Annotated in this window: 57 protein-coding genes; 40 read left to right on the top strand and 17 right to left on the bottom strand. The window is 69.1% G+C overall.

All coding sequences use genetic code 11. The features are described 5' to 3' along the window. Positions 1–26: 26 nt before the first annotated feature. The 3 genes from GGR03_RS16055 to GGR03_RS16065 all read right to left on the bottom strand — a co-directional run bounded on the left by GGR03_RS16055 (position 27) and on the right by GGR03_RS16065 (position 2,310). A complete protein-coding gene (locus tag GGR03_RS16055) occupies positions 27–419 on the bottom strand; it encodes a GFA family protein (protein ID WP_183209765.1) in 393 nt (130 codons plus the stop codon). A 413-nt stretch (positions 420–832) separates the two neighbouring features. After that, positions 833–1,495, bottom strand: a complete 663-nt coding sequence (locus GGR03_RS16060) for a hypothetical protein (protein WP_183209766.1) — start codon at positions 1,493–1,495, stop codon at positions 833–835. A 182-nt stretch (positions 1,496–1,677) separates the two neighbouring features. Beyond that, positions 1,678–2,310: a nucleoside/nucleotide kinase family protein gene (locus GGR03_RS16065; RefSeq protein WP_183209767.1), complete on the bottom strand. Its 633-nt coding sequence runs from the start codon at positions 2,308–2,310 to the stop codon at positions 1,678–1,680. Between the two features lie 315 nt (positions 2,311–2,625). Here GGR03_RS16065 and GGR03_RS16070 point away from each other — a divergent pair, with 315 nt between their 5' ends. The 4 genes from GGR03_RS16070 to pbpC all read left to right on the top strand — a co-directional run bounded on the left by GGR03_RS16070 (position 2,626) and on the right by pbpC (position 11,947). Continuing rightward, entirely contained in the window at positions 2,626–3,573 is a 948-nt protein-coding gene (locus GGR03_RS16070; protein WP_183209768.1) for a ring-cleaving dioxygenase, read from the top strand. A gap of 10 nt (positions 3,574–3,583) precedes the next feature. After that, on the top strand, positions 3,584–4,228 hold the full coding sequence (locus GGR03_RS16075; protein WP_183209769.1) for an alpha/beta hydrolase: 645 nt from the start codon (positions 3,584–3,586) through the stop codon (positions 4,226–4,228). Positions 4,229–4,371: 143 nt separating this feature from the next. Then, complete coding sequence (locus tag GGR03_RS16080; protein WP_183209770.1) at positions 4,372–9,852, top strand: alpha-2-macroglobulin family protein; 5,481 nt, start codon at positions 4,372–4,374, stop codon at positions 9,850–9,852. 19 nt (positions 9,853–9,871) lie between these two features. Next, the gene (pbpC, locus tag GGR03_RS16085) at positions 9,872–11,947 is read left to right on the top strand and encodes a penicillin-binding protein 1C (protein ID WP_183209771.1); all 2,076 of its coding nucleotides are present in this window, start codon (positions 9,872–9,874) and stop codon (positions 11,945–11,947) included. A gap of 304 nt (positions 11,948–12,251) precedes the next feature. Here pbpC and GGR03_RS16090 read toward each other — a convergent pair whose 3' ends face one another. After that, positions 12,252–13,190 carry an NmrA family NAD(P)-binding protein gene (locus GGR03_RS16090; protein WP_183209772.1) on the bottom strand — a complete coding sequence of 313 codons (939 nt, stop codon included), beginning with the start codon at positions 13,188–13,190 and terminating at the stop codon, positions 12,252–12,254. Between the two features lie 74 nt (positions 13,191–13,264). Here GGR03_RS16090 and GGR03_RS16095 point away from each other — a divergent pair, with 74 nt between their 5' ends. The 4 genes from GGR03_RS16095 to GGR03_RS16110 all read left to right on the top strand — a co-directional run bounded on the left by GGR03_RS16095 (position 13,265) and on the right by GGR03_RS16110 (position 17,268). Beyond that, positions 13,265–14,074 carry an AraC family transcriptional regulator gene (locus GGR03_RS16095; RefSeq protein ID WP_183209773.1) on the top strand — a complete coding sequence of 270 codons (810 nt, stop codon included), beginning with the start codon at positions 13,265–13,267 and terminating at the stop codon, positions 14,072–14,074. Between the two features lie 240 nt (positions 14,075–14,314). After that, the gene (locus GGR03_RS16100) at positions 14,315–15,787 is read left to right on the top strand and encodes a sensor histidine kinase (protein ID WP_183209774.1); all 1,473 of its coding nucleotides are present in this window, start codon (positions 14,315–14,317) and stop codon (positions 15,785–15,787) included. 37 nt (positions 15,788–15,824) lie between these two features. Next, the gene (locus tag GGR03_RS16105; protein ID WP_246368161.1) at positions 15,825–16,241 is read left to right on the top strand and encodes a response regulator; all 417 of its coding nucleotides are present in this window, start codon (positions 15,825–15,827) and stop codon (positions 16,239–16,241) included. Between the two features lie 7 nt (positions 16,242–16,248). After that, the gene (locus GGR03_RS16110) at positions 16,249–17,268 is read left to right on the top strand and encodes a sensor histidine kinase (protein ID WP_183209776.1); all 1,020 of its coding nucleotides are present in this window, start codon (positions 16,249–16,251) and stop codon (positions 17,266–17,268) included. A gap of 24 nt (positions 17,269–17,292) precedes the next feature. Here the strand turns inward: GGR03_RS16110 and GGR03_RS16115 are convergent, their stop codons facing one another. The 6 genes from GGR03_RS16115 to GGR03_RS16140 all read right to left on the bottom strand — a co-directional run bounded on the left by GGR03_RS16115 (position 17,293) and on the right by GGR03_RS16140 (position 22,659). Further along, the gene (locus GGR03_RS16115; RefSeq protein ID WP_246368089.1) at positions 17,293–18,291 is read right to left on the bottom strand and encodes a branched-chain amino acid ABC transporter permease; all 999 of its coding nucleotides are present in this window, start codon (positions 18,289–18,291) and stop codon (positions 17,293–17,295) included. A 1-nt stretch (position 18,292) separates the two neighbouring features. Next, entirely contained in the window at positions 18,293–19,180 is an 888-nt protein-coding gene (locus tag GGR03_RS16120; RefSeq protein ID WP_183209777.1) for a branched-chain amino acid ABC transporter permease, read from the bottom strand. Between the two features lie 6 nt (positions 19,181–19,186). Continuing rightward, the gene (locus tag GGR03_RS16125) at positions 19,187–19,906 is read right to left on the bottom strand and encodes an ABC transporter ATP-binding protein (protein WP_183209778.1); all 720 of its coding nucleotides are present in this window, start codon (positions 19,904–19,906) and stop codon (positions 19,187–19,189) included. Then, entirely contained in the window at positions 19,899–20,663 is a 765-nt protein-coding gene (locus tag GGR03_RS16130) for an ABC transporter ATP-binding protein (RefSeq protein WP_183209779.1), read from the bottom strand. The genes GGR03_RS16125 and GGR03_RS16130 overlap by 8 nt, the downstream gene beginning before the upstream one ends. Positions 20,664–20,828: 165 nt before the next feature. Continuing rightward, complete coding sequence (locus GGR03_RS16135; RefSeq protein ID WP_183209780.1) at positions 20,829–22,046, bottom strand: ABC transporter substrate-binding protein; 1,218 nt, start codon at positions 22,044–22,046, stop codon at positions 20,829–20,831. A gap of 166 nt (positions 22,047–22,212) precedes the next feature. Then, positions 22,213–22,659, bottom strand: a complete 447-nt coding sequence (locus GGR03_RS16140) for a hypothetical protein (RefSeq protein ID WP_183209781.1) — start codon at positions 22,657–22,659, stop codon at positions 22,213–22,215. A 208-nt stretch (positions 22,660–22,867) separates the two neighbouring features. Between GGR03_RS16140 and GGR03_RS16145 the strand changes: the two genes are divergently transcribed. After that, positions 22,868–23,293, top strand: coding sequence for a helix-turn-helix domain-containing protein (locus tag GGR03_RS16145; protein ID WP_246368091.1), 426 nt, complete (start codon positions 22,868–22,870; stop codon positions 23,291–23,293). After that, positions 23,290–23,799: a DUF6456 domain-containing protein gene (locus GGR03_RS16150; protein ID WP_183209782.1), complete on the top strand. Its 510-nt coding sequence runs from the start codon at positions 23,290–23,292 to the stop codon at positions 23,797–23,799. Before GGR03_RS16145 ends, GGR03_RS16150 begins: the two co-directional genes overlap by 4 nt. A gap of 43 nt (positions 23,800–23,842) precedes the next feature. Here the strand turns inward: GGR03_RS16150 and GGR03_RS16155 are convergent, their stop codons facing one another. Both GGR03_RS16155 and GGR03_RS16160 read right to left on the bottom strand, forming a co-directional pair. Next, positions 23,843–24,265: a SufE family protein gene (locus GGR03_RS16155; RefSeq protein ID WP_183209783.1), complete on the bottom strand. Its 423-nt coding sequence runs from the start codon at positions 24,263–24,265 to the stop codon at positions 23,843–23,845. A gap of 70 nt (positions 24,266–24,335) precedes the next feature. Further along, on the bottom strand, positions 24,336–24,836 hold the full coding sequence (locus GGR03_RS16160; RefSeq protein ID WP_183209784.1) for a DUF5330 domain-containing protein: 501 nt from the start codon (positions 24,834–24,836) through the stop codon (positions 24,336–24,338). 460 nt (positions 24,837–25,296) lie between these two features. On the opposite strand from GGR03_RS16160, the gene GGR03_RS24770 reads away from it, so the two are divergent. Genes GGR03_RS24770 through GGR03_RS16175 form a run of 3 tightly spaced genes read left to right on the top strand, consistent with a single transcriptional unit; the run spans position 25,297 to position 28,166 of the window. Continuing rightward, the gene (locus GGR03_RS24770; RefSeq protein WP_183209785.1) at positions 25,297–27,051 is read left to right on the top strand and encodes an ATP-binding protein; all 1,755 of its coding nucleotides are present in this window, start codon (positions 25,297–25,299) and stop codon (positions 27,049–27,051) included. 13 nt (positions 27,052–27,064) lie between these two features. Continuing rightward, positions 27,065–27,823: a peptidoglycan-binding domain-containing protein gene (locus GGR03_RS16170; RefSeq protein WP_183209786.1), complete on the top strand. Its 759-nt coding sequence runs from the start codon at positions 27,065–27,067 to the stop codon at positions 27,821–27,823. Between the two features lie 10 nt (positions 27,824–27,833). Continuing rightward, complete coding sequence (locus GGR03_RS16175; protein ID WP_183209787.1) at positions 27,834–28,166, top strand: DUF1491 family protein; 333 nt, start codon at positions 27,834–27,836, stop codon at positions 28,164–28,166. A gap of 28 nt (positions 28,167–28,194) precedes the next feature. On the opposite strand, the gene GGR03_RS16180 is transcribed toward GGR03_RS16175, so the two are convergent. Next, a complete protein-coding gene (locus tag GGR03_RS16180) occupies positions 28,195–29,211 on the bottom strand; it encodes a hypothetical protein (protein WP_183209788.1) in 1,017 nt (338 codons plus the stop codon). Positions 29,212–29,360: 149 nt separating this feature from the next. Between GGR03_RS16180 and GGR03_RS16185 the strand changes: the two genes are divergently transcribed. Then, on the top strand, positions 29,361–29,537 hold the full coding sequence (locus tag GGR03_RS16185) for a hypothetical protein (RefSeq protein WP_183209789.1): 177 nt from the start codon (positions 29,361–29,363) through the stop codon (positions 29,535–29,537). A gap of 15 nt (positions 29,538–29,552) precedes the next feature. Here GGR03_RS16185 and GGR03_RS16190 read toward each other — a convergent pair whose 3' ends face one another. From GGR03_RS16190 to GGR03_RS16200, 3 genes are read right to left on the bottom strand one after another with little or no spacing between them, the layout of a single operon-like run. Further along, positions 29,553–30,176 (bottom strand): DUF1254 domain-containing protein, encoded by a 624-nt coding sequence (locus tag GGR03_RS16190; protein WP_183209790.1) that lies wholly within the window; start codon positions 30,174–30,176, stop codon positions 29,553–29,555. Beyond that, positions 30,169–30,753, bottom strand: a complete 585-nt coding sequence (locus GGR03_RS16195; RefSeq protein WP_183209791.1) for a DUF1214 domain-containing protein — start codon at positions 30,751–30,753, stop codon at positions 30,169–30,171. Before GGR03_RS16195 ends, GGR03_RS16190 begins: the two co-directional genes overlap by 8 nt. A 41-nt stretch (positions 30,754–30,794) precedes the next feature. Continuing rightward, positions 30,795–32,993 carry a transglycosylase domain-containing protein gene (locus tag GGR03_RS16200; protein ID WP_183209792.1) on the bottom strand — a complete coding sequence of 733 codons (2,199 nt, stop codon included), beginning with the start codon at positions 32,991–32,993 and terminating at the stop codon, positions 30,795–30,797. 91 nt (positions 32,994–33,084) lie between these two features. On the opposite strand from GGR03_RS16200, the gene GGR03_RS16205 reads away from it, so the two are divergent. Beyond that, positions 33,085–33,561, top strand: a complete 477-nt coding sequence (locus GGR03_RS16205; RefSeq protein ID WP_183209793.1) for a YcgN family cysteine cluster protein — start codon at positions 33,085–33,087, stop codon at positions 33,559–33,561. Positions 33,562–33,801: 240 nt separating this feature from the next. Here GGR03_RS16205 and GGR03_RS16210 read toward each other — a convergent pair whose 3' ends face one another. Continuing rightward, positions 33,802–34,572, bottom strand: coding sequence for a hypothetical protein (locus GGR03_RS16210; protein WP_183209794.1), 771 nt, complete (start codon positions 34,570–34,572; stop codon positions 33,802–33,804). Between the two features lie 352 nt (positions 34,573–34,924). Here GGR03_RS16210 and GGR03_RS16215 point away from each other — a divergent pair, with 352 nt between their 5' ends. The 25 genes from GGR03_RS16215 (at position 34,925) to GGR03_RS24910 (ending at position 54,529) form a co-directional block, all read left to right on the top strand. Continuing rightward, the gene (locus GGR03_RS16215; RefSeq protein WP_183209795.1) at positions 34,925–35,566 is read left to right on the top strand and encodes a hypothetical protein; all 642 of its coding nucleotides are present in this window, start codon (positions 34,925–34,927) and stop codon (positions 35,564–35,566) included. Between the two features lie 446 nt (positions 35,567–36,012). Continuing rightward, positions 36,013–37,233 (top strand): DNA-packaging protein, encoded by a 1,221-nt coding sequence (locus GGR03_RS16220; RefSeq protein ID WP_183210068.1) that lies wholly within the window; start codon positions 36,013–36,015, stop codon positions 37,231–37,233. A 640-nt stretch (positions 37,234–37,873) separates the two neighbouring features. After that, on the top strand, positions 37,874–39,082 hold the full coding sequence (locus tag GGR03_RS16225) for a phage portal protein (RefSeq protein WP_183209796.1): 1,209 nt from the start codon (positions 37,874–37,876) through the stop codon (positions 39,080–39,082). Between the two features lie 164 nt (positions 39,083–39,246). Continuing rightward, the gene (locus GGR03_RS16230; RefSeq protein ID WP_183209797.1) at positions 39,247–39,588 is read left to right on the top strand and encodes a DUF6107 family protein; all 342 of its coding nucleotides are present in this window, start codon (positions 39,247–39,249) and stop codon (positions 39,586–39,588) included. Beyond that, on the top strand, positions 39,585–40,082 hold the full coding sequence (locus GGR03_RS16235) for an HK97 family phage prohead protease (RefSeq protein ID WP_183209798.1): 498 nt from the start codon (positions 39,585–39,587) through the stop codon (positions 40,080–40,082). Before GGR03_RS16230 ends, GGR03_RS16235 begins: the two co-directional genes overlap by 4 nt. 16 nt (positions 40,083–40,098) lie before the next feature. Then, the gene (locus tag GGR03_RS16240; RefSeq protein WP_183209799.1) at positions 40,099–41,349 is read left to right on the top strand and encodes a phage major capsid protein; all 1,251 of its coding nucleotides are present in this window, start codon (positions 40,099–40,101) and stop codon (positions 41,347–41,349) included. 69 nt (positions 41,350–41,418) lie between these two features. Then, on the top strand, positions 41,419–41,979 hold the full coding sequence (locus GGR03_RS16245; RefSeq protein ID WP_183209800.1) for a head-tail connector protein: 561 nt from the start codon (positions 41,419–41,421) through the stop codon (positions 41,977–41,979). Then, on the top strand, positions 41,979–42,311 hold the full coding sequence (locus tag GGR03_RS16250) for a phage head closure protein (protein ID WP_183209801.1): 333 nt from the start codon (positions 41,979–41,981) through the stop codon (positions 42,309–42,311). Before GGR03_RS16245 ends, GGR03_RS16250 begins: the two co-directional genes overlap by 1 nt. After that, positions 42,311–42,514, top strand: a complete 204-nt coding sequence (locus GGR03_RS16255) for a hypothetical protein (protein ID WP_183209802.1) — start codon at positions 42,311–42,313, stop codon at positions 42,512–42,514. Before GGR03_RS16250 ends, GGR03_RS16255 begins: the two co-directional genes overlap by 1 nt. 131 nt (positions 42,515–42,645) lie before the next feature. Continuing rightward, positions 42,646–43,056 carry a DUF3168 domain-containing protein gene (locus tag GGR03_RS16260; protein ID WP_183209803.1) on the top strand — a complete coding sequence of 137 codons (411 nt, stop codon included), beginning with the start codon at positions 42,646–42,648 and terminating at the stop codon, positions 43,054–43,056. A gap of 116 nt (positions 43,057–43,172) precedes the next feature. Continuing rightward, on the top strand, positions 43,173–43,586 hold the full coding sequence (locus GGR03_RS16265) for a phage major tail protein, TP901-1 family (RefSeq protein ID WP_183209804.1): 414 nt from the start codon (positions 43,173–43,175) through the stop codon (positions 43,584–43,586). Position 43,587: 1 nt separating this feature from the next. After that, positions 43,588–43,926, top strand: a complete 339-nt coding sequence (locus tag GGR03_RS16270; RefSeq protein ID WP_183209805.1) for a gene transfer agent family protein — start codon at positions 43,588–43,590, stop codon at positions 43,924–43,926. Further along, positions 43,923–44,141, top strand: a complete 219-nt coding sequence (locus tag GGR03_RS16275) for a rcc01693 family protein (RefSeq protein ID WP_183209806.1) — start codon at positions 43,923–43,925, stop codon at positions 44,139–44,141. Before GGR03_RS16270 ends, GGR03_RS16275 begins: the two co-directional genes overlap by 4 nt. Before the next feature lie 10 nt (positions 44,142–44,151). After that, entirely contained in the window at positions 44,152–44,724 is a 573-nt protein-coding gene (locus GGR03_RS16280) for a phage tail tape measure protein (protein WP_418884989.1), read from the top strand. A gap of 2 nt (positions 44,725–44,726) precedes the next feature. Further along, entirely contained in the window at positions 44,727–45,365 is a 639-nt protein-coding gene (locus GGR03_RS16285; protein WP_183209807.1) for a DUF2460 domain-containing protein, read from the top strand. Further along, entirely contained in the window at positions 45,362–46,252 is an 891-nt protein-coding gene (locus tag GGR03_RS16290; protein ID WP_183209808.1) for a DUF2163 domain-containing protein, read from the top strand. The genes GGR03_RS16285 and GGR03_RS16290 overlap by 4 nt, the downstream gene beginning before the upstream one ends. Beyond that, the gene (locus GGR03_RS16295) at positions 46,249–46,683 is read left to right on the top strand and encodes an NlpC/P60 family protein (protein ID WP_183209809.1); all 435 of its coding nucleotides are present in this window, start codon (positions 46,249–46,251) and stop codon (positions 46,681–46,683) included. The genes GGR03_RS16290 and GGR03_RS16295 overlap by 4 nt, the downstream gene beginning before the upstream one ends. A 3-nt stretch (positions 46,684–46,686) precedes the next feature. Further along, complete coding sequence (locus GGR03_RS16300) at positions 46,687–50,571, top strand: baseplate multidomain protein megatron (RefSeq protein WP_183209810.1); 3,885 nt, start codon at positions 46,687–46,689, stop codon at positions 50,569–50,571. Positions 50,572–50,592: 21 nt separating this feature from the next. Then, complete coding sequence (locus GGR03_RS16305; RefSeq protein ID WP_183209811.1) at positions 50,593–50,799, top strand: hypothetical protein; 207 nt, start codon at positions 50,593–50,595, stop codon at positions 50,797–50,799. 121 nt (positions 50,800–50,920) lie between these two features. Next, positions 50,921–51,241, top strand: coding sequence for a hypothetical protein (locus GGR03_RS16310; protein WP_246368093.1), 321 nt, complete (start codon positions 50,921–50,923; stop codon positions 51,239–51,241). A 64-nt stretch (positions 51,242–51,305) separates the two neighbouring features. Further along, on the top strand, positions 51,306–51,977 hold the full coding sequence (locus tag GGR03_RS16315) for a response regulator transcription factor (RefSeq protein WP_183209812.1): 672 nt from the start codon (positions 51,306–51,308) through the stop codon (positions 51,975–51,977). Continuing rightward, a complete protein-coding gene (locus tag GGR03_RS16320; RefSeq protein ID WP_183209813.1) occupies positions 51,958–53,343 on the top strand; it encodes an ATP-binding protein in 1,386 nt (461 codons plus the stop codon). The genes GGR03_RS16315 and GGR03_RS16320 overlap by 20 nt, the downstream gene beginning before the upstream one ends. A gap of 79 nt (positions 53,344–53,422) precedes the next feature. Then, the gene (locus GGR03_RS16325; protein ID WP_183209814.1) at positions 53,423–53,827 is read left to right on the top strand and encodes a hypothetical protein; all 405 of its coding nucleotides are present in this window, start codon (positions 53,423–53,425) and stop codon (positions 53,825–53,827) included. Between the two features lie 119 nt (positions 53,828–53,946). Beyond that, positions 53,947–54,189, top strand: coding sequence for an AbrB/MazE/SpoVT family DNA-binding domain-containing protein (locus GGR03_RS16330; RefSeq protein WP_183209815.1), 243 nt, complete (start codon positions 53,947–53,949; stop codon positions 54,187–54,189). Then, on the top strand, positions 54,146–54,529 hold the full coding sequence (locus tag GGR03_RS24910) for a type II toxin-antitoxin system PemK/MazF family toxin (protein ID WP_183209816.1): 384 nt from the start codon (positions 54,146–54,148) through the stop codon (positions 54,527–54,529). The genes GGR03_RS16330 and GGR03_RS24910 overlap by 44 nt, the downstream gene beginning before the upstream one ends. The last annotated feature ends 124 nt before the right edge of the window (positions 54,530–54,653 follow it).

Here is a 54,653-nt window from a genome sequence, read left to right on the forward strand (position 1 = left end):
GCGTGCCGGCCCATGGCCGCCGGGCGTCAGCCCTCGTGGCGGCTGTCGGACAAGCGGTCGCGCTCGTATTGCCGCGCGCCCGGCACCGGCGGCAGCCAGGCCTCTCGGCGGATGGTCCAGAGCTCGTAGGTCGGCGTCAGCTGGCTCGGCTCGTCCAGCGCGCCGAGGCTCACCTCGACCTCGTCCTCGCTCCGCCCGAACACCCACGCGCCGCAGCGCGGGCAGAAGCTCCGCCCGGCGAACTCGCGCGTCTCGCCGCTGATCGTCACCGCCACCTCGGGAAAGATCGCCACCGCCTGGAACACCGACCCGCTCAGCTTCCGGCAATCGAGACAATGGCAGAGCCCGACCCGATAGGGCGCGCCGGCGGCGGTGATGCGGACATCGCCACAAAGGCAGCCGCCGGTGAGTGGGGTCATGGGGGTCCTTTGAGTTGGGTGTCCAAGGCGTTGTGCGCTCGTCAGTCTGTCGCGGCTTCGCTGGTTATCTGCTTAGTGAACAAGTTTGACATGAGGCCGCCGGCCAGCTTGCGCCCATTCCGGACAGTGAAGCGACAGATTCCGTTCCCCGTAACCTATTGTTGGCCGCTATCTGCACAGATGCCGCTGAAGCGGTCAAAGCAGTATTTCGTGGCCCCAACGACCATTGAACCTGAACGGCAGTCGGCCTTCTATAGTTTCTCGCCAGTATTTTCTTCATACCAGTCGCGAATGTGGATGCAGAGAAGTCCGACGAGTGGTGCTTGAAGCGTGGGGACTGTCCCGCCATCAGGCGCAAACGAAGGCGCGTCATACTGATCCATTCCCCATGTGCCAATGCTCCCGGCACCAGTCTATTCTCTGACTGCGTACACCTTCCGCGTTCCCGCCAACTGACCATCCTTATCCGTATATCCGTCGCGGGTGTATCGGACTTCATCCTCCAAGAATGCGTCGAAGATGCCAGCGACCTCGGGCCGTGTGAAATGAAAGAGCTGCGTTTTGCTCTGAGTATCCGATGCGATCAGCAACCCGTCCGGCAAATACGCACTTTCCGAAAGAACGCCGATCACACGCGCGTGCAGCATCCTGTCGGAAATCGCTTTTGGCGTTCTTTTTTCGAGATGCCTTGCCGTCATGTCATAGTTGTTGAAGATTTCGCTTGCGGTACGGCTTATGAATGGCTCCCGCCATTCCACGTTCTTCTTGACGTCGATTTCATGAACCGGAAGGGACGTCTCGCGAAAGCGATCTGTCACCAGACGGCACTCGATTAAGCGTCTCATGCACACCGCGGCAACTCCAATCGCCCTCTCCAGCATGTGATAGGGGTCGTGCTCGGTGCCTGCCTCCTCCAGCACCTCGCCGACACAATGCAAAATTCTGCGGCGCTGCTCCGCGAGCTCGTTCTTCCACGTGTAGGACTGCCACTCCGACGAACCTACGGTTCCCAATTTACGGGCTTCCTCAATCCGAGCTTCTAGGTCTTGGTCCGACATCAGCTTTTCGTCATGCATGGCTCTTTCCACCCTACATTAGTCGGCAAAAAAGGTATGCCGAGCAGCCGGTAAGTTTCGAAGTCTAGCGCACTTGTTGGTGTCCGCTTTGGCCGAAAAATTGCCGGGAGCTGTCGTTCCGAATACGACCCAAGGCAGTCAGTGGCATGCAAGCGAGCGCTCTGTCCCTCTGCAGCGTCCCCCTACCCATTCCCCACCACCACGTCCGCCTTCACGCTCTCCCCCAGCACCAGCCGCATGTTCGGCAGGTCGTTGCCCTCGAGCTTGTCGGTCAGCGCATGGCCGGTGAGGCCGAGGCCGAGCCAGCGGTCGGTGAGGCGCTGGCGCAGCGTCGGTTCGGGGACGTCGAGCATCACGGTGAGGTCGAAGCGGGTGCGCAGGGCGGCCCAGTCCGGGTGGTCGAGGAGCAGGTAGTTGCCCTCGACGAGGATGATCCGGGCGGCGGGTTCGATGATGCGGGCGCCGGCTCTGGCGATCTCGATGGCGCGGTCGAAGACCGGCACGGCGACGGCGCGGCCGTCGTCGGCCCTGAGGCGATCCAGCATGACGGCGAGCCCGTCGACGTCGAACGTGTGCGGGGCGCCCTTGCGGGGGCGGTGGCCGCGGGCTTCCAGCACCAGGTCGTCATAGTGAAAGCCGTCCATCGGCAATATGTCGGCAACGCCCGGCGACGCAGCGTTCAGCCGGTCGGCGAGCGTCTCGGCGGTGGTGCTCTTGCCGGAGCCGGGCGAGCCGGCGATGGCGACGACGAGGCGGCCGGTGCCCCGGCGGGCGAGGATCAGCTCGGCGAGGCCGGGAAGCGTCAGGCGGGTCATCGAGCGGCCCTCGGGTGCAGGGCGGGACGGCGCCGGAGGGCCGTCGGAGAGCGGCGGAAGGGAAGGCCGGCGGCCGGCAGGGAAGGGCTCAAACGGCGCCGGGGCAGGGCGACAGCCGGCCGGGCCGCCCGCGCAGGGCGTCCGGGCAGGGCGCGCGCCGGATAGCGTCGCGACCGGCGGGGACGCGCTGGCTGGGTCGGTTCGAGACAACGGCCGTTCACCAAACGAAGACGATTCGTCACGCGCCGTGCCCTTTCAATCGGTGCCGCGAGCCCGCTTATCTGGGGCCAGCAATCGAACGCAACGGAGACAGCCATGTCCCTCGCCCTCAAAGGCATCCATCATCTGACCGCCATCACCGCCGACGCGCCGGGCAATCTGCGCTTCTACACGCAGCTGCTCGGGCTGCGGCTGGTCAAGAAGACCGTCAACCAGGACGATACGAGCGCATACCATCTGTTCTACGCCGACGGGAAGGCGACGCCCGGCACCGACATCACCTTCTTCGACTGGCCGGCCCCGCGCGAGCGGCGCGGCACCCACGCCATCTCGCGGACGTCGCTGCGGGTCGCCGGGGCGGAAAGCCTTGCCTACTGGCGCGAGCGGCTGGCCGAGGCCGGCACCAGCGTCGGCGAGATCCGCGATCTCGACGGCCGCGCCTCGCTCGATTTCGAGGATCCGGAGGGCCAGCGCCTGCGGCTGGTCGACGACGGCGGCGCCGGCGAGGCCAATCCCTGGGACGCCAGCACCGTGCCGGCCGAGCACCAGATCCGCGGCCTCGGGCCGATCACCATCTCGGTGCCCGACCTGTCGCGCACCGCGCCGATCCTGACGACGCTGATGAACATGCGCGAGGCCCGGACCTACGAGGACGGCGGCGCGACGGTCCACGTCTTCGAGATGGGCGAGGGCGGCCCGGCGGCGGAACTGCACGTCGCGGTCGAGCCGGGCCTGCCGCAGGCCGGCCAGGGCGCCGGCGGCGTCCACCACGTCGCCTTCCGGGCCGCCGACGTCGAGGAGCTGCACCAGTGGACCGAGCGGCTGAAGGGTTTCCGCCTGCCGTCGAGCGGCGAGGTGGAGCGCTACTACTTCCGCTCGCTGTATTTCCGCGAGCCGAACGGCATCCTGTTCGAGATCGCCACCGACGGGCCGGGCTTTGCCGTCGACGAGCCGATGGAGAGCCTCGGCGAGAGCCTGTCGCTGCCGCCGTTCCTCGAAGGCAAGCGGGCGGCGATCGAGGCCAATCTGAAGCCGCTGAAATAAGGGGACGATGATGACCAACGACATGTTCGCCGCCCGTCTCCGCCTGTTGTCGGCGGGGGCACCGCTCGCCACCGCGAAACTAGCCGTGGTCTGCCTGCACGGGCGCGGCGGCTCGGCCGAGGACATTCTCGGCCTCGGCCAGGCGCTCGGCGAGGATGGCATCGCCTATTTCGCGCCGCAGGCGGACGGCGGCGCCTGGTACCCGCGGCCGTTCATGGAGCCACTTGCCGCCAACGAGCCGGCGCTGTCGGCGGCGCTCGGGCGGATCGGCGAGATCCTCGACGGTCTCGCCGCGCAGGGGTTCGAGCGCGACCGCGTCGTCCTGGCGGGCTTCTCGCAGGGCGCCTGCCTGTCGGCAGAATATCTCGCCCGCAATCCGGACCGGGTCGGCGCGCTGCTCGGCTTCTCGGGCGGGCTGATCGGCCCGTCGGTGGCGGACCGCGAGACGCCGGTGGACCTGACCGGCGTGCCGGTGTTCCTCGGCTGCTCGGAGCGCGATCCGTTCATCCCCGCCATGCGGGTCCGCGAGACGGCGGAGCATTTGCAGAAGCGCGGGGCGAGCGTGACGGCGAAGCTCTATCCGGGCAACGCCCACACGATCAACCAGGACCAGATCGACGAAGGCCGCGCGCTGCTGGCCGGCCTCGCCGGCTGAGGCTTTCGCGCCCGGCATGATCGTCCGCCCGCCGGCATTTCGGCGGGCGGCAGAGGGCACGCGGCGGCGCGGATTCCGGCTGGCGCATGACAGCGGGCCGGCATAATCTTCCCCTAGGGATGTGTCCCGGCGGGAGATCAGGCATGCGCGTCATCGGCACTCTGTCAGCGGCGCTGGCCGCGCTCGTCCTTGCCTTCCTCATGGCACCGCCCGCAGGGGCGCAGGTGGCCGAGCGGCGCATCGTCACCACCGAGGGCGCCGACTATTTCGGCCGCGACTACGACATCCTCAAGGACGTCGACCTCGACCTCTGCAGCGCCGCCTGTCTCGGCGACCGCCGGTGCAAGGCCTTCACCCTCAACACCAGCAGCCAGTGGTGCTTTCTCAAGGAGGAGGTCGGCGAGCTGCGCACCGTGGCCGGCGCCGTCTCCGGCAAGGTGGTGGTCGCGGCGGCCGTCGACGACGATTCGATCGCGGCCCGCGAGGCGGACCTCGACTTCCTGCCGCGCGCCACGCTCGACGAGGCACGGCGCCTGCGGCTCGAACTCGCCGGCGCGGACCGCGACAGCCAGTTCGGCGAGGTCACCGCCGACAGTCTCGCCGCCCGCGCAGCCGCGGCCCTGTCGCTGCCGGAGGCGATCCGCGCCTGGCGCGAGGCGCTGCAGCGCGACCCGCTCGACCACCGCGCCTGGCTGGGGCTCTCGGACGCGGCGCTGAACTACACCCCGGAGCAATATTCCGAGCGGCCGCAGAACGACCGGTTCCGCGAACTGGGCGCCGTCAACGCCTATCTGGTCGCCGGCGCCGACGACGAGCGGGCGGAGGCGTTGCGGGCGCTCGGCGCCAGCTTCGAGGCGAAGCAGGACTGGAAGATGGCGATCCGCACCTATCGGCGGAGCCTCGCCATCGCCGATGTCGGGTCGGTGCAGGCGCAACTCGACGCCGTCGTCGCCGAGCACGGCTTCCGGATCATCGAGCACACGGTCGACAACAACGCCGCCAACCCGCGCATCTGCCTCAATTTCTCCGACACGCTGTCGGGGACGCTCACCAGCTCGGAGAATGCCGGCGACTATGTCAGCGTCGAGGGCGGCGACAATCTGCCGGTGACGGCGAGCGGCACGCAGATCTGCGTCGACGGCGTCACCCATGGCGAGCGCTACCGCATCGTCGCGCGAGCGGGCATCACGGCGATCGACGGCGAGATGCTGGGCAAGCCGGCCGAGCTCAGCGTCTATGTCCGCGACCGCGACCCGTCGGTGCGCTTTGCCACCAACGCCTATGTGCTGCCGGCCGGCGGCGAGGCGACGATCCCGGTCACGACGATCAACACCGACCAGATCGAGGCGCGGCTGCAGCGCATCGGCGACCGTGCCCTGTCCCGCACGATCGGCGACGCGCGGTTCCTTCGCGGCCTGTCGCAATGGCAGATCGACGAGGTGGCGAGCGACAGCGGCGAGGACGTCTGGACGGGCACGGTCGACGTCGCCCGCGAGACCAATGAGGAGGTGACGACGGCGATCCCGGTCTCGGCCATCGCCGAGACGATCGAGCCCGGCGTCTACATCCTGTCCGCCAAGGCGAAGAACGGCCCGCAATACCAGGACACGCTGGCGACGCAGTGGTTCGTCGTCAGCGACATCGGCCTGACCAGCTTCGCCGCCGAGGACGGCTTCCACGTCCTCGCCCGCTCGCTCGGCACCGCCGGGCCGATCGAGGGCGCGGCACTCGAGCTTGTCGCCGTCAACAACCAAATTCTGGGCACCGCCACCACCGACGCGGCGGGCCATGCGCGCTTTCCCGCCGGCCTGCTGCGCGGCACCGGCGGCGACCGGCCCTCGGTGCTGACGGCGGACAAAGGCGGCAGCGATTTCGTCTTTCTCGACATGACGCAGGCGCCGTTCGACCTCACCGACCGCGGCGTCGGCGGAAGGGCGCCGGCCGGGCCGCTCGACATCTTCCTCACCGCCGAGCGCGGCATCTACCGCACCGGCGACACGGCCTATTTTACCGGCACGGTCCGCAACGCCACGGGCGCGGCGGTGGAGGGGCTGACGCTGACCGGCATCGTCACGCGGCCGGACGGCGTCGAGTTCGCCCGCCGGCAGATTGCCGATGAAGGCGCCGGTGGCTTCGTCTGGGAGCTCGGCCTGCCGGACAACGCCATGCGCGGCGTCTGGAAAGTGGCGCTGCACACCGATCCCAAGCAGCCGGCGCTCGCCGAAAAAACCGTGATCGTCGAGGATTTCGAGCCGGAGACGATCGATTTCGATCTCAGTGCCTCGGCCGAGACGCTCGACCCGGCCTCGCCGCCGACGATCGATGTCGCGGCCCGCTATCTGTTCGGCGCACCGGCCGGCGAACTGGAAGTCGGCGGCGAAGCGGTGCTGACCGCCTCCGACACCATCGAGGCCTTTCCCGGCTATCGCTTCGGCCTCGCCGGCGACGACACGACGGCAACCCGCCAGCCCTTCGAGAGCGCGACGACGGATGCGGACGGCAACGCCACGCTGGCGATGACGCCGTTCGACGCCCCTGCGACGACCAAGCCTGTGACGGCCTCGCTGCAGGTCCGGGTGATGGATGCGTCCGGCCGACCGGTGGAGCGGACGATGACGCTGCCGCTCGCCGGGTCGCAGCCGCGGCTCGGCATGAGGCCGCGCTTCGACGGCGCCGTGGCCGAAGGCGCCGAGGCCGGCTTCGACCTGATCGCCATCGATGCCGACGGGGAGCGACAGTCGCTCGGCGGCGTCGAGTGGCGGCTGGAGAAGATCACCACCCAGTTCCAGTGGTATTCGACCGCCGGCAGCTGGAACTACGAGCCGGTGCGCAGCGGCGAGCGCGTCGCCAGCGGCACGATCGACATCGCAGCGGATGCGCCGGCCTCCCTGTCGCTGCCGGTGGAATGGGGCGAGTACGAGCTGTCGCTGACCGCCCCGGGTGACGCGGCGCTGCCGGCGAGCGCCGGCTTCGATGCCGGCTGGTACGTCGCGACCGGGTCGATGGACACGCCCGACATGGCACGGGTGTCGCTCGACAAGCCGCGCTACGCGGTCGGCGACACGGCGACCGTCCATATCGAGCCGCGCTTCGCCGGCACGGCGGAAGTGCTGGTGATGGGCGAGAGCGTGATCGCGTCCAAGACAGCCGAGATCGGTGCGGACGGCGGCGAGGTGACGTTGGACGTGACCCCCGAATGGGGCGCCGGCGCCTATATCGCCGCCATCATTTACCGGCCGATGGATCTGGACGCGCGGCGCATGCCGGGCCGGGCGATTGGCCTGGCCCATGCGAGCGTCGATCCGGGCGAGCGGCAGCTCGACGTTTCGATCGCGGCGCCGGAACAGATCGAGCCGCGCCGAAGCGTCGATGTTGCGGTCACCGTCGACGGCGTTTCGCCGGGCGAGACCGCCTATCTGACGCTGGCGGCGGTGGACGAGGGCATCCTCAACATCACCTCGTTCGAGCCGCCCTCGCTCTCGGGCTATTATTTCGGCCAGCGCCGGCTGGGCGTCGAGATCCGCGACCTCTATTCCAGGCTGATCGACCGCATGCAGGGCGCGCCCGGGACGGTGCGCTCGGGCGGCGACGCCAGCGGCAATTACGAGAGCCCGCCGCCGATGGACGAGCTGGTGGCGCTGTTCTCCGGCATCGTCACGGTCGGCGCCGACGGGCGGGCGAGCGTGCCGCTCGACATTCCGGACTTCAACGGCTCGCTCAAGCTGATGGCGCTCGCCTGGAGCAAGACCGGCATCGGCGAGGCCAACGCCGACATGCTGGTGCGCGATCCGGTGGTGATCGCCGTCAGCCGGCCGCGCTTCCTGGCGCCGGGCGACAGCTCGCGGATCGCCATCGACGTCACCCATGTCGAGGGCCCGACCGGCGAGATCGGCCTGTCGCTGACCGGCGGTACCGGCATCGTCTCGCTGGGCGGCGAGGCCGAAACGCGCCTCGACCTTGGCGAAGGGGCGCGCGAGCGCTTCATGCTGCCGGTGACGGCGGAGGCGATCGGCGACGCCGCCTTCGAGGTGGCCTTTACGCTGCCGGACGGCGAGGTTCTGACCAAGGCCTTCTCGGTGCCGGTGCGCTCCATCGCGCCGGAGACGGTGGAGCGGAGCCGCGTCGTGCTGGCGGCGAATGGCGGCCGGCTCGCGCTCGATCCGGACATCTTCGCCGATCTCGTTCCCGGTACCGGTGCGGCGACGCTGACCATCACCGGCGCCGCCGAGTTCGACGTCGCGGGCGTCGTGCGGGCGCTCGACCGCTATCCCTATGGCTGCACCGAGCAGATCACCAGCCGGGCGATGCCGCTGGTCTATCTCGACCCAACCATCCTTGCCGCCGGGCTCGGCCGCACCGACGACGTGCGCCAGCGGGTCGACGAAGCGATCGCCGGGGTCCTCGCCAACCAGTCGTCGAATGGCAGTTTCGGCCTCTGGCAGCCGGATTACGGCGACCTCTGGCTGGATGCCTATGTCACCGACTTCCTGACCCGCGCCAAAGAGGCCGGCTACACGGTGCCGGAGACCTCCTTCACGCTGGCGATCGACAATCTGCGCAACAGCCTCGCCTATCTGCCGGAGAAGCCGGATTTCGGCCCGGTCGCCTATGCCTATTACGTTCTCGCCCGCAACGGCCGGGCCGCGATCGGCGACCTGCGTTACTTCGCCGACAACGAGCTGGATAATTTCAAGACGCCGCTGGCCAAGGCGCAGATCGCCGCGGCGCTGGCGCTCTATGGCGACCGGGTGCGGGCGGAGCGGATATTCCGCACGGCGATCGATGCGTCCGCCGGCCCCATGACGCCGATCCCCGGCCGTACCGATTTCGGCACGCCGCTGCGCGACGACGCCGCGATCCTGACGCTGGGGCTGGAGACGGATGTCGACGGGCTCTCCTTCGACGGGCTGGTGCAGCGGGTCAACGCCGCGCGGCAGGAAATGCGCCATACCAGCACGCAGGAGGACGCCTGGTCGCTGCTGGCCGCCCACGCGCTGCTCGGCCGCAACCCGCCGCAGCTGACCGTCGGGGGCGAGGACATCGACGGCGTCTATTCGCGGGCCTTCGATGCGGCGGGGCTCGCCAGCGGGCTGGATGTCGCCAACCGGGCGGCGAACCCGGTGACGGCCGAGGTGACGCTGCGTGGCGTGCCCGAGATCGCGCCGCCGGCCTCCGTCGACGGCTACGCGATCAGCCGCAGCTACTACACGCTGGAGGGCGAGCTCGCCGACCCGTCCGCGATCGGCCAGGGCGACCGGCTGGTGGCGGTGGTCGAGATGACCCCGGTCGATGCCGGGCCGGCGCGGCTGATCATCGACGACCCGCTGCCGGCGGGATTCGAGATCGACAATCCGGCGATCCTGCGCGGCGGCGACGTCGCGGCGCTCGACTGGCTGGAACTGAACGGCGAGGCGGCGCATACCGAGTTCCGCGCCGACCGCTTCCTCGCCGCCATCGACCAGGGCGCGGACGACACCGCGACGCGGCGCTTCGCCTATATCGTGCGGGCCGTCTCGCCGGGCGAATTCGTGCATCCCGCGGCGCTGGTCGAGAACATGTACGACCCGACCCGGCGCGGCCGCACCGCCGAGAGCCGCGTCAGCGTCGTCGGCCCGCTGCGGTGACGGGCAGGGAGCGTTCGCGGTGTCACGGCTGAGGCGGCTGGCGCAGGGCGGGCTGCTGCTCCTGCTCCTCGCCATCGTGGCGATCGGAAGCGGCTATTCCGCCTTCGAGCGCGCCGTCACCGAGCGCATCGCCGGCTTCGCGGCGCCGGTGACCGGGGTCGAGGTCCGCGACCGGAACGGAGCGCTGCTCAGGGCTTTCGCCAACGACGACGGCGGCTGGCGGCTGGCCGCCGGGGCCGAGGACGTCGACCCGCGCTACCTCGCCATGCTGCTCGCCTGGGAGGACAAGCGCTTCGCCGAGCATCCGGGCGTCGATCCCGTGGCCTTCGGCCGGGCGCTCTGGCAATCGGCGCGGCACGGGCGGATCGTCTCCGGCGGCTCGACGCTGACCATGCAGGTGGCCCGGATGCTCGGCCGGCTGCCGACCGGCAGCTTTGCGGCCAAGGCCGAGCAAATCCTCTCCGCCATCGCGCTGGAGCGCAGCCAGGACAAGGCGGCGATCCTGTCGCTCTATCTCGAACTCGCTCCTTATGGCGGCAATCTGGAGGGCGTGCGGGCGGCGAGCCTCAGCTTCTTCGGCAAGGAGCCGCGGCGGCTGACGGCGGCGGAGGCGGCGCTCCTCGTCGCGCTGCCGCAAGCGCCCGAGCGCTACCGCCCCGACCGTTTTCCCGAACGCGCCAAAGCGGCGCGCGACCGGGTGCTCGACCGGATGGAAGCGCTTGGCATCCTCGACGCCGACGAGGCGGCGCGGGCCCGCCGCGAGGCGATGCCGCCGGCACGGCGGCCGCTGCCGATGCTGGCGGCGCATGCGGCGGACCGGCTTCGGGCGGCGGACCCAAGCCGCAGGATCATCGACCTCACCATCGACAAGTCCGTGCAGGCGCGGCTCGAGGCTTATGCGAAGGAGAAGGCCGCGACGCTGAAGAAGCCGGTGAGCCTCGCCATCGTCGTCGCCGATCACGCGACCGGCGAGATCGTCGCCGATATCGGCTCGCCGGATCTGTTCGACCGCGAGCGGCAGGGCTTCGTCGACCTGACGCGGGCGTCGCGCTCGCCGGGATCGACGCTGAAGCCGCTGATCTACGGCCTCGCCTTCGAGCGCGGCGTCGCGCATCCCGAAAGCCTCGTCGACGATTCGCCGGGCGGCTTTTCCGGCTACACGCCGCAGAATTTCGACCGCGACTTCCAGGGCATCATCACCGCGCGGCGGGCGCTGCAGCTGTCGCGCAACCTGCCGGCCGTGGAACTCCTCAGCGCCGTCGGCCCGGCGCGGCTGGTCTACCGCATGCGGCGGGCGGGGGCGAAGCCGGAACTCGGCGACCGCTCGCTGCCGGGCCTTGCCATCGGGCTCGGCGGCATCGGCCTGACGCTGGAGGACCTCGTCGCGATCTATGGCGGCCTCGCCAATGGCGGCGTCGCCATGCCCCTGCACATCGAGCCGGGGGCGGCGGCGCCCGGCAAGCGCATCCTGTCGCCGCAGGCGGCCTGGTACGTCACCTCGATCCTCGCCGGCGCGACCACCACGGCCAAGGGCTCCCCCGGCACGATCGCCCACAAGACCGGCACGTCCTACGGCTACCGCGACGCCTGGACTATCGGCTACGACGGCCGCCACGTCGTCGGCGTCTGGCTCGGGCGGCCGGATGGCGCGCCGGTGGAAGGCCTCGTCGGCGAGGCGACGGCGGTGCCGGTAATGCAGGACGTCTTCGCCCGGCTCGGGTCCCCGGCGCGCCTGGCCGGCCCGCCGCCCGGCATCCTCGCCTCGGCCGGGTCCGGCCTGCCGCCGCCGCTCCGCCGCATGGGCCGCGCCGCCGAGCGCGCGGAGGCCGGGCTGAAGCCGGAGATCGTCTTTCCGCCCAACGCCGCGCGGGTCGAAATCGGCTTCGGCGAGGGCGGAAGCGCCGGGACGGGCACGCTGCCGCTAAAAGTCCGCAACGGCCGCCCGCCTTTCACCTGGTATGTCGACGGCCGCCCGGTCACCCTCGGCACGCTCGACCGCCAGTCGAGCTGGCAGCCGGCCGAGCCGGGGTTCCTCAGCATTTCGGTAGTGGATGCCACCGGCGCGGCGGCGGCGACGCGGGTGTTCGTGGAGTAGGGTTGGGCGGCAGGAACCAATCGAACTCGGCGCCTGGTGCGAAGCCGGGCATTGAACAGCTGGGTCGGGTGGCAAGCGGAAATATTCGCTTCCTACAGGCACCAAGGCCGTCAGATATCCGACTCAGAAGCACCGGGAGCATTCCCGATATCGGCAGTTTCTAGCTGGTCTGCTTTCTAGCGACGGAACCTGCTTCTGATGGTGCGCTGCCGTCTTTCCGCAAAGGATGATTGTCCCGGGAATGCTGGGAGGTCCGAAACCTTCTTCAGCTTGGGGTGGCCCAGCGTCCACTGCGCCCGAGTCTCTACCGCGCGTTCCACGTCAGGAAGGTCTCGGGCTCGTCCCCTCGGCTGAGCGCCTCAAGGTATAGGGACTTCCAAACCGTCCGAATGAAAGTTTCCATCGTGGTCGGTAGAGGGGGGCGGACTCCGTCGCCGCCGTGGAAGCGGACGACACCATGGTTCAACGCGTCGCTCGATCGGTCGTCGTCGAGCCATTGCTCAGGCCCGCCGAACCTCCTGAGGAATTCTTCTTCAATGTCTTTCTGCGTCCGATCGACGAACCTGTACTCCACCGGCTTGCCGATCTCACGACCCATGATATCGGCGATCTCACGCATCGTGAGGTCCTGCGAGCCGACCTCGCGTATCACGCGATGCTCGCCTGTCGGGTTCGTCAGCTCCTTCGCCGCCAGTTCGGCGATGTCGTCCGTCGCGACCCACGGCATCTTCAGGTCCGGCTCGTAGAACCAGGCGAGACGCCCGTACTTCGCCACAGACCCCGTCCAGGCAAGCGTGTTCTCCATGAACCAAGCCGCCCGCAAATGCACCAGGTCGATATGGGCCAACTCGTTGAGTTTCTGATCGAGGCGGTGGAACACCTCGAAGTGGCCAGTCTTCCCGTCGACTTCCGATCCCATCGACGTCAAGCTCACGGCGTGTTTCACAGGGGAGCCGCGAAGTGCGTCCACGAAGCGCTGTGCGACCGCCGGGTAGTGGCCCTCGATGTTGTTCCAGTCAGTCTTCACCATCAGGAAAGCAGCCTCGACATCCTGGAAAAAGCTGCCGAGGTCTCCCGTGCCGGTGTCGAAGCTGCCGAGAAACGGTTCGGCACCATCGTGGGCCAGGGCGTCGAGAGCCGGACCGCCCCTTGATAACGCCTTCACCTGATGTCCGGCACCGAGCAGGTTCCGGGTAAGTTTGGCAACGATCCTTCCGGTCGCGCCGACGACAGCAATGCGCATGGCAATCTCCGTTGGTGATGTTGATTGCCAACGGTAGCGGATTGCGGTTCGCCGGGATTTAGAGATAGTGCCATATGATCCTCAAATCAGGCCAATCTGCCGTGGTTCCTCGCCCGTGTAGCGGCGACTTCGACCTTGATCGTTCGGATGGCCCTGCGGTCGCCTTGCGCGTCGACTTCGCCGATTATGAAAATGAAGTGCCCCAGCATCGACATCGGCCGGGACAGCTCATCCTGGCGCTGCATGGCGCCGTCATCTGTACGGCGGCGAACGGCCTGTGGATCATCCCGCCAGGCTTTGCGGTATGGATCCCAGGTGGGGTACCCCACAGCAATCAGGTGACGCCGAATGCGCGTCTTTCATATCTGTTCGTCGAGCCCGGCGCTGTGGCGATGCCTCAGAGCTGCTGCGCACTGTCTGTGTCGCCGATGCTCCGCGAGATGATCCTCCGCCTGGCGGATGTGCCAGACCGCTACGCTTCGGACGACCATATTGGCCGTCTGGTGCGGGTCTTGCTCGATGAGCTGGCGCTCATGCCGAGCGGGGGGCTCGAGCTGCCCGTGTCCGATCATCCCAAGATCGCCGTTATCGGCGCCGCCCTTGCGGCGGATCCGAGCGACCGTCGCACACTTCGCGAATGGGCTATGCATGTCGCCATGAGCGAACGGTCCTTGAAGCGGTTGATCCGCCAAGAGACCGGGCTGACCTTCGGCCAATGGAGGCAACGACTCCATCTGATTGTCGCGCTGCGCGAACTCGCCAGCGGCGCCACGGTACAGAAAGTGTCGGGCGATCTCGGATATGAGTCCGCGACCGCCTTCATCGTCATGTTCAAAAAGGCGCTCGGAACGACACCGGGCCGCTACTTCGCTTCACAGTTCTAGCGTAACCGATCACTGGCTGGACGACGAAAATCGGGGCGGTTTTCTCGCCAGACTCTCTCGATCGCTTTTCCGAAGGTTGCTTGGTGGTCTCGCTACCTGACGAGCTGGCCCTGGCCCGCACGACCCGCCCGCTCCCCGGCCGCGACGGGCCGGACGCACCCCCCCCACACCCTTACCGGTTGTGACGCCGCCGCCGCCGCGATATGGCAGGCCGGGACGAATTTTGCGGCAGAGGCCTTCATGACGTTTACCGAGCGGCTTTACCGTCGGTCGCTGGTCGCTGCGATCACCGCCGGCTTTGCCCTGCTCATCGTGCTCGGCCTCGCCGTCGCCTGGCTGGTGGTGCGGACCCAGGAGAGCAGCCAGACCGTCACGCACACCTATGAGGTGGAGGTGACGCTGTCGCAGATCCGGGTCCTCGTCGAGCGCGCGGAAGCGGCGCGGCGCGGCTTCCTGCTGGAGCCGCGCGAGGGCTTCCGCCGGGTCTTCGAGGAAACCGTGGAGCAGATCCCGCCGCTCCTCGACCAGATGGCAGGGATGGTCGCCGACAATCCGCCGCAGCTCGAGCGCGTCCGGCAACTGACGTCGCTGACCAACGAGCATCTGGCGGTGCTGCGCGAATCGATCACCGAACGCGAGGCCGAGGGCCTGCGGCCGGAGGATGTCGGCCGCGTCGGTGCCGAGGACATCGCGCTGATCGTCGGTATCCGCGACGTGGCGCGGGCGATGTCCCAGGCCGAGTCCGATCTCCTGCGCGAGCGCACCGATTCCCAGCAGGCCTTCGTCGCCACTTCCTACGCGTTCATGATCGTCGCCTTCGTGCTGCTGCTGCTCGTCGCGCTCGGGACGATCTGGGCGGCACGGCAGAACGTTCGCGAGCTGCGCCAGTCGCGCGACAAGCTGCGCTTCCTCAACGACGACCTGGAATCGGTCGTGCAGACGCGGACCGCCGACCTGCAGCGCGCCAATGACGAGATCCAGCGCTTCGCCTACATCGTCTCGCACGACCTGCGCTCGCCGCTGGTGAACGTCATGGGCTTCACCAGCGAGCTCGACGCGGCGACGAAGCAGCTTGCCGAGATGCTCGACAAGGCGGAGGCGGAAGCCCCGGACGTGATCACCGAGGACGCAAGGCTTGCGGTGCGCGAGGATCTGCCGGAGGCGATCGGCTTCATCCGCTCCTCCACCGAGAAGATGGACCGGCTGATCAACGCCATCCTGCGCCTGTCGCGCGAGGGCCGCCGCGTCATCACGCCGGAACGGATCGACATGAATGCGATGGTTCGCGGCATCGTCGACAGCCTGCAGCACCGGCTGACCGAGATGGGCGCCGAGGTGAAGGTCGAGCCGCTGCCTGACCTCGTCAGCGACCGGGTGGCGATCGAGCAGATCTTCTCCAACCTGATCGAGAACGCGGTCAAGTACCTGAAGCCCGGGCGGCCGGGCGTCATCAAGGTCCGCGGCAAGCGGCAGAACGACCGGGTGATCTTCGAGGTCGAGGACAACGGGCGCGGCATCGATCCGAAGGACCACGACCGGGTTTTCGACCTGTTCCGCCGTTCCGGCCAGCAAGATCAGCCGGGCGAGGGAATCGGGCTGGCACATGTGCGCGCGCTGGCTTATCGACTTGGCGGAATGGTCGGCTGCGACTCGGCGCTTGACCAAGGGGCGACTTTCCGCCTTTCAATGACAGCCAAGCTGCATGAGACATGAGGACAAAGTGAACGCTCATCTCCCCGTGAATATCGTGATGATCGAGGACGATGAGGGCCACGCGCGCCTGATCGAGAAGAACATCCGCCGCGCCGGCGTGACCAATCCTGTCCGCCACTTCACCGACGGCACCTCGGCGCTGCAGTTCCTCTACGACGCCCCGGACGGTCCGGCCCACAACGGCCCGGCGCTGGTGCTGCTCGACCTCAACCTGCCGGACATGAGCGGCACGGACATCCTCGCCCGGATGAAGTCCGATGGGCCGCTGAAGCGCACGCCCGTCGTCGTCCTGACCACCACCGACGACAAGGTGGAGATCCAGCGCTGTTACGATCTCGGCGCCAACGTCTACATCACCAAGCCGGTGAACTACGAAGCCTTCTCCCAGGCGATCCGCCAACTGGGCCTGTTCCTGTCGGTGATCCAGCTTCCCGACCCCGAGGCAGGCGGCTGAGCATCCCTTGCCCCGTGTTCTGTATATCGACGACGACGAGGGACTGAGACTTCTGACGCAGCGCGCCCTCCGGCGCCGCGGCTACGAGGTCGCGACGGCGGGCAGCGGCGACGAGGGCCTCGCGCGCCTGCGGGCCGAATCGTTCGATCTCCTCGCTATCGACCACTACATGCCCGGCATGGACGGGCTGGAGACGCTGGCGCAGGTGCGGGCCCTGCCGTCGCCCCCGCCGGTCGTCTACGTCACCGGGTCGGAGGAGAGCCGCGTCGCGGTCGCCGCGCTCAAGGCCGGCGCCGCCGACTACGTGGTGAAGACCATCGGCGAGGATTTCTTCGACCTTCTCGCCTCGACCTTCGAGCAGACGCTGGCGCACGCTCGTCTCGTCGCCGCCAAGACCGATGCCGATGCCGCCTTGAAGGCGAGCAACGACCGGTTGGCGGCGCTCCTCAAGGAAGCCAACCACCGGGTCGCCAACAGCCTGCAGCTGGTCTCCGCCTTCGTGCAGATGCAGGCTTCCAGCCTCGACAACGAGGAAGCGCGCGTCGCGCTGAAGGACACGCAGCAGCGCATCAGGGCGATCGGTCAGGTGCACCGCCGGCTCTACACCTCCGACGAGATCGCCACGGTCGACATGGCCGACTATCTCAAGGTGCTGGTGGAGGAGCTGGAGGAGACCTGGTCGACCCCGTCCTCGCCGCGCCGCGTGGTGCTCGACGTCGAGGCGATCCGGCTGAACACCGACAAGGCCGTCTCGGTCGGCGTGGTGGTCAACGAGCTCGTCAGCAACGCCTGCAAATACGCCTATGAAGAGGGCGAGAGCGGCGAGATCCGGGTGTCTCTCGCGCGCCTCGCGGAGCGTTTCCTGCTGGTCGTCGAGGACGACGGCAAGGGCACGGTCAAGCCGCCGCAGGCCAAGAGCACCGGGCTCGGCACCAAGCTGATCCGCGCCATGGCCCAGAGCCTCAACGCCGCGATCGAATATGGCGACGGCCCGAATGTCCGGGTGATGCTGCAGGCGCCGCTCTGATGCCTGCCGGCGCGGCTTCGGCCGCTACCGCTTCATCAGCCGGATCGCCTCGCCGACGATGCCGCGGCGGAACAGCAGCACGCACAGGACGAAGATGACGCCGATGATCACCGTCACCGGGATGTCGGACGTCGCGAAATAGTTCTGCATGGTCACGACCAGGGCGGCGCCGACGGCGGGGCCGAAGATCGTGCCCATGCCGCCCAGAAGCGTCATCAGCACCACTTCGCCGGACATCTGCCAGGCAACGTCGGTAAGCGTCGCGATCTGGAAGACCAGCGCCTTGGTGGACCCGGCGAGGCCGGCGATCGTCGCCGACATGACGAAGGCGCCGAGCTTGTAGCGCTCCACCCGGTAGCCGAGCGAGATGGCGCGGTTCTCGTTCTCGCGGATCGCCTTGAGGACGTGGCCGAAGGGCGAGTTGACGATGCGCCAGACGGCGAAGAAGCCGGCGACGAACACCGCCAGCACGAAATAGTACATGTTCAGCGTCGGGCCGAGGTCGATCAGCCCGAGCAGATGGCCGCGCGGCACGCCCTGGATGCCGTCCTCGCCATGGGTGAAGGGCGCCTGCAGGAAGATGAAGAACACCATCTGCGACAGCGCCAGCGTCACCATGGCGAAATAGATGCCCTGCCGGCGGATGGCCAGCGCCCCGATGACGAGGCCCATCAGGCCGGCGCCGGCGGCACCCAAGAGGATCGCCGAGAGCGGCTCCCAGCCCCAGACCTTGGCGGCGTGGGCGGTGAAATAGGCGGCGCCGCCGAAGAAGGCGGCGTGGCCGAAGGACAGGAGCCCGACATAGCCGAGCAAGAGGTTGAAGGCGACGGCGAACAGCGCGAAGCACAGCACCTTCATGATGAACACGGGATAGACGAAGAACGGTACCGCCAGCAGCCCGGCCAGCGCGATCACGGCGATCGCGACGCCGAGCCAGCCGAGCCGGCGCTGGGCCGAGAGCTTGCGCGCCGGTGCTTCCGGTTTGCTCGCCATGATCGCGCCGGTTTCGTCGAGGCTGGTCATGTCAGGCCTCCTTTCCGAACAGGCCCGCCGGACGGACCATGAGCACGATCGCCATGATGACGAAGACGACGATGTTGGACGCTTCCGGGTAGAACACCTTGGTCAGGCCCTCGAGGATCCCGAGCGCGTAGCCTGAGACGATCGCCCCGAGGATCGAGCCCATGCCGCCGATCACCACCACGGCGAAGACGATGATGATGATGTTCGTGCCCATCAGCGGGCTGACCTGGTAGATCGGCGCGGCAAGCACGCCGGCGAGCGCGGCGAGCCCGGCGCCGAGCGCGTAGGTCAGCGTCAGCAGCATCGGCACGTTGACGCCGAAGGCCTGCACCAGCTGCGGGTTCTCGGTGGCGGCGCGCAGATAGGCGCCGAGGCGGGTCTTCTCGATCAGCAGCCACGTGGCGAGGCACACGGCGAGCGAGGCGACGACGACGAAGCCGCGATAGTTCGGCAGGAACATGAAGCCGAGATTGGTGCCGCCGGCGAGCAGCGGCGGCGTCGGGTAGGGCTGCCCGGCGGCGCCGAAATAATAGCGGAACGTGCCCTCGATGATCAGCGCCAGGCCGAAGGTGAAGAGCAGGCCGTAGAGATGGTCGAGATCGTAGAGCCGCGACAGCATCGTGCGCTCGATCACCGCCGACAGGAGCCCGACGATCACCGGCGCGAGGATCAGCGTCGGCCAGAAGCCGAGCCCGGCATAGTGCAGGATCAGATAGGCGGTGAATGCGCCGAGCATGTACTGGGCGCCGTGGGCGAAGTTGATCACCCGCAGCAGCCCGAAAATGACCGCGAGGCCGAGGCTGAGCAGCGCGTAGAACGAGCCGTTGATGAAGCCGATCAGCAACTGGCCGAGCAGCGCCGGGAGCGGAATGCCGAAGATCATGGTCATCGCGGGTTACACTCCCACCACTTCGTGCAGCCGATCCATCTTCGCATCGAGCTCTGATGTCGGGAAGCTTTCGAGGATGTGGCCATCCTCCATCAGGAAGAACCGGTCGGCGACGCGGCGGGCGAAGCGGAAGTTCTGCTCGACCAGCAGCAGCGTCATGCCCTGCTTCTTCAGTTCGGTCAGCACGTCGCCGATGCGCTGGATGATCACCGGGGCGAGCCCCTCGGTCGGCTCGTCGAGCAGGATGATCTTCACCCCGGTGCGCAGGATGCGGGCGATCGCCAGCATCTGTTGTTCGCCGCCCGAAAGCTTGGTGCCCGGCGAATTGCGCCGCTCGGCAAGGTTCGGGAAGAGCTCGTAGATCTCCTCGACGCTCATGCCGCCCTCGGCGACCTTCGGCGGGAGCGTCAGGTTTTCCGATACCGAGAGCGTCGCGAAGATGCCGCGCTCCTCCGGCACGTAGCCGATGCCGGAATAGGCGCTGCGGTGCACCGGCACCTTCATCATGTCGTTGCCGGCGATGCGGATCGTGCCCTCACGCCGCGGCAGGAGATTCATGATCGCCCGCAGCGTCGTCGTCTTGCCGGCGCCGTTGCGCCCCAGCAGCGTGATCGTCTCGCCCTCGTGGATATCCAGCGATACGCCGTGGAGGACATGGCTTTCGCCGTACCAGCCATGCAGGTCGCGGACCTCGAGAAGGGGGCTCGCCGCCCGGGTCTCACTCATGCTCGGTTCCCATGTAGGCTTCGCGCACCTTCGGGTTGGCGCTGACCTCGGCATAGTCGCCCTCGGCGAGGATTTCGCCGCGGGCGAGCACCGTGACCCGGTCGCAGAGATCGGCGACGACGTTGAGATTGTGCTCGACCATGACGACGGTGCGGTCCCTGGCGATCTGCCGGATCAGGTCGGAGATCCGGCCGATGTCCTCGACGCCCATGCCGGCCATCGGCTCGTCGAAGAGCAGCACCGGCGGGTCGAGGGCGAGGGTCGTGGCGAGCTCGAGGGCGCGCTTGCGGCCATAGGGCAGCTCGGCGGCGTCGAGATCGGCATAGGCTGTGAGGCCGACGGCCTCGATCAGCTCGCCGGCGCGCGTATCCAGCCGGTCGAGGACGCGGCTGGAGCGCCAGAACTGCGTGCCGAGATGCGCCTTGCGCTGCAGGGCGACGCGGACATTGTCGAGCACCGTCAGATGCGGGAAGACGGCGGAGATCTGGAACGAGCGCACGAGCCCGAGCCGCGCCACGTCAGCCGGCTTCAGTTTCGTGATGTCCTGGCCGCGAAAGCTGATCGTGCCGGCCGTCGGGTTCAGGAACTTGGTCAGCAGGTTGAACACGGTGGTCTTGCCGGCGCCGTTCGGGCCGATCAGAGCGTGGATCGTGTTCTCTCTGATGTCGAGATCGACATTGCTGACGGCCTTGAAGCCGAAGAACTCCTTGGTGAGGCCGCGGGCAGAGAGGATGACCTCCTGCGATGATGCGCTCATGGGCGAATGCCACTCCCGTCCAGCTCAAGATGAGGCTTGGTTAAATTCCGGCAGATCATGCGGCAGAGTTCGGCTCAGACTGCGGCCCGGACGGCTGGCTGTCCAGTCTGTGCGCCGAACCTGCGAGGCGGGACGGCAGCGTGCCGCCCCGCCGATTCCGCAGGATCAGTTGGCAAAGCTCGCGACGTCGCAGCCGGAGTTCTCGACGGTGAGGAAGGCCTCGCCGCCCGGAACCTTGGCGACCTCGGTGTAGTAGTCCCACGGACCCTCGGAATCGCCCGGCGCCTTCACCTGGAACAGGTACATGTCGTAGACCATGCGACCGTTCTCCTGCACCGTACCGCTCTTGGCGAAGACGTCCTCGACCGGCAGTTCGTGCAGCTTGGCGGCGACTTCCGCGGTGGCGTCGGTACCGGCGGCCTCGATGGCCTTCAGATACTGCAGGACCGCCGAATAGGTACCGGCCTGGATCATGTTCGGCTTGCGCTGCGTGGCTTCCTCGAACTTGGCGGCGAACTCGCGATTCTCGTCGCTCTGGTCCCAGTACCAGCCTTCGGTGAGGTTCAGGCCCTGTGCCGCCTCGAGGCCAAGGCCGTGGACCTCGGCGAGCGTGAACAGGAGGCCGGCAAGCTGCTGGCCGGCCTGGACGATGCCGAACTCCGCCGCGCCCTTGATGGCGTTGGCGGTGTCGAGGCCGGCATTGGCGAGGCCGATGACCTTGGCGCCGGAGCTCTGTGCCTGCAGCAGGAAGGACGAGAAGTCGGTGGTGCCGAGCGGGTGGCGCACGGCGCCGAGCACCTCACCGCCATTCTCCTTGACGAAATTGCCGGTCTGCTCTTCCAGCGAATAGCCGAAGGCGTAGTCGGCGGTGAGGAAGAACCAGCTGTCGCCGCCGGCCTTCACCAGCGCGCCGCCGGTGCCGACGGCGAGCGCATGCGTGTCGTAGACCCAGTGGAAGCCGTAGGGGCTGCACTGCGCGCCGGTCAGCTCGGTGGTCGCCGCGCCGGTGGTGATGGTGATCTTCTCCTTCTCGCGCGACAGGCCCTGCACGGCAAGGGCGACGGACGAGGTGGTCAGCTCCATGATCGCGTCGACATTCTGCACGTCGTACCATTCGCGCGCGATGTTGGAGGCGATGTCGGCCTTGTTCTGGTGGTCGGCCGAGACGATCTCGATCGGCTTGCCGAGAACGGTGCCGCCATAGTCCTCGACCGCCATCCGGGCGGCCTGGACCGACCATTGGCCGCCGAAATCGGCGTAGACGCCCGACTGGTCGTTGAGGATGCCGATCTTGACGACATCGTTGGAGACTTCCTGCGCGTGGGCGGCGCCGGCAGCGAGGGCGAGCGACGAGGCGGCAAGAAGCAGGGTCTTGAAGCGCATGATGGTGATCCTCCCAGATCGATTGGCCGGCTGGTTGGTCGTGGCGTCTCCCAAGGCGAGACCGAACCGGCGTCGGGCAAGTTGTGACGCGGCGCAGCGAAGCGTGTCAAGCGTGCTGCGCTGCCCATAGGCCGTTGGATTTGCAGCCGGGAGGGGCAGAACGGGCTCAGGCCTGCCGCCGGCGGAGTTTCGCCGCAGAGGCATGATGCCGGACAAAGCGGGCGTTGAGCACGCGGCCGGCGGTCCGTTCGTCGGCCTCTTCGGCGGGCCTCTCGTCATGGCCTTCCAGCCAGTTGGCGAGGCGCCTGACGGCGATGTGGCGGTTGATGTCGTAGCGCGGATGGGCGCCGCGGGCCATGCGCGTCAGGCGCTGGAGTTCGACCGTCACCCGCTCGCGGAGCCAGATCCCCAGTGCCGCCGGGAGCTGGGTGGCCCGCTCGACAGCGATCGCCTGACGCACCGCAGCGTCGTCGAGGCCGAGACGCCGCAGCAGCACTGCTTTCTCCAGGCGTTGCAGGTCGCGCGCGACGGATCGCCGCTGCCGCTCGGCGTGGCAGCGGATGGCGGCCGCAAGCGCGGCGTCGAGGGAGGTGGTATCGAGACTTCCGGCCATCTTCTGCTCCAGGCGAGAACCGCCGCAGCGTCGCCCTGTTGGGAGCAGATGGGGATAAATACCTTGGTTAGCCGGGGTGCATATAAGCGGACACTGCTGAGGGAAGGGCGCAGCGCAACCATGGCGCCAATTTCATGAATAGGAAATTATTCACACATGGCGCCGAGGCCGCTATAGACGATGCATGTGGTGCGAATGGAGGTTTCCCATGCAATCCCTCGACGGCGATGTTTCCGGTGCGGCGGCCGGCCGGCATGCCGGAATGTTTCTCCCGAACGCCGAGACCCTGGCAGGCCGGAGGGCCTGCCGTCTGGCACGCGAGATCGCCAGCGCCTTCTTCGCCGTCCCGGTTCCGGCGATCGTCAGCCCCAGCCGGGCGATCGCCCCGGTCTGCGAGGCACGTCACGTGGCGATGTATCTCGCCCATGTCGTCTTCCAGGTGTCCCTGTCGTCCATCGCCGGAGCGTTCGGGCGGGACCGCACCAGCGTGGCGCATGCGGTGCGGCGCATCGAGGATCGGCGCGACGACAAGGGCTTCGACGCCATGCTGACGCGGCTCGAGGCGCTGTCGCATGCGGTCAGGACCGCGCTGGAACAGGACGAGCCGCGCGACGGCGAGGCGGGCGTGCGATGACGGCGCGCGCGGGCTTCAACCCGGACGAATCGCCGCTGGCGCGGCTGGCGAGCCGCGGCGGCCGTGGCGGCGGCGCGTTTCTCGATGCGAGCGAGACGATCGCCGGCGAGCGGCTGCGCGCCGATTTCACGCGCGGCCAGCTGATGCCCGGCATCACCCAGCGCTGGGACAGCCAGCCACGGCAGGCGCGCGGCAGCGCCGGCAGCCGCGACCTGTCCGACAGCGCCATCGACGCACGACGGCGGGTGGACGCTGCAGTCGTGGCGGTGGGGCCGGAACTGTCCGGCGTGCTGCTCGACGTCTGCTGCTTCCTGAAGGGGCTGGAGGTCGTCGAGCGGGAACGGCAGTGGCCGGCGCGTTCGGCCAAGCTGATGCTCAAGGCGGGGCTGGGCGTGCTGGCACGGCATTACGGCATCGACGCCGCGCGGCAGAGCGGGCGCCCGACGATCCGGCGCTGGGGCACGGCAGACTACCGCCCGACGATCGGCGGCGGGCTGGAGGGATAGCGCGTGCTGCTGCTGCTGTCGGGCGGACCCGACCGGGCGCCCGTCACGCCGGGGCGAGCGCCTCTTTGGCGTCGTTCCTGATGCGGTTGACCATCGAGCGCAGGCCGTTGGAGCGCTGCGGCGTCAGATGGTCCTGCAGGCCGAGCCGCCCGAACACGGCCTCGGCATCGATGTCGAGGATTTCAGGCGCCGTCTTGCCCGAGTAGAGCGCCAGCGCGATGGCGACGAGGCCGCGCACGATATGCGCGTCGGACTCGCCGCGGAAGGTCAGATGCGGCGGGGTGGCATTGTCGGCTTCGCTGGTGAGCCAGACCTGGCTGACGCAGCCCCGCACCTTGTTCTCGTCGTTCACCGCGTCTTCCGGCATCGGCGGCAGCGTACGGCCGAGCTCGATCAGATAGCGGTAGCGATCTTCCCAGTCGTCGAGATACTCGAAGTCCGTGGTGATCTCTTCGATCGTCTGCATCCTGTCTCCCGCACTGTCAGGAACCGCCGCGTCGGCGGTTCCACGCATATAGGCGCGGGGACCGGCGATGTCAGGCCCGGGGGGCGGGGCGCGGGATCGGCAGGGACTGGGCGGCGGTGCCGATCTCGGCCGCGGGAACCGGCAGCGGACGCTGCGCCGAGATCCGCTCGATCGCCGGCATGGCCAGCGGCGCGTCGCGACGGATGGCGCCGGTGGCGACCGGATCGCGAGGGGCGGGGGCATTGGTCGAGGCAAGCGTAACGCCGGTTTCCTCGATCTCGAAGACGTCGGGGCGGCGGGTCTCGCCTTCGACGAAGCTGTAGGCGAGGGCGATACCGTCCCCGATGCGCTCCCCGGCGAATTGGGCGATGGCGCCGCCGGCGGAGCAGGCGGCGGGGGCGCGGTCGCAGAACCCGGCGAGGTCGGCGATCGCCGCCTGGGCGCCCATCATCGCGGTGAAAACGTCGAACTGCGGTGCGGTGTCCGCCGCCGTCGTGCCGTCGTCGGTCTTCGGCAGAAGCAGCGCGACAAGTCCCAGAAAGAAGCCTGCCTTCAAGATGAACCTGATCATGGGATACCCCCGGATGTCGTCCCCGGCCGGCATGATCTTCCGGCCTTTGTCTGTGCTCTCAGAAGCCACAATGCACGAGGGGCGAGAAGGTCCCGTTGAAACTCATCGACAAGTTTGTCTCAAATGCCGCGGATCGGGCAGGAAGGTCGTCGCCTCGGACCGTCGGCCGTGAAACCCCAGGAAAGCCAGGCTTTTGAGGCAGATTCGCCGTGCTATCGATGCGTTAACCATATCCGCATTCGATCCCACCGGAATCAAGGACTTGGCTCCCCGGCGGGCCGTGGCGGGCGGATGTTCGCCCCGGTTTTATGGCTTCCTTAAACCGTCCCTACCATGATCGCCTTCGAAGCCGGGACAGCAAGCCTTGCCAAGATCCGGCTCCCCACGCAGTGAATTGAGTACGAGTAGGCGAATGATCGAAGCGTCGGGAGCGAGACGGGATGGGTATGCGGCGAATGCCGTGGCTCGTCTTCTTCGCGAGCGCCTGGACGAGCTCGTGGCACCCGGCGTCAGGGAGCCCGGCGAACGTCGGCTGCATGCCTGGTCGATCGGGGTCCTCATCGCCACGGGTCTGGCCGCGACCGTGGCATCGCCGATCCTCGCGGCGCTGGGCACGGACGTCACCATCGTCGTCGCGCCGCTGGTGCTGGCAGGGCTGCTGCTGGCCGCCGCCGCCTATCTCTCGAATCGCCGCAGCATCGATGCCGCGGCCTGGCTCTATGGCACGCTGGCGGTCGGCGCGGCGGGCGCCGCGATCTTCTGGCTCGAAGCCGGCTCGCCGAGCTGGCTGCTGGTCCTCGCGGCCCTGCCGGTCGAGGCGCTGCTGGCACGGCGCCGGCAGCTGGCCCTCGCCCTGGCGGGCTCGCTGGTCGCTATGGCGGTCGCCGGGACGCTTTTCGGCGGAATCCCGGCGGTTTCCTTCGGGATCGGCGACGTCATCGCCATCGCTCTGGTTCTTGCCCATGCCGGATTTGCCGTACGCCGTCTGCTGGCACGCCGGCAGGCGCGGCTTGCCGCAACCCGTGCCGCGGATAGCCCGGACCTTGCGGCAGCGGCAGAGTTCTTCGATGCGGCATGGCTGCGCGTCGACCGCGACGGCAGCATCCTCGCCGTCTCTGCCGCGGCCCGCGTTCTGGTCGCGATGGACGAGACGGAGACGGCCGGCGGGTTGTTCGCCCGGATCCACCCGGCGGATCAGGCAGGGCTTGCCGAAGCGCTCGACGCGGCCGGCCGCGAGAGCGGAAAGCGGCGTGTCGAACTCCGGCTGCGCCGGCGCGACGGCACCTGGCGGCCGAGCGTCGCGACGCTCGCCGCGGTGCCGGGCGGCGCGGCGATCGACGTCGCGATCAACGCGCTGGTCGAGGATCGCCCGGATGCCCGCGCCTTGCAGACGGCGCTCGAGACGGCCAACCAGTCGTCGGCGGCCAAGAGCCATTTCCTCGCCGCCGTCAGCCACGAACTGCGCACGCCGCTCAACGCCATCATCGGCTTCTCCGACATTCTCCACCAGGAGTTCTTCGGCGGCTTCGAGAGCGAGCGGCAGAAGGAATATGTCGGCCTGATCCGCCAGTCCGGGCAGCATCTGTTGTCGGTGGTCAACAGCCTGCTCGATGTCTCCAAGATCGAGGCCGGCCGCTACGAGCTGGTGCCCGAATCGTTCTCGCCGTCCGAGGCGATGGCGGCGGCGGCGGACCTTGTGCGGGACGAGGCGCAGCAGAAGGGCTTGCGGCTGGACCTGCGGCCCTGCAGCGTCGAGACCATCGTCGCCGATCGCCGGGCCTGCCACCAGATCCTCCTCAACCTTCTGTCGAACGCGGTGAAGTTCACCGACAGCGGCGTCGTCACGCTGGAAGCCCGCTCCGATGCCGATTCGATCGAGATCTGCGTCAGCGATACCGGCATTGGCATCGCCGAGGCCGATATCGACATGCTGGGCCGGCCCTTCGTGCAGGTTTCCTGCGGTACTGCCCGGCGCTATCAGGGCACCGGTCTCGGCCTGTCGCTGGTGAAGGGCCTGGCCGAGCTGCATGGCGGGAGTTTTGCGATGACAAGCCAGCCGGCGATCGGCACGATGGTGACGATCCGCCTGCCGCGCGATTGCACGAAGATCGAAGAACCGTCATCTCTTCCTAAGGAAAACATCGTAGCTCTGAGTGATGCCCGCACCAAAACGAACCCCATCCCGAAGCTCGAAGAAGCACGTCGCTCGGCGTAGCCTCGGCGGCCGGTTGCTGCCGGTTGCCGGAGGGCTGCTGTCGCTCGGCGGCCGTGGCGCCCGGGCCGGCGGTGCCGTGCTGGCGCGCCGCCCGGCGCTGTCGGCCGGCCTTGCCGCCTTCGGCCTCCTGTTCGGCTCGATGGCCGCCAACGCGATCTATGGGCAGCCCGGCAAGCATCCGCAGCCGCTGCTGGCGACCCGGGGCGATTCGCCCGGCGTCGTGACGGCAACGCTCGGCAACGACAGCCGCCTGATGCCGGTGCCGCTGGTCGAGGAGGTCCAGTCGGCGCTTTCGTCGGCCGGCTACTATCAGGCGACAATCGACGGCAGGCCGGGACCGGCCACCGAGGCGGCCGTGAAGGCCTTCCAGAAGGCGCATGGACTGCCCGTTGACGGTGCGGCGACGCCGCAGCTGCTGGCGAATGTGCGTAAGCTGGGCGCGTCCGAACCGGGCGTGCCGGACGCGATGGCCGTCGCCAGTCTCGAGGAGCGCATGGGCCGGACCAGCCGGCCGCTGGTGCAGGACGAGACCACCGAGGTCGCGGAAGACCCGCTGTCGACGCTGTCGACGCTCAGCGAGGACGAACTGGTGCGGCGGATCCAGGCGGGGCTGAACGCCGCGCAGGTCGCCGAACTGTCGGCCGACGGCATCGTCGGCGAGCGCACCCGGGCGGCGATCCGAACCTTCGAAGCCCTGGAGGGCCTGGAGGTCACCGGTACCCCCGACCCGAAGATCCTCGAGCGACTGATCGAGATCGGCGCCATCCAGTGACGCCGGCGCGATGCGCGTAACCAGCGATCTCTTCGTCGCCCAGCTGCTGCGCCGGCTGTTCGCCGACGGGGCCTTCGCCGCCGTGGTGCGACGCGGCGCGGAGGCGGCCGGGGCGATCTTCGTCATTGCGCGCGGGCGCTCGGGCGATGTGCGGCTCTACGGGCCGGCGCCGCAGAGCTTCGGCGAGGAGGACGGCTCGCGCCGCTTCATGGCGGAGCCGGCCATGGACGATGCGGCGATGGAGCAGCGGCTCGCCCGCGAGGCGCGCTTCGATCCCGATTACTGGGTGGTGGAGATCGAGACCGACGACGTCGCCACCTATCTCGACATCGTCGAGGAATGACCGGGATCGCCGGAGGCGATGACGCCGTCTAGCGGGTGCCGGACGTCGCAGTGGCCGTCGGGGCCGAGCGGCGCCGGCCGAAGGCGGCACGCGGCGCGGCGGTGCGCAGCCGCGGCTCGAGCTCGGCGGCCCGAGGCTGCAGCGCGGGAGAGGCTGTACGCATCGGCCGCGGCGCCGCCATGCGCAGACGCATGCGGCAGATATCGGCGTCGAGGTCGCGGTAACGGCCCTTCATCGCCTGGAAGGCGTGGACGTCGAGCCCGATGCGCGGCTTCAGCAGCATGATGATCGTCAGCGCGTCGCCGCTGCCGATGCGCATCGCCTTCAGCGCCGATGCAAGCATGTCGCCCTCGGGCTCTGCGACGAGTTCCGTCATCGTTTCCGGCCCAAGGTCCAGAAGCTGTGCCAGTCCGCGATAGGCGCGGCCGATTTCGCCGGCGCGCGCAGCAGCGATGATCTCCTTGACGGTGCCGGGCGTGGTCGAGGTCCTCGGCGCGGCGCCGGGCTGGACGAGCATGCGAAGCGTCGCGCGGGCCTCGGCGGCGGACGCCGGGATTGCGGCGGGAAGGGGGGCGGCGGCGGCTCGTGGAGCCATCGCGCTCACGGCGGCCAGCGGCGCGGTCTCGACGCGGGGCTCGCGCGGCCGGGTTTCGGCGGCCGGTTGCGCGTCGCCTCGTGCTGCGGCGATCTGGCGGAGAAGCGGGTCGGGCGAGCCTGCCAGCGTCGCGATGTCCTCGGCGGTGAGGCAGCGGCTGGCGCGCAGGAACGGCTCGGCGATGGGGGCGGGCGCGGCGAGCAGGCATTCGACGACGGCGCGCGGCAGCGACGGGGCGGCGGCGAGAGTGAAGGCGATGCCCGACTGGGTCTCGAGGGTGAGCTTGCCCCAGACCGGCACGAGCAGCCGTCCGAGGCTGCGGGCCTGGTGCTCGCTCGGGCTGCGGAGCGCGGCGTAGCTCGCCACGGCGGCGCGCACGACCGTATCGAACCCGCCGCGCCCGGCTTCCTTCTCGAGCGAGCGAAAGATGCGCGGCGCCTCGTCCTTCATCGAATTCCCGGATAGTTGATCGTTCGTTTCCCCGGTCGAAAGGATTATGCAAGATATATTAGCAAGCTGTTAACTCCGCGCCGGTCTTCTGAAGCCGGATTGCTTACCCAGCGGCAGGAGCCGGGCGCAGACGAGAGGAGGACACGATCGTGGGAGAGATCGTCGCTTTGCAGACCGCGCGGCCGCGAGCCAAGCTGGGCGAGAGACGGGCCGCAAACGCCGAGCGTTCGGGCAAGATCGTCTTCCTGCCCTGCATCAGGCGGGAACGGCTGGTGCCGCCGACGGACGCCACCAAGCCGATCCAGGGCAGCCAGATGACGATGTGACCTGCAGCCTGGGCGTCAGCCGCCCTGGCTGGACGGGATGTTGGCGGCGACCGGCTCGTTGGGGACGCAGGCCAGGGACTGCACGAAGGCATCGATCGACGGGCGCTTGCTCTCCTCGTCGACGAGGACGCGGATCGTCATGTAGCCCTCCACGAGACTCACCTCGACGGGGATGGAAGTCGACTCGCGGTCCATGCCGAGTTCGTCCGCCGCATCGATGATCTGCTGCGGCGTGCCGACCAGAAGGTCGAACGTGCCGGCGACGGCCGAGCGGTCGTTGATGCTGTAGAGATTGTCGCCGCGGCGATCGTAGATCGATGCCGACCAGAACGGCGCGTCGCTCTGGGCGGCGAACATCCGGACCGGCCCCTCGGCGAGCGAGAAGCGGCAGCTGGCGGCGATGAAGGCCGGATCGACGAAGGCAAAATCGTGCCGCTGCGAGCCTGCCGGCGGGGCGATCTGATCGGGACCCTCGACCCGCAGCGGCTCGACGCGGACGACCTCGTACATGTCGCCCAGCCCGGACAACCGGCCCCAGGCATTGTTCTCGGCGACCGTCGGCATGATGAAGATCACCGCGATGTGGACGAGAACGGCGCCGACCAGCCCGACCGCGATTACCAGGAGCAGCTTACCCATCGAGGCACTTCTCCAGCGTCAGTTCCGGCAGGACGACATTGGCGACGCCGCTGGCGGCACTGACCGGCGTGTCGTAGAGCGACAGGGCGAGGACCAGAGGACCCGTGCCCGACGTCGCCAGCCAGTTGCCGGCTCTTGCAAGCGGCCCGACGGCGATCGCGAAGGAATTGTCCTCGGCACGCATCAGATTGTTCGAGGTCAGCCAGGCGACCCGGCCGGAGCCCGGCTGGAGCAGCCTTCCCTCCTGCGAGTACGGCGCGATCGTCCAGACACGGGCGGCCGGGGCCTCGCCGACAACCTTGTACTGGCATTCGCGCCGGAGCGGCCGCCCCGAAGCGTCGCGGTCGGCGGTGAACTGCACGCCCTCGCCGAGGCCGAGCGTCAGATTGCCGACCTTGGCCAGCCGCGCCTTCGAATAGGGATCGGCGTCGGGTGCGCCGGCGGTCGGGTTGGCGAACCACGGGCCGACCGCCACCGTGCCGATCTCGGCCGACTGGTCGAGCGCCCAGCGGGCGGACCAGCCACCGAGGCCGAGCGCGATGGCAAGCGCCATGATGACGAAGAGGGTGAAGCGCATGCGCCGAAAAATCCCGATCCGGTAACCCGCTGGCGGACGACCTATTGCTGTGCGTCGTCGCCTGTCGCGCGCGCGGAGGCAAGCTTTTCGGGTTCGAGCGGCGGCAATTCGTCGAAGGCCGTGGCGATACCGGACAGGACGTCCTGCGCCGCGCCGGTCAGCGTCTCGAGGCGCGGCGGCGGCTCGGCGCCTTCGGCGACGGCAACCTCGGCCTTCGCCTCCGGGAACGGGTTCTCGAGATAGGGGATCGGCTTCAGGTCGATGTTCTGGTGCGCCGTCTCCATGAAACGCTGCCACGTCATCGCCGGCAGCGTGCCGCCGGTCATGTTCCGGGTCGGGCGGTAATTGTCGTTCCCAAACCAGACGGCGCCGATGTAGTTGCCGGTGAAGCCGACGAACCACGCGTCGCGGTAGCTCTGCGTCGTGCCGGTCTTGCCGCCGACGCGGGTCATCGACAGCTGCGCGCGCCGCGCCGTGCCCTGCTCGGTGACCCCGACGAGCATCTCGTTCATCGATTTCGCCGCGTCCTCGGTGAGCACGCGGTGGCGCTCCGGCATGTCGCGCCGCGCGTCCCACAGGACCTTGCCGGACGCGTCGGTGAGCTGGATCACCGCATGGCGATGGGCATCCATGCCGCCATTGGCGAAGACGCCGTAGGCCGTCGCCTGGTCGAGGACGGTGACCTCGCTGGTGCCGAGCGGCATCGTCTTGTCGCTGCGCAGCGGCGAGGCGATGCCCATCTCGTGGGCGAGGTTGGTGACATTCTCCAGCCCGACCTTCTGGCCGAGCTTGACCGCCGGAATGTTCAGCGATCGAGCGAGGGCGTTGCTGAGGGATACCGTGCCCGCAAAGGAGCGGCCGTAATTCTGCGGCGACCAGTTGCCGATGGTGATCGGGCTGTCGACGATCGTGTCGGTCGGCTTCATGCCCTGCTGCATGGCCGCGGCATAGACATAGACCTTGAAGGAAGACCCCGGCTGGCGCTGCGCCCGCGTCGCACGGTTGAACTGCGAGACGCCGTAATCCCTGCCGCCGACCATCGCCCGCACGCCGCCGTCCTCGCCGATGATGACCATGGCGCCTTCGTCGACGGCGTAGTTCTTGCCGAACTGCAGGAGGTGATACTCGACCGATTCGTCGGCAAGCTTCTGCAGGCCCATGTCGAGCGTCGTGCGCGCCACGAAGGTGCGCTCCGGCAGGCCGGCCTCGTTGGCGAGGCGCTGGACCTCGTCGAAGGCGAAATCCAGGAAGTAGTCCGGCGACTGGATGGCGGAGCGATCGACGGCAACCGCCGGCTGGCGACGCGCCGCGACGACCTGGCCCTCGGTCATGAAATTCGCCTGGACCATGTTGGTCAGGACGACGTTGGCGCGGGCACGGGCGGCGGGGAGGTTGATGTGCGGGGCGTAGCGGGCCGGCGCCTTGAACAGGCCGGCGAGCATCGCCGACTCGGCCAGCGAGACGTCCCTGATGTCCTTGTCGAAATAGAACTCGGCCGCCGCTGCGGCGCCGAAGGTGCCGCCGCCCATATAGGCGCGGTCGAGATACATCGCGAGGATCTCGCGCTTGGTGAGGTTCGCCTCCAGCCACAGCGACAGGAAGGCTTCCTTGATCTTGCGGTCGATCGTGCGCTCGTTGGTCAGGAAGACGTTCTTGGCGAGCTGCTGGGTCAGCGTCGAGCCGCCTTGGACGACGCCGCCGGCGCGGGCATTCTCGGTCAGGGCCCGCAGGAGACCGAAGAAGTCGATGCCGATATGATCGAAGAAGCGGCGATCCTCGGTGGCGAGCAGTGCCTTGATGAACTGGTCCGGCAGTTCGTCGATCGGCACCGCGTCGGAACGCAGCACGCCGCGCCGGCCGATCTCGTTGCCGTGGCGGTCGAGGAACATCACCGCGTAGTCGACATTCTGCGGCAGGCCGTTGGCGGTGACCTTCATCGCCGGCTGCGCCAGCGCCAGCAGCATGACGAAGCCGACGAGGCCGAGCGTCAGTCCCTCGCAGGCGAGCTCGACCGCGACGCGGTTGATGCCGCGGGCGCGGAACTTGCGCGAGAAGATGGTGACCCCTTCCCACCAGGCGGCGAAAGAATGGAAGAATCGCCACAGGCTCGAGTCGATCCACGCGTCGATCTCGATCAGCCCCGACGGCTGCCGGCGTTTCCGGGTCGGTTTGGACGGTTCCTGCAACGTCAACCTGTCACTCTTGGTCGAATTCTGCGGCGAACTGCCCCGCCAGCGCATGCGACCACCAATGCCCCTTCAGGTGTCACCGCTTCTCCCATATACGTCGGGAAACAGAAAATGTCCTGAACGATCGGCTCACATTTCCAAGATGGGTGAATCAAGCAACATGCCGTTCTGGCGGGCCAAATCGCTCGAGGCGATGAGCGGGCCGGAATGGGAGTCGCTGTGCGACGGCTGCGGGCGCTGCTGCCTGAACAAGCTGGAGGACTGGGACACCGGCGAGATCGCCTGGACCAATCTCGCCTGCCAGCTGCTGGACGGGCAGAGCTGCCGCTGCAGCGACTATGAAAACCGCCATGCGACGGTGCCGGACTGCGTGCAGCTCGACCCGGCGACGGTGCGCCAGCTCTCCTGGCTGCCGGCGACCTGCGCCTACCGGCTCGTCGCCGAGGGTCGGGACCTCTATTGGTGGCATCATCTCGTCTCCGGCGACCCCGACACGGTGCACCAGGCCGGCATCTCGGCGCGTGGCCGCACGATCAGCGAGCTCGGCAAGGACGTGGAGGACTACGAGGATCACATCGTCGAATGGCCGGGCGAGAACCCGTTCGAGGACGCGGCGTGAGGGGGTTGCGGTAAGGCGCCCTCTCAAATTGAGGGAGAGAGGCTTTGCCGAGGACCCAAGTCGCAGAAAAGGCAGGAGAGGGGTGCGGGAGCATCGATGGCGGGCGGGGGGCGTCGCGGCGAAGATACCCCTCTCTTGCGATTTCTATCGTTTAGCGCCTTCGGCACTAAGCCGATGAAATCGCTTTCTCCCCCTCAAGGGGGGAGAGGGGAGCCTGCCCATAAAACGGGTCGACGCCGCCTAGAGCGTCGTCACGTCGACCACCGGCAGGTGCCCGATCTCTTGCCAGATCTGCGAAGGCCGCTTGCCGTCAGGGAAGGATTTCTCGCGAAACGCGGTTGTCGCCGACAATTCCAGATCGTCCTCCGTCAGCAGGTCGCGGCGGACGAAGAAGGCGTTGATGCCGCTGTTGCCGACCTCGATCAGCGCGTAACCGTGCCTTCCCGTCAGGTGGCACAGCGCGGCCAGCGAGGCGCCGTAATACTTGCCGCTCGGGTGCTTGCGGTGGCGGTCGAAATCCGGGTCGTAGGGCACCGTGACGGGGCGATGCCCGAATGAGGAGTTGTATTCGGCGATGATGATCGCCGGACGCAGTCCGATCAGGTCCTCGAGAAACCAGTAGTCGTTGCCGTCGACGTCGATCGACAGGATGCCGAGGGGTTCGGCCTCGACGAAGGCGCGCACCACCGGCGCGAGGTTCTCCCGCGTGATCCAGAGGCGCTTCGCGGTGATGCGATCCGGCAGGACGGCCCGGGCCACGCGGACATTGTAGTCGCCGCCGTCGAGAAGCAGGCCCTTCCAGCCGGCGGCGAGCGGCGCGCAGTTGAACTCCCAGGCCGAGAAGCCGAACTCGACGAAGGTCTCCGGCACATCGTAGCGTGTGAGCAGCCGCTTCAGCACGACGGCCTCGTCGTTCTGGGTGCGAAGCCCCTGCAGCCGGTATTTCAGGTGGATGTAGGGAAGGGCGAGCGGCCCGCGCTTCACGAAGGATTTTACGCGGGTCATGGACATGAGGCCATCTCGTAGCGGGGATCGAGGGTCGAGGGGGGACCTTAGCGTTTTCCGGGGTGGCGAACACGCTGGTTTCCGGCGAGGTCTGCGCGGGAGAATACCCCTCTCTTGCGATTTCTATCGTATAGCTCCTTCGGCGCTAAGCCGATGAAATCGTTTTCTCCCACTCAAGGGGAGAGAGTAGGGCAATGTTCATCTGTTCAGTCATAGGAAAATATCCCTTGACACCGTGACGGTGGTCGCGTAGGGTTCTGGCACAGTCGGAAATTTGCGGGCGGCGGAACGAGGGTTTCGGCCGCCTTTTGCGTTTCCGGGTGGCGGTTTCTTTCAGGAGGGGCAGGGAGTGTGGTCGATGGCGCTGGCGTCGGAGCGGCTTCTGGCCTTGCTGGTTCGCGAGATCGCGGCGTTCGAGGCTGATGTCGCGAGCGGTGAGGATGATAATCCCAGAGATCACCTGGCAACCCCGGTAGCGGGTGCCGGGCCGGGGGCTGCGGACGTGGCGGCGGATGGGGCGCAGCCCGGTACGAGGCGGCGGGTGGCCGCGGTACCGGCAGCGGCCAAGCGCGGCCCGGCGAAGCGCGTCGGGGCGACGGCGGCTTCCGGCGCGGCGGTCGGCGCGAAGCGGATGGGCCCCAAGGAGCGCATCGAGCATATCGGCCAGATGGCGAAGGTGCTGGAGAAGCTCTTGGAGCTGCGGCGGCTAGAGACGCTGGCGGCGGCGGGTGGGCCGCAGGACGACGCCGAGGCGGCGCGGCTCGGCGCCGAGCTCCTGTCGCGGCTGCGCAGCCTCGATGCGAGGCGCCGGCACGGCGAATTGCTGTTCGGGCCGGACGCTTCGGCGGGAGGGACGGGAGCGGCGGGCGCGGCGGGCGCAGTCGGGGATGGCGCGGTGGCCGCCAATGCGGGCGATCGAGCGCTGGGGACCGAGCGCGTGGACAGCGCGGACAGGGCGAATGCAGCCGGTTCTGCCGACGCAACCGGTGGAGGCCGGTGAGCCTGCCGGCCGAGCGCGCCGAGGCCACGGGCGTGTCAGACACATTCGAGACGGCGGACGGCGCCGCGCCGGGCGGGCCGGCGCAGGATGATCGGCAAGCCGGGGTGGCGGACCCTTCGCCAGGAGACAGACAAGACGGCTCCACGGCTGTCGAGGCTGCCACCGACTCCTCACTGGGCGAGGCCGTCACCGCCGGGCATACCGTCCGCCCGCCCGTCGGTGACGGGCTTTTCAGCGGCGGGACGGCCGGCGTGCAAGGGGACGCGAAGTTTGCCTGTGGGACGGCGGCGGCGGATGCGCCGAGGCCGCCGGGCGACGGGCCGACCGGCGAGGCTCCGCTCGGCGGCGCAGCGGCGGCGAATGATGGCCCGCTGACCGCGGCGCAGCACGACGTCGAGCGGGTCGAGTTGATCCGGCGAGCGTCCGTATGCGCCCTCCGCGGCGCGATGATCCCCTGGCACGAGGTCGGCCGGCCGGCGCAATTGCCGCCCAAGGGCGACTGGCGGCAGTGGCTGCTGATCGGCGGGCGCGGCTCGGGCAAGACGCGGGCGGGGGCGGAATGGGTGAATGCGCTGGCGGCGGGGACGCCGCCCTTCGCGTCGCGGCCGCATGGGCGGATCGCGCTGATCGCCGAGACGCTGGGCGACGCGCGCGAGGTGATGGTCGAGGGCGAGAGTGGGCTGATGCGCGCGGCGCTGGGGGCGCGGCCGGTGCTGGAGGTGACCCGGCGCCGGCTGGTCTACGCCAATGGCGCGGTGGCGCAGATCTTTTCCTCGGAGGACCCGGACGCGCTGCGCGGCTACCAGTTCGACGCCGCCTGGGGCGACGAGCTGGCGAAATGGGTGCATGGCGAGGCGTGTTTCGACAATCTGCAATTCGCGCTGCGGCTGGGCGAGCGGCCGCGGGCGCTGTTCACCACGACGCCGCGGCCGATCCCGCTGCTGAAGCGGCTGATCACTGATGCCGGCACGGCGACGACGCACATGCGCACCGCCGAGAACGCGGTGCACCTGGCGCCCGGGTTCATGGCGGCGATGCAGGCGCGCTATGGCGGCTCGCGGCTCGGGCGGCAGGAGCTGGACGGGCTCCTCCTGGAAGTGCGCGAGGACGCGCTGTTCGACGTCGCGGCGATCGAGCGGCTCAGGGTGCGGGCAGCGCCGGCGCTGCGGCGCATCGTCGTCGGCGTTGATCCGCCGGCGTCGTCGACGACGCGCTCGGACGCCTGCGGCATCGTCGCGGCGGGGCTGGCCGCGGACGGCACGATCTACATCCTCGCCGACGCGTCGGTGCAGGGGGCGAAGCCGCATGTCTGGGCGAGCGCGGCGGTGACGCTGTTCGAGCGGCTGGAGGCCGACCGGATCGTCGCCGAGGTGAACCAGGGCGGCGACATGGTCGAGGCGGTGATCCGGGCGAGCGCACCGAACGTGCCGTTCCGCGCTGTCAGGGCGAGCCGCGGCAAATGGGTGCGCGCCGAGCCGGTGGCGGCGTTGTACGAGCAGGGGCGGGTGCGGCACGCCGGGCGGTTCGCCGCACTCGAGGACGAGATGGCGGATTTCGGGCCGGATGGTCTGACGGGAGGGCGATCGCCGGACCGGCTGGACGCGCTCGTCTGGGCGGTGACGGCGCTGATGGGGCCGGTGCGCGAGCCGCGGGTGAGGGGGTTGTGAGGGAGGCGCGGACCGAAGGCTTGCACGGCCTTGTTCGCGGGCTTCCGATCAGAAGAAGCCGAACACGAACAGCAGCACGAGCGTGATCAGCACCGAGACGACGATCGAGCCGAGACAGCCGAGGCCGTTGGAAAAGAAGAAGAACATCGGCTGGGATCCGGGAGGAGTGACGAGCCGCTAACGGCGCGGCCGGCGGGTCGTTCCGTCGGGCGGCGGCGATCGTACCCCTCTCTTGCGATTTCTATCGTTTAGCACCTGCGGCGCTAAGCCGATGAAATCGCTTTCTCTCCCTCAAGGGGAGAGAGGGAGCAAATCCGGGAAGCGAAGCAGAGGCGTCGGCGGCAGGCAAGAGAGGGGTGTGAGCGCTGCTGTCGGGCGCTGAGCTGCGCGGAAGCCGGGTACCCCTCTCTTGCGATTTCTATCGTTTAGCGCCTGCGGCGCCAAGCCGATGAAATCGCTTTCTCCCCCTCAAGGGGGGAGAGGGCGCGCCGGGTCGGCGGTGATCTGTCGACATCCTGGCCAAGGCGCCTGAGCGCCGGCCGGGCTGCCGCAGATCCATCTGAGACCATCACCAACCTCGCTGCGGCGGGGTTTTTTGTTACCCCCATGACGCCGCGTCGGCGAGCCATCGGAGATCCTCATGCGCCTGAAGACGACGATCGCCGGGTGGTTCGGCGGCGGGAGCGACGACGTGCGGCCGGCGGGGCCCCACGAGCAGAAGGCGGTGGCGGTGGCGGGGGGCACGCTGGTGTTTTCGGGCGTTGGGGAGGAGGGGGCGTGGCGGGAGAAGGGGTATGCGGCGCTGGCGCGGTCGGGGTTCATGCAGAACCCGGTCGTGTATCGCTCGGTGCGGCTGATCGCCGAGAGCGCGGCGGCGATCCCGACGGTGCTCTATGACGGAGGGGAGGAGGTGGCGGGCCATCCGATCATCGAGCTCTTGCGCCGGCCGAATGCGTCGAGCGACGGGGCGGCGCTGATCGAGGCGCTGTGCGGGCATCTGCTTTTGTCGGGCAATGCGTATCTGGAGGCGGCGGGACTGGAGGGCGAGGTTCAGGCGCTGCATGCGCTGCGGCCGGACCGGATCCGCATCGTCGAGGGCCAGGACGGCTGGCCGGAGGCCTACGAATACCGCGCCGGGGCGGCACTGCGGCGGATCGCGGCGGAGACGGGGAGCGAGCGGCCGTCGCGGCTGTTGCATTTGCGGCTGTTCCATCCGCTGGCGGATCTGACCGGCTACGCGCCGCTGGCGGCGGCGCAGGCGGCGCTGGAGCTGCATAATGCGGCATCGCGCTGGAACAAGTCGCTGCTCGACAATTCCGCGCGGCCCTCCGGCGCGCTGGTCTACCAGCCGGGCGATGGCGGCAATCTGTCGCCGGAGCAGTTCGAGCGGCTGAAGGCCGAGCTCGACAGCGGCTATTCCGGGCCGGCACGGGCCGGGCGGCCGATGCTCCTGGAAGGCGGGCTCGACTGGAAGGCGATGGCGCTGTCGCCCAAGGACATGGATTTCGTCGAGGCGCGCAACGGCGCGGCGCGCGACATCGCGCTCGCCTTCGGCGTGCCGCCGATGCTGCTCGGGATCCCCGGCGACCTCACCTACGCGAACTATGCCGAGGCGAACCGGGCGTTCTTCCGCCTGACCGTGCTGCCGCTGATCACCCGGCTGGCCGGAGCGATCGGCGACTGGCTGGGCGGGCACTTCGAGGCACCAAGCCTGCGGCTTTCGGTCGATCTCGACCGCGTGGAGGGGCTGAGCGCCGAGCGCGAGGCGCGCTGGGACCGGGTGGCGGCGGCCGACTTCCTGTCGCGGGCCGAGAAGCGCGAGGCGGTCGGCTACGGCGCCGAGGGCTGAGAGTTTCGGGCGCGAACGGGCGCAACCGGGCGCGCAAAAAAGGAGCGGCGCCAGAGGCACCGCTGAAAAATTCGACATCAAAATCAGGACGGAACGACCATGCGGCGAGGCTGGGCGAATGTCAATCCGCGGCGGCGAGCCGCCGTGCGGAGGGAGAGGCAGCGATGAGCCCCGAGCCGGCGACGGCCCTGGCGCTGTGGCTGTCGAAGCTCGTCGGCGCGATTGCCGGGTCGGCGATCTCGGTGGCGTATCTGCTGCCGCGCGGGCGGCGCGAGGCAGCGACGCGGTTTCTCACCGGGATCGTCACGGGCCTGGTCTTCGGCCCGCCCGTGGGACTGATCCTGGCGGAACGCATGCGCATCGACGACAGCCTGACGGCCATCGAGCTGGCACTGATCGGCTCGGCCGTCGCCAGCCTCTGCGCCTGGTGGGGTCTCGGCGTGCTGCAGCGCTTCGCCGAGAGCCTGTTCCGGGCCCGGCCCGGGACCGGCGGAGGCGAGAAATGAGCACCCGTGCGGCGGTATTGCCCCTGGGCGAGCCGGCGGCGGCGATCCGCGGCTATGCGGCGCTGTTCGGGGACACCGACTCGGCCGGCGATCTGATCGAGCCCGGCGCCTTCGGCGCTTCGGTGCGCCGTCGTGGCACCGGCGGCATCCGCATGCTCTGGCAGCACGATCCGGCGCGGCCGATCGGGGTCTGGACCGAGATCCGCGAGGATCGGGAAGGGCTCTACGTCGAAGGCCGGCTGGCGCTCGGCACCCAGGCGGGGCGCGAGGCGGCCGAGCTGGTCGCCGCCGGTGCGCTGGACGGGCTGTCGATCGGCTTTCGGCCGCGCCTGGCCCGCCGCGGCGTCGGCGCGACGCGCCGGCGGCTGGTGACCATCGACCTCTGGGAGATCTCGCTGGTGACCTTCCCGATGCACGACCGGGCGCGACTGATCGCGCCCGCCTTCCGCCGCCCGGCGATCGCCCGAGCGCGGCCATCCCTCATCGCCAACTGACAGAACGGAGACAAGCATGAACGAGTTCTCTCCCGCCGCCCCGGTGACCAAGGCGGCGACGCCGGGCGCCCGCGACTCCTTCGACGACTTCATGGAGGCGTTCGAGGGGTTCCGCGAGGCCAATGACGAGCGCCTTAGCGCCATCGAGAAGCGCATGAGTGCCGACGTGCTGACCGAGGAGAAGGTCGAGCGCATCGGCCGGGCGCTCGACGAGCAGGAGAGGCGCATGGAGCGCCTGGCGCTGAAGCAGCTGCGCCCGCCGCTCGCCGGCAACGAAGGCGGCGGCCGGGCGCTGCCCAGCGAGCGCAAGCAGGCCTTCGAGCGCTATGTGCGGGCCGGCGACGAGCGCGACCTGCGGCGGCTGGAAGAAAAGGCGATGTCCAGCCTGACCGGGGCGGATGGCGGCTTCCTGGTGCCGGACGAGACCGAGACGGAGATCGGAAGGCGCCTGGCGGCGATCTCGCCGATCCGCTCGATCGCCTCGGTCCGCACGGTCTCGGCTGCGGTGCTGAAGAAGCCCTTCGCGATCACCGGGGCGCAGACCGGCTGGGTCGGCGAGACCGAGGCGCGGCCGCAGACGACGGCGCCGCAATTGGCGGAGCTGAGCTTCCCGACGATGGAGCTCTACGCCATGCCGGCGGCGACCAATGCGCTGCTCGACGATGCGGCGGTGGATATCGACCGCTGGATCGGCGAGGAGGTGGAGCAGGCCTTCGCCGCGCAGGAGAGCGCCGCCTTCGTCTCGGGCGACGGGGTGAACAAGCCGGCGGGCTTCATGACCGTGCCGACGGTGGACGAGGCGGCCTGGGCGTGGGGCTCGGTCGGCACGATCGCTTCCGGCGCGAATGGCGGCTTTGCGCCGGACACGGCGGCGGACGTGCTGATCGACCTCGTCTATGCGCTGAAGGCCGGTTACCGGCAGAACGCCAGCTTCGTGATGAACCGGCGCACGCAGGCGGCGCTGCGCAAGATCAAGGATGCCGACGGCAACTATCTCTGGCAGCCCCCGGCGAGCGCCGGGGCGCGGGCGACGCTGATGGGCTTCCCCATGGTCGAGGCCGAGGACATGCCGGACATGGCGGCGGGATCGAAGGCGATCGCCTTCGGCGATTTCGCGCGGTTCTATCTGATCGTCGACCGGCAGGGCGTGCGCGTCCTGCGCGACCCGTATTCGGCCAAGCCCTACGTCCTCTTCTACACGACCAAGCGGGTCGGCGGCGGGGTGCAGGACTTCGACGCCGCCAAGTTCCTCGAGTTCTCCGCCTGACGGATCGGCCGATCGCGACGAGAGGCCGGGCGACGGCGCCCGGCCGGCATTTCATGCGGGGAGACGAAAATGACGACGACGATCGATCTCGGCGGCGGCGTCGAGCCGGTGACGCTCGACGAGGCCAAGAGCTGGTGCCGGATCGAGCGCGACGACGAGGACGGGCTGATCGGCGACCTGATCCGCGCGGCGCGCCAGGGCATCGAGGCGATGACCGGGCTGGTGTTGGCGAAGCGGGTGTTCCGCCTGGCGCTGGACGATGTGCCGGCGCATGGCTGGATCGAGACGACGCGGCCGCCGCTGGTGGGGATCGTCGCGATCACCGCCTACGGACCGGGAGGCGAGCCGATGAGCTTTGCCCCCGACGAGGCGATCGTCGAGCGGGCGCTGGGGCTGGAGGCGATCAGGCTGTCGCCGGCGGTGCGGGCGGCGGCGGCGAACGGCGTCGAGGTGGATTTCGAGGCGGGCTACGGCGAAGGGGCGGTGCCGGAGAAAATCCGCGTCGCGCTCCGGATGATCGTCGCGGCGTCGTATGAGCTGCGGGCGGCGGTCGATCCGCAGCTGCAGCCGGCGGCGATCCCGGCGCGGGCGGCGTCGCTGCTGGCGCCCTATCGGCGGGTTTCGCTCTGATGGCGCCGCTGTTTCTCGATCCCTCGCTCCTGAGGAAGCGCCTGTCTCTGCAGGAGGCGGTGCTGACGCCGGACGGCGCGGGCGGTGCGTCGGAGGAATGGGTCGAACTGCGGGAGATCTCGGCGCATGTCGAGCCGGTGGCGGCGCGGGATCGCGAGCGCTTCGACAGTCGCGAGGCGACGATCACCCACCGGGTGATCTGCCGGGCGACGCCGGAGGTGACGCGCGGGCGGTCGTTCCGGCTCGGCGAGCGGCGGCTGATGATCCGGTCGGTGCACGATCCGCACGAGACCGGCCGGTACCTGGTCTGCCGCTGCGAGGAGGCGGCCTGATGCGGATCGACGTGCGGGTCGCTGTGCCCCGGCTGCGGCCGGTTCTGCCGGCGAACGCGGCGGCGCTGCAGGAGCGGCTTCGGACGGTACGGGCGCTGATCGGCGGGGCGCCGCTGCCGCGGACCTCGCTTCTCCGTCGGGCTGTCGCCGGGATGGCGTCAGCCGAGGCGGAGTCGCGGAGGGAAGGGCCGGAGAGCCTGTGACCCCGCGCAAGCGGAACCACCGACGCGGGTGTTACGAAAATTTCAGAAAATTTGCGGTGTCGGTCTCTTTCCCCGCGCGGCGATCAACGTATCTTACAGCGCATAACGGAACGCGAGCGAGGATGGTGGACATGGCGCATCCGAGCGCAGAACTGCAGAGTGCGATCTTCCAGACCCTGACCTCGGATCCGGGCCTGACGGCGCTGCTCGGCGGTCCGAAGGTCTTCGACCGGCGGCCCGAGCAGGCGAAGTTTCCCTATCTGACCCTCGGACGCACCGCGGTGGTCGACTGGTCGACCGGTACCGAGGACGGCGCCGAGCACATACTGACCCTGCATGTCTGGGCCAAAGGTGGCGGCAAGCAGGAAACCTACGAGATCATGGACAAGGTGGTCGAGCGGCTGAACAACACGTCGATGGCGCTCGAAGGCCACCACCTGATCAATCTCCAGCTGCAATTCGCCGAGGCGCGGCGCGAGCCGGAATCGACGGCCTATCACGGCATATTGCGGTTCCGGGCGGTGACCGAACCGGTCGCCTGACCGACGGGCGCCGACGGCGCCCAGCGAGCATCACATTTCAGCACGACCTCCAGGCGGCCCATCGGGCCGCCTTTTTTCATGGCCGGTGCGCCGGCACCGCGACGAGGATCTTCGAGATGGTGGCCCAGAAAGGCAAGGACCTGCTCCTGAAGGTGGACGAGGCCGGCAATGGCGGCTTCGTCACTTTGGCGGGGCTCAGGACGCGGCGGATCGCCTTCAATGCCGAGACGGTGGACATCACCGACGCCGAGAGCGCCGGGCGCTGGCGCGAGCTTCTGGGAGGGGCCGGGGTGCAGCGCGCGTCGCTGTCGGGCTCGGGCATCTTCAAGGACGCGGCCTCGGACGCCGCCTTGCGGCAGATCTTCTTTGCGTCGCGCGTCGCGCCGTTCCAGGCGGTGATCCCCGATTTCGGCACGATCACCGGGCCGTTTCAGGTGACGGCGCTGGAATATGGCGGCGAGCACAATGGCGAGGTGACGTTTGAGGCGACACTGGAATCGGCCGGCGCGCTGGTCTTCGCGGCGCTCTGAGATGGCGGTGAACCGGCGGCGCGGCGAGGTATCCGCGATCATCGACGGCCAAGAGCGGACGCTCTGCCTGACGCTCGGGGCACTGGCGGAGCTGGAGGACAGTTTCGCCGCCGACAATCTCGCCGACCTTGCAGAACGCTTCGGCGCAGGCAGGCTCTCGGCGCGCGACCTGATCCGCATCCTCAGCGCAGGGCTTCGCGGCGCGGGCGAGAGCGCGAGCGAGGCCGAGGTGGCCGCGATGCGCATCGAGGACGGCGCGGCGGGGGCGGCGCGGGTCGCGGCGGAACTGCTGACCGCGGCGTTCGGCGCGCCGGAGGAGAGCGCCGCCGCAAACCCTTGAGTGCCGCGCCGGCGGAGGGCGCCGCCGGCGCGGCGTTTCCCTGGGACGCGGCGATGGCGGCGGGGCTCGGCCATCTGCGGCTTTCTCCGCGCGACTTCTGGGCGATGACGCCGCGCGAACTCGCGGCGGCGCTGGGGCCCGTAGGGGCGCAGACTTTGCAGCCGCCGCGGCGCGACGAACTGGCGGCGCTGATCCGGCAATTTCCCGACCGTTGAGAGATGACCCATGGAAGATGACGAGACGCTGAGCGTTGCCATCGTCGCCGACACGAGCGGCTTTGCGACGGCGATGGACGATCTGACGCGCCGGGCGAACAGTTTCGGCACGGCGATCAGCGCGGCCCTGCGCGGCGCGGTGTCGGGCGGGCGGAGCTTCGACACGGTGCTACGCCAGCTCGGCCAGCGGATCTCGGCGATCGCGCTCGATGCGGCGTTGCGGCCGCTGACCAATCTGGCGGCCAACGGAATCGGCCAGGTGCTCGGCGGGATCGGCGGGGCGGTGGCTGGACAGGCGCAGAATGTCCTGCCGTTCGCCAAGGGCGGCGTCGTCGGGACGCCGACGTTCTTTCCGACCGGCGGAAGGCTCGGGCTGATGGGCGAGGCGGGGGCGGAGGCGATCCTGCCGCTGCGGCGCGGGGCGGACGGCACGCTTGGCGTCGTGGCGCCTTCCGGCGGCGCGGCCGGGCCGTCCATCGTCTTCAACGTGACCAGCCCGGACGCGGAGAGCTTCCGCCGCTCGGAGGCGCAGATCCAGGCGATGCTCGCCCGCGCGGCAGGGCGCGGCCGGCGGGGGCTGTAGCGATGGCGATCGCGGCGTTCGACGAAGTAAGGTTTCCGCTGCGCCTGTCCTTCGGGACGAGCGGCGGGCCGGGGCGGCGGGTCGAGATCGTGCGGCTGTCGACAGGGTTCGAGCACCGCAATCTGCGTCACCGCCATTCGGTGCGACGCTACGATGCCGGGTCGGGGTTGCGGAGCCTCGCCGATCTTGCCGAGGTGCTGGCGTTCTTCGAGGCGCGGCGGGGGCGGCTGACGGGGTTTCGCTTTCGCGATCCGCTGGACTGGCATTCGGCGGCGCATGGCGCGCCGGTGAGTGCGTTCGACCAGCTGCTCGCGGTCGGCGACGGGGCGACGACGCGGTTTGCGCTTCGCAAGACCTATGGCGAGGGCGAGGCGGCCTATCACCGGCCGATCGAGAAGCCGGTGGCGGGCACGGTGAAGGTGGCGGTGGACGGGGTGGAGGTCGCGGCCGGCGGCGTGGCGATCGACACGGTGGCCGGGAGCGTGACCTTCGCGGCGCCGCCGGGGGTCGGGGCGGCGGTGACGGCGGGGTTCGCCTTCGACGTGCCGGTGCGCTTCGACATCGAGCAGCTGAGCGTCAACGTCGCGGCCTTCGAGGCCGGCGACATCCCCTCCATTCCCCTGATCGAGATACGGCCATGAGAGAGATTCCCGCAGCGCTGGCGGAGCATCTGGCGCGCCCCACGACGACGCTGGCGCATGGCTGGCGGCTGACGCGGAAGGACGGCATCGTCCTCGGCTTCACCGATCACGATGCGCCGCTGGCGTTTGCCGGCACTGTGTTCGAGGCGGCGACGGGGCTGAGCGCGAGCGAGGCGGAGGCGACGCTGGGGCTGGCGGCAACGACCGCGGAAGTCGAGGGCGCGCTGTCGTCGGCGGCGATCGGCGAGGCCGACATCAGGGCCGGGCGGTTCGACGGGGCCAAGGTCGAGGTCTTCGTCGTCGACTGGCAGGATCCGGCGTCGCATCTGCTGCTCGACGTGGCCGAACTCGGCGAGGTGAAATACGGTGAGACCGGCTTTGCCGCGGAACTGCGCGGCCGGACCGCTTCGCTCGACCGGGTGCGCGGGCGGCTGTATCGGCGCCGCTGCGACGCGGTGTTCGGCGATCAGCGCTGCCGGTTTCCGGCGCATGAGCCGCCCTTCACGATCGAGGTGGCGATCGCCGGCGTCGAAAGCGAGGCGGTGCTGGTGGCCGGCGATCTCGGCGGCAATCCGGGGCGGTTCGGCCAGGGGCGGGCGGTGTTCGTCGACGGCGCGGCGGCGGGGCTGGCGGCGGAGATCGTAACGGCGGCGACGACCGGGCTCGGCACGACGCGGCTCGGCCTCGCCGACCCGCCGGAGGCGGCGTTCGAGCCGGGCGACCGGCTGCGGCTGACCGAAGGCTGCGACCGGCGCTTTTCGACCTGCCGCGACCGCTTCGGCAATCACGCGAACTTTCGCGGCTTTCCGCATATTCCGGGCGGCGACCACGTGTTCTCGATCGCCAAGAGCGACGGCGTGCATGACGGCGCGCCGGTGATGCCATGAGCGCGCCGAGGCGACCGGCCGAGGCGCTCGGCGCGGCGCGCGGCTTTCTCGGCACGCCCTATCGGCACCAGGGCAGCCGGCGCGGCATTGGTTGCGACTGCCTCGGCCTGGTGCGCGGGGTCTGGCGCGAACTCTACGGCAAGGAGCCGGAGGATCCGGGACCCTATCGCACCGACTGGGCGGTGCGCGGCGGGCCGGACCGGCTGATGGAAGCGGCACGCCGGCATCTTGTCGCGGTCCCGGCGGTCGAGACGCTGCCGGGGGACGTGCTGCTGTTTCGCTGGCGGGACGGCGCGCCGGCGAGCCATTGCGGCATCGTCGAGGAGGGCGGGCGGGTGATCCACGCCTATGAGGGGGCGGCCGTCGTCTCCTCGTCGCTGCCGCATGCCTGGTCGGCGCGGATCGCCGGCGCCTTTCGATTTCCGGAGTAGATGATGGCGACGATCCTGTTGCAGGCGGCGGGCAGCCTCGTCGGCGGCGTACTCGGCGGGCCGTTCGGGGCGATGCTCGGCCGGGCGGCGGGGGCGCTGGCCGGGGCGTCGGTCGATTCCTGGCTGTTCGGCGGCACGACGCGCAGCGAGGGGCCGCGGCTTACCGGCAGCCGCATCATGCAAGCCGACGAGGGCGCCGGCATTCCGCGCGTCTACGGCAGCGTGCGGGTCGCCGGCCAGGTGATCTGGACGACGCGCTTCGAGGAGGATTCCGACACCGAGCGCCAGGGCGGCAAGGGCGGCGGCCCGCGCGTCGAGGTCACCACCTACAGCTATTTCGGCAATGTCGCGGTCGGGCTCTGCGAGGGGCCGATCGCCGGGATAAGGCGGGTCTGGGCGGACGGCGAGGAACTCAACCTTACCGACATCGTCTACCGCGTCTATCCGGGCGACGAGGGCCAGGCGCCCGATCCGCTGATCGAGGCGCGGCAGGGCGAGGGCAACGCACCCGCCTATCGCGGCCTTGCCTATCTCGTCTTCGAGCGGCTGCCGCTGGAGCGCTGGGGCAACCGCATCCCGCAGATCTCCTGCGAGGTGCTGCGTCCGGTCGGCAGGCTGGAGAACCAGATCCGGGCGATGACGATCATCCCCGGCGCCAGCGAGCACGGGCTCGACCCGCGCGCCGTGCGCGAGCGGCTGGGGCCGGGCGAAGACCGGCTGATGAACCGCAACATGCTCCATAAGGCCAGCGACTGGTCGGCCGCGCTGGACGAATTGGGGGCGCTCTGCCCGGCGCTGGGGCGGGCGGCGCTGGTGGTCTCGTGGTTCGGGGATGATTTGCGGGCCGGGCACTGCCGGCTGCGGCCGGGGGTGGAACTGGCGACGCGCGACGAGGACGAGACCTGGCGGGCCGGCGGTGTCGGGCGCGGCGGCGCGCGGCTGATCAGCCGGCTGGGCGGCGGCCCGGCCTTCGGCGGCACGCCGAGCGACGCGGGCGTGTTGCGGGCGATCGCCGACCTGAAGGGCCGGGGGCTCGCCGTCACCTATTACCCGTTCATCCTGATGGACGTGCCGCCGGGCAACGCGCTGCACGATCCTTATGGTGGGGCGGCGCAGGCCGCGTTTCCCTGGCGCGGGCGGATGACGCTGGATATCGCGCCCGGCAGGCCGGGGTCGGTCGACGGTACCGCGGCGGCGCGGGCGGCGGTGGAGGCTTTTCTCGGCACGGCCGATCCGTCGGACTTCAGTATCGGGCCGAATGGGATCAGCTATTCCGGGCCGAACGAATGGTCCTATCGCCGGATGATCTTCCACCAGGCGCATCTGGCGAAGCGCGCCGGGGTCGTTGCCTTCATCATCGGGTCGGAGATGCGGGGCCTGACGCAGATCCGCGACGGCGAAGGGCGGTTCCCGTTCGTCGAGGGGCTGATCGCTATCGCCGAAGCGGTGAAGGCGATGATGCCGGATGCGATCGTCACCTATGCCGCGGACTGGAGCGAGTATTTCGGCCACCAGCCGGCGGACGGCTCCGGCGACGTGTTCTACCATCTCGATCCGCTCTGGGCGTCGCCGGCGATCGACGTCGTCGGCATCGACAATTATTTGCCGCTCGCCGACCGGCGCGACGGTGCGGCGGGGGCGGACGAGGCGCCATCGGACTACGACCGGCCGGCGCTGCGCGCGGGGATCGCGGGCGGGGAGTATTTCGACTGGTACTATGCCAGCGACGCCGATCGGGCGGCCGGGTTGCGCACGCCGATCACCGACGGTGCGGCCGGCAAGCCCTGGGTCTTCCGAGCCAAGGACATCGCCGGCTGGTGGGCCAACCCGCATGTCGAGCGGCGCGGCGGCGTGGAGGTGGCGGGGACGTCGCCCTGGGTGCCGATGTCGAAGCCGGTCTGGTTCACCGAGCTTGGTTGTCCGGCGATCCACCGCGGGCCGAACCAGCCGAATGTCTTCGTCGATCCGAAATCGTCCGAAAGCTTTGTGCCGCATTTCTCCGCCGGCGGGCGCGACGATCTGGTGCAGCGGCGGTTCCTGGAGGCGCAACTCGGCTACTGGGACCCGGGGTCGCCGGACTTTGCCGCGGCGAACAATCCGGTCTCGCCGTTCTATGGCGGGCGGATGGTCGATCCGGGCGCGATCCATCTCTGGACGTGGGACGCGCGGCCGTATCCGGCGTTTCCGGAGCGCATCGACGTCTGGAGCGACGGCGACAACTGGCGCCGCGGGCACTGGCTGAGCGGCCGGCTGGCGAACGCGCCGGTCGACGCGCTGATCGCGGCGATCCTCGATGATCACGGCATCGGCGACTACGACGTCTCGGGCGTCGAGGCCTCGGTCGCCGGTTTCGTCGTGACAGGCCCCGACACGGCGCGGCGATCGCTGGAAGAGCTGATGCGGCTGACTGGCACTCTGGCGCATGTGACGGGCGGGCGGCTGGTGTTCCGCTCGCTGGCGCGGGTGTCGCCGGTGGCGGAGATCGGCCAATTCGTCGATGACGAGGGCGCCTATGTCGAGCGGCGGCGGGGCGAGGCAAGCGAGGCGGCCGAAGAGATCGCGCTGAGCTTTCTCGATCCGGCGCGCGCCTACCAGCCGGGTTCGGCCGAGGCGGTGCGGGCCGAGCCAGCGCATCCGCGCAAGGCGGTCGTCGACCTGCCGGTGGTGCTGGAGGAGGGCCAGGCGCGTGAACTGGCGGCGGCGATGCTGCGGGAATCGGCCGCCGTCTCGGAGACTGCGGGCTTTGCCGTCGCGCCGTCGATGCTCGGGCTCGAGACCGGCGATGTGGTGACGCTGGCCGAACGGACCGGCGAGTGGCTGGTGACGCGGATCGAGACCGGCGCGGCCCGGCGCGTCGAGGCACGACGCCTGCCGCCACGCCGGCGGGCTTTGCCGGATCAGGGGGCGGCGGGACCGGTGCCGCAGCCGGGCCGGCCGGGACTGGCCTCGCGGCCGGTGGTGTATCTCCTCGACCTGCCGCTGCCGGAGGGCGGCGAGGGGATCGCCGGTGCGCGCTTCGCCGTCGTGGCGAAGCCGTGGATCCCCTACGCGATCTCGGCCGCGGGCGCCGACGGGCCGCAGGAGCGGCGGGCGACCGCGACGCGCCCGGCGACCGCCGGCGTTCTGACGCGGACGCTGGCGGCGGGGCCTGTCGGGATCATCGACCGGGCAAACCGACCGCGCCTGCGGCTCCATCGCGGCGCGCTGGCGTCGATCCCGCGGGCGGCGATGCTGGACGGCGGCAATCTCTGCGCCGTCGAGTGCGCCCCGGGCCTCTGGGAGGTGCTGCAGTTCGAGACGGCCGAGGAGGTGGCGCCGGGCGAGTTCGAGCTCGCCGGACTGCTGCGGGCGCAGGGCGGCACCGAGGATGCGATGGCGCTGGGTGCGGCGGCGGGCGCGGCCTTTGTGCTGCTCGACGCCAGCGCGGGCGAGATCGGCCTGACGAGCCGGGATGTCGGCCGGAGCCTCGACTGGCGGGTATCGCCGCTTGGCCGGCCGCTCGACGACTCGGCGGCGGTGACGCTCACCACGGCGCTCGGCGGCCGGTCGGTGAGGCCGCTGTCGCCGGTGCATCTTCGTGGAGTGTTCGCCGCCGACGGCAGCTTCAGCGCCGGGTGGATCCGGCGCACGCGGATCGGCGGCGACGGCTGGGACGGCATCGACGTGCCGCTCGGCGAGGAACGCGAGCTCTACCGCATCGAGATCACCGGCGGGGCGGGCGGGCTCCTGGTGCGGGAGACGGAGAGCCCGGCCGTAGCCGTGTCGGCCGGGGAGCTGACGGCGGCCTTCGGAACGATGCCGGCGGCGCTGACGCTGAGCGTCGCGCAGGTCAGTCCGCCATGGGGCACGGGCACGGCACGCAGCATCGTGATCAGCCGACCGTTCTGAAACCAGCGAAAGGAGACGCGCATGTCCGAGGAAAAACCCTGGTACCAGTCCCGCAGCATCTGGGGCGGGATCGTTGCGCTCGGCGCGGCGATCGCCGGCCTGTTCGGCATCCCGCTCGATGCGGCGACGCACGAGGCGCTGACCGTCGCGCTGACCAGCGCGGCAGCGGCGATCGGTGCCGTAGTGGCGATCATCGGCCGTCTCGCAGCGCAGAAGACGCTGCGCTAGACTGGCGCGAGGCGGCGGGCGAAACTTCGCCGCCTACATTCATTCGTCGTTCAGCGACATGCTGCTAGGTAGAAGCACGACCGTCACGCCCGGCGGCCCTCAGGCTCATTCCCAGGCCCTCATGACCATACCGCCACCCATCATTGCCTGCCTCCTGATCATCATGCTGCCCGGCATGGCGGGCGCGGCGACGGGGGCGAAACCGCCGGTGCCGCAGATGGCGGAGGGCTTCGACTGGTCCGAACGCCCCGACGAGAGCTTCGAGATCGCCGCGGCGGACTGTTCGGGCGCGGCGGCGCAGGCGGCGGCGCAGACCGGCGGGCAGGTCCTGTCGGTGTCGAGCCGCGAGGAAGGCGGCCAGACGGTCTGCGTGGTGACCGTTCTGGTGCCGGGCAAGGACGGCGGGCGACCGCGCAAGGAAACGGTGACCATCCGGCCCTGATCGGGAACCGGGGCGGAAACCGGCGGCCGCATCGGCGGGCCGGCCTTAGCAGGGGACGAAATTCATGCGCATCCTGGTGGTCGAGGACGACCAGACACTGAACAGGCAGTTGACCGAAGCGCTGGGCGGCGCCGGCTACGTGGTCGACCGCGCCTTCGATGGCGAGGAAGGGCATTTCCTCGGCGATACCGAACCCTATGACGCGGTGATACTCGATGTCGGGCTGCCGGTGATGGACGGAATCAGCGTGCTCGAGCGCTGGCGCCGGGAAGGGCGCCTCATGCCGGTGCTGATCCTGACCGCCCGCGACCGCTGGAGCGACAAGGTCGCCGGCATCGACGCCGGCGCCGACGACTACGTGACGAAGCCCTTCCACGTCGAGGAAGTGCTGGCGCGGGTACGGGCGCTGATCCGCCGCGCCGCCGGCCATGCCTCGTCGGAGATCCATTGCGGCCCGCTGCGGCTCGACATGCGCGCCTCGCGCGTCACGCTGGACGGTACGCCGCTGAAGCTCACGTCGCACGAATACCGCCTGCTCGACTATCTGATGCATCACCAGGACCAGATCGTCTCGCGCACCGAACTCATCGAGCATCTCTACGACCAGGATTTCGACCGCGATTCCAACACGATCGAGGTCTTCGTCGGCCGGCTGCGCAAGAAGATCGGCATCGACCTGATCGAGACCGTGCGCGGCCAGGGATACAGGATGCGTGATGCTGAACCGGGCCGGTAGGTCCCTCACCGCCCGCGTCATCGTCCTGTCGAGCCTTTGGGCGGTGGTGGCGCTGGCGGCGGCGGGCGGGCTGATCTCCAAGCTCTACGAGCAGACGGCGGCCAAGGGCTTCGAGGAACTGCTGACGGCGCAGCTCTACAATCTGGTGAACAGCGTCGGCATCGGCCAGAACGGCTCGCTGTCCGGCTCGCCCGATCTCGGCGACCTGCGCTATGTGCAGCCGCTCTCCGGCTGGTACTGGGAGGTGCTGCCGGCGAGCGAGAACACCCGCGGGCGTCTCTCGTCCGGCTCGCTCGGCATCCTGTCGATCCCCGAGATGCCGGTAGCGGAGGAGCCGTTCGACCCGGCCTACCGGCGCACCTACGAAATCCCCGGCCTCGACGGCGAGACGCTCAAGGTCCTGGAGACCGAGGTCGTTCTCGACGCGCAGAACCATGCGGCGCGGTTCCGGGTGATGGGCAATGCCAGCGTCCTGGCGGCCGACATGGCGCAGTTCGACCGGACCCTGGCGCTCTATCTCGGCGCGGTCGGGCTGGGCACCGTCCTGGTCAACGTGCTCGCGATCCTGTTCGGCCTGCGCCCGCTGCGCGAGGTGCGCGGGGCGCTGTCGCGGGTGCGCACCGGCCGGGCGGAGCGGCTGACCGGCCGCTTCCCGAGCGAGATCGAGCCGCTGGCGGTCGAGCTGAATGCCCTGATCGACAACAACCGCCGCATCGTCGAGCGCTCGCGCACGCAGGTCGGCAATCTCGCCCACTCGCTGAAAACGCCGATCGCCGTGCTGGTCAACGAGGCCGAGGCGGTCGGCGGCGAGCGCGGCCGGATCATCGCCGACCAGAGCGAGCGCATGCGCCAGCAGGTGCAGCATTATCTCGACCGGGCACGGGTGGCGGCGCAGTCGGAAGGCGCGGTGTTCCGCACGCCGGTGCAGCCGGTGCTGGAGCGGCTCGCCCGCGTCATCGCCAAGCTCAATCCGCATCTGGAACTGGATTTCGACGCGGCCACGGCGCGCGACCTGGTGTTCGCCGGCGAGCAGCAGGATCTCGAGGAGATGGTCGGCAATCTCCTCGAGAACGCCGGCAAGTGGGCGAGGGGCCAGGTGCGGCTGAGCGCCGTCGCATCGTCGCCGGAGCGGCTGGCGATCGTCGTGGAGGATGACGGGCCGGGGCTCACCGAAGCCGAGATGGCCGTGGCGACGAAGCGCGGCCGGCGCCTCGACGAGGCGGTGCCCGGCAGCGGGCTCGGCCTTTCCATCGTTTCCGACATGGTCGCCGAGTATCGCGGCACGCTCGGCTTCGCCCGCTCGGCGCTGGGCGGTTTGAGGGCCGAGATCGCGCTGCCCCGCGCCCTCGGCTCGCTCGCCGCTTGACATGGCGCGGCGAAGCGACGAACTCCCCGGGGAAAGAAGCCGACGTTCCGCCTGCCGAATGTCCCACCGGATGAATGCCATGCGCACCTTGTCGAAGCTCGCCGTGCCGCTCTTGCTGTTGCCGTTTGCCGGCTGCCTGAGTGGCGGGCTGGGGGGCGGCGGCCTCGGCCCGACCTCGGCTGGCGTCACCGCGCTGGATGGCGGCCTGATCGGCCAAGACCAGACGACCGGCGCATGGCCGTCGCAGGCCCGCTCGCGGGCACTGGAAGCGGAATTCCAGGCGCTTCAGTTCGGCCTGCCCGGCCAGCCGGTCGCCTGGTCCGCCGACGGCTTCAGCGGCGAGGTCGTGCCGACGCAGCTCTACCGCGTCGGCTCGCAGGATTGCCGCGGCTATTCGCACACCTTCAAGGGCACCGCCCAGCCGACCAAGGCGATCGGCACGGCGTGCAAGACCCAGGAAGGGTTCTGGAAGCCGGTGGCGTGAGGTTGATCGTTTCGCCTCGGCGGGACGAGCCGTTGACGGACCGACCTTGTATGGTGCCTAGCGAGGATGTATCTTTATCGTAGATACAAATGCGCCACAGCCGGGCTGAGGAGACAGTCATGATCGCGTCCGTCGCGAAGTGGGGCAACAGCCTGGCACTTCGAATTCCGCAGGCGTTCGCCAAGGAAGCCAAGCTGATGGAAGGCGGGCCGGTCGACATCAGCATTGTCGACGGGGCGCTGGTCGTGCGTTCGGTTGAACCGGTCGTCGAATATGATCTAGATGTTCTCCTGTCGGGGATCACGGAAGACAATATTCATGGCGAGACGGCCACAAAGCTCGCAGTCGGCAACGAGTTCTAGCGCCCGCCAGCCTTATTGCCCCAAGAAGTTCGATATCGTCTTTCTCGACTTCGACCCACAAGCCGGCCGTGAGCAGGCGGGGCGACGGCCCGGCTTCGTCCTGTCGGACGAGCGATACAACCGCATCGCTCGCCTCTGCCTGATTTGCCCCATCACCAGCCAGGTAAAGGGCTATCCGTTCGAGGTTTCCCTGCCAGCTGGGCTCACAACGACCGGCGCGGTGCTTTGTGACCACGTCAAGAGCCTTTCATGGGAGCAGCGCCGGTGCGATTTCGTGGAGAATTGCCCGTCGATAGCGCCGGAGGTTCTGGGCCGCGTTCGCGCCTTGCTGGGTCTCTAGCGCTTGGCCCGACGGCTTCATGCCGGCGCCAATACTCCCCCACCTGTGGAATCTACCTAGCCGCTTTCCCTTTCATTTGAATGGGCAGGCATTGCCCGCTCTGCTAGAGCCTCGTCGCGTATTG

The organism is Aurantimonas endophytica (assembly GCF_014196845.1).
Taxonomy (GTDB): domain Bacteria; phylum Pseudomonadota; class Alphaproteobacteria; order Rhizobiales; family Rhizobiaceae; genus Aurantimonas; species Aurantimonas endophytica.

What these genes read in the sequence shown, in the direction of transcription:
- GGR03_RS16065 (WP_183209767.1), bottom strand. Translation starts at nt 2,310, where the DNA reads ATGACCCGCCTGACGCTTCCCGGCCTCGCCGAGCTGATCCTCGCCCGC.
- GGR03_RS16130 (WP_183209779.1), bottom strand. Translation starts at nt 20,663, where the DNA reads ATGAGCGCATCATCGCAGGAGGTCATCCTCTCTGCCCGCGGCCTCACC.
- GGR03_RS16310 (WP_246368093.1), top strand. Translation starts at nt 50,921, where the DNA reads ATGACCATACCGCCACCCATCATTGCCTGCCTCCTGATCATCATGCTG.
- GGR03_RS16330 (WP_183209815.1), top strand. Translation starts at nt 53,947, where the DNA reads ATGATCGCGTCCGTCGCGAAGTGGGGCAACAGCCTGGCACTTCGAATT.
- GGR03_RS16245 (WP_183209800.1), top strand. Translation starts at nt 41,419, where the DNA reads ATGACGACGACGATCGATCTCGGCGGCGGCGTCGAGCCGGTGACGCTC.
- GGR03_RS16250 (WP_183209801.1), top strand. Translation starts at nt 41,979, where the DNA reads ATGGCGCCGCTGTTTCTCGATCCCTCGCTCCTGAGGAAGCGCCTGTCT.
- GGR03_RS24910 (WP_183209816.1), top strand. Translation starts at nt 54,146, where the DNA reads ATGGCGAGACGGCCACAAAGCTCGCAGTCGGCAACGAGTTCTAGCGCC.
- GGR03_RS16160 (WP_183209784.1), bottom strand. Translation starts at nt 24,836, where the DNA reads ATGATCAGGTTCATCTTGAAGGCAGGCTTCTTTCTGGGACTTGTCGCG.
- GGR03_RS16280 (WP_418884989.1), top strand. Translation starts at nt 44,152, where the DNA reads ATGGAAGATGACGAGACGCTGAGCGTTGCCATCGTCGCCGACACGAGC.
- GGR03_RS16305 (WP_183209811.1), top strand. Translation starts at nt 50,593, where the DNA reads ATGTCCGAGGAAAAACCCTGGTACCAGTCCCGCAGCATCTGGGGCGGG.
- GGR03_RS16150 (WP_183209782.1), top strand. Translation starts at nt 23,290, where the DNA reads ATGACGGCGCGCGCGGGCTTCAACCCGGACGAATCGCCGCTGGCGCGG.
- GGR03_RS16145 (WP_246368091.1), top strand. Translation starts at nt 22,868, where the DNA reads ATGCAATCCCTCGACGGCGATGTTTCCGGTGCGGCGGCCGGCCGGCAT.
- GGR03_RS16200 (WP_183209792.1), bottom strand. Translation starts at nt 32,993, where the DNA reads ATGCGCTGGCGGGGCAGTTCGCCGCAGAATTCGACCAAGAGTGACAGG.
- GGR03_RS16120 (WP_183209777.1), bottom strand. Translation starts at nt 19,180, where the DNA reads ATGACCATGATCTTCGGCATTCCGCTCCCGGCGCTGCTCGGCCAGTTG.
- GGR03_RS16325 (WP_183209814.1), top strand. Translation starts at nt 53,423, where the DNA reads ATGCGCACCTTGTCGAAGCTCGCCGTGCCGCTCTTGCTGTTGCCGTTT.
- GGR03_RS16240 (WP_183209799.1), top strand. Translation starts at nt 40,099, where the DNA reads ATGAACGAGTTCTCTCCCGCCGCCCCGGTGACCAAGGCGGCGACGCCG.
- GGR03_RS16140 (WP_183209781.1), bottom strand. Translation starts at nt 22,659, where the DNA reads ATGGCCGGAAGTCTCGATACCACCTCCCTCGACGCCGCGCTTGCGGCC.
- GGR03_RS16290 (WP_183209808.1), top strand. Translation starts at nt 45,362, where the DNA reads ATGAGAGAGATTCCCGCAGCGCTGGCGGAGCATCTGGCGCGCCCCACG.
- GGR03_RS16260 (WP_183209803.1), top strand. Translation starts at nt 42,646, where the DNA reads ATGGCGCATCCGAGCGCAGAACTGCAGAGTGCGATCTTCCAGACCCTG.
- GGR03_RS16190 (WP_183209790.1), bottom strand. Translation starts at nt 30,176, where the DNA reads ATGGGTAAGCTGCTCCTGGTAATCGCGGTCGGGCTGGTCGGCGCCGTT.
- GGR03_RS16220 (WP_183210068.1), top strand. Translation starts at nt 36,013, where the DNA reads ATGATCCCCTGGCACGAGGTCGGCCGGCCGGCGCAATTGCCGCCCAAG.
- GGR03_RS16095 (WP_183209773.1), top strand. Translation starts at nt 13,265, where the DNA reads ATGATCCTCAAATCAGGCCAATCTGCCGTGGTTCCTCGCCCGTGTAGC.
- GGR03_RS16255 (WP_183209802.1), top strand. Translation starts at nt 42,311, where the DNA reads ATGCGGATCGACGTGCGGGTCGCTGTGCCCCGGCTGCGGCCGGTTCTG.
- GGR03_RS16180 (WP_183209788.1), bottom strand. Translation starts at nt 29,211, where the DNA reads ATGAAGGACGAGGCGCCGCGCATCTTTCGCTCGCTCGAGAAGGAAGCC.
- GGR03_RS16300 (WP_183209810.1), top strand. Translation starts at nt 46,687, where the DNA reads ATGGCGACGATCCTGTTGCAGGCGGCGGGCAGCCTCGTCGGCGGCGTA.
- GGR03_RS16105 (WP_246368161.1), top strand. Translation starts at nt 15,825, where the DNA reads ATGATCGAGGACGATGAGGGCCACGCGCGCCTGATCGAGAAGAACATC.
- GGR03_RS16195 (WP_183209791.1), bottom strand. Translation starts at nt 30,753, where the DNA reads ATGCGCTTCACCCTCTTCGTCATCATGGCGCTTGCCATCGCGCTCGGC.
- GGR03_RS16060 (WP_183209766.1), bottom strand. Translation starts at nt 1,495, where the DNA reads ATGCATGACGAAAAGCTGATGTCGGACCAAGACCTAGAAGCTCGGATT.
- GGR03_RS16115 (WP_246368089.1), bottom strand. Translation starts at nt 18,291, where the DNA reads ATGACCAGCCTCGACGAAACCGGCGCGATCATGGCGAGCAAACCGGAA.
- GGR03_RS16075 (WP_183209769.1), top strand. Translation starts at nt 3,584, where the DNA reads ATGACCAACGACATGTTCGCCGCCCGTCTCCGCCTGTTGTCGGCGGGG.
- GGR03_RS16070 (WP_183209768.1), top strand. Translation starts at nt 2,626, where the DNA reads ATGTCCCTCGCCCTCAAAGGCATCCATCATCTGACCGCCATCACCGCC.
- GGR03_RS16320 (WP_183209813.1), top strand. Translation starts at nt 51,958, where the DNA reads ATGCTGAACCGGGCCGGTAGGTCCCTCACCGCCCGCGTCATCGTCCTG.
- GGR03_RS16205 (WP_183209793.1), top strand. Translation starts at nt 33,085, where the DNA reads ATGGGTGAATCAAGCAACATGCCGTTCTGGCGGGCCAAATCGCTCGAG.
- GGR03_RS16285 (WP_183209807.1), top strand. Translation starts at nt 44,727, where the DNA reads ATGGCGATCGCGGCGTTCGACGAAGTAAGGTTTCCGCTGCGCCTGTCC.
- GGR03_RS16315 (WP_183209812.1), top strand. Translation starts at nt 51,306, where the DNA reads ATGCGCATCCTGGTGGTCGAGGACGACCAGACACTGAACAGGCAGTTG.
- GGR03_RS16080 (WP_183209770.1), top strand. Translation starts at nt 4,372, where the DNA reads ATGCGCGTCATCGGCACTCTGTCAGCGGCGCTGGCCGCGCTCGTCCTT.
- GGR03_RS16100 (WP_183209774.1), top strand. Translation starts at nt 14,315, where the DNA reads ATGACGTTTACCGAGCGGCTTTACCGTCGGTCGCTGGTCGCTGCGATC.
- GGR03_RS16215 (WP_183209795.1), top strand. Translation starts at nt 34,925, where the DNA reads ATGGCGCTGGCGTCGGAGCGGCTTCTGGCCTTGCTGGTTCGCGAGATC.
- GGR03_RS16265 (WP_183209804.1), top strand. Translation starts at nt 43,173, where the DNA reads ATGGTGGCCCAGAAAGGCAAGGACCTGCTCCTGAAGGTGGACGAGGCC.
- GGR03_RS16125 (WP_183209778.1), bottom strand. Translation starts at nt 19,906, where the DNA reads ATGAGTGAGACCCGGGCGGCGAGCCCCCTTCTCGAGGTCCGCGACCTG.
- GGR03_RS16295 (WP_183209809.1), top strand. Translation starts at nt 46,249, where the DNA reads ATGAGCGCGCCGAGGCGACCGGCCGAGGCGCTCGGCGCGGCGCGCGGC.
- GGR03_RS16175 (WP_183209787.1), top strand. Translation starts at nt 27,834, where the DNA reads ATGCGCGTAACCAGCGATCTCTTCGTCGCCCAGCTGCTGCGCCGGCTG.
- GGR03_RS16090 (WP_183209772.1), bottom strand. Translation starts at nt 13,190, where the DNA reads ATGCGCATTGCTGTCGTCGGCGCGACCGGAAGGATCGTTGCCAAACTT.
- GGR03_RS16225 (WP_183209796.1), top strand. Translation starts at nt 37,874, where the DNA reads ATGCGCCTGAAGACGACGATCGCCGGGTGGTTCGGCGGCGGGAGCGAC.
- GGR03_RS16055 (WP_183209765.1), bottom strand. Translation starts at nt 419, where the DNA reads ATGACCCCACTCACCGGCGGCTGCCTTTGTGGCGATGTCCGCATCACC.
- GGR03_RS16235 (WP_183209798.1), top strand. Translation starts at nt 39,585, where the DNA reads ATGAGCACCCGTGCGGCGGTATTGCCCCTGGGCGAGCCGGCGGCGGCG.
- GGR03_RS16210 (WP_183209794.1), bottom strand. Translation starts at nt 34,572, where the DNA reads ATGTCCATGACCCGCGTAAAATCCTTCGTGAAGCGCGGGCCGCTCGCC.
- GGR03_RS16155 (WP_183209783.1), bottom strand. Translation starts at nt 24,265, where the DNA reads ATGCAGACGATCGAAGAGATCACCACGGACTTCGAGTATCTCGACGAC.
- GGR03_RS16270 (WP_183209805.1), top strand. Translation starts at nt 43,588, where the DNA reads ATGGCGGTGAACCGGCGGCGCGGCGAGGTATCCGCGATCATCGACGGC.
- GGR03_RS16230 (WP_183209797.1), top strand. Translation starts at nt 39,247, where the DNA reads ATGAGCCCCGAGCCGGCGACGGCCCTGGCGCTGTGGCTGTCGAAGCTC.
- GGR03_RS16135 (WP_183209780.1), bottom strand. Translation starts at nt 22,046, where the DNA reads ATGCGCTTCAAGACCCTGCTTCTTGCCGCCTCGTCGCTCGCCCTCGCT.